Consider the following 51,287-nt stretch of genomic DNA (forward strand, 5'->3'; position numbering starts at 1 on the left):
CGAATTCCGCGCGCTGTCACCGGATCGCCTCAAGGCTGCCATGAAGGGCGACGTTGTTCTCGACCTTCGCAATGTCTGGGATCCGGCGGCGATGCGCGCCGCCGGTTTCACCTATTCCTCCATCGGCCGCCCGTGACGGAGTGACCATGCCCGCCTTCCATCATCGCTTCGATTCCACCGTCCTGCGCGAATACGACATCCGCGGGATCGTCGGGAAAACCTTGAAGCCCGAGGATGCCTTCGCGATCGGCCGCTGCTTCGGGTCCGTGGTGGTGCGCGACGGGGGCAAGCGCGTCGCCGTCGGCTATGACGGGCGGCTGCATTCGCCGGAACTGGAGGCGCAACTCGTCGCCGGGCTGCGCGCCTGCGGGGTGGAGGTCGTGCGCATCGGGCTGTGCGCGACGCCGATGCTGTATTTCGCCGCCTATGACCAGGAAGCCGATGGCGCGGTGATGGTGACCGGCAGCCACAATCCGCCGGACTACAACGGCTTCAAGATGATGATCGGCAAGAAGCCGTTCTATGGCGCCGCGATCCAGGAGATCGGCCGCATGGCCGGCGAGGGCGACGTGGTGCCGGAGAGCGTGGGCACCGACCGCGCCGTGGACATCGCCAACCGCTACGCCGATCGCGTGCTGGCCGATTGGGATGGCGGTGACCGCAAGCTGAAGGTGGTCTGGGACCCGGGCAATGGCTCGGCCGGGCCGATCGTGAAGGCACTGGCGGCCCGCCTGCCGGGGACGCATTACGTCATCAACGGCGATGTGGACGGCAATTTCCCGAACCACCATCCCGACCCGACCGTGGCGAAGAACCTGGAGCAGATCATCGCCGAGGTGGCGCGCGAGAAGGCCGACCTCGGCATCGCCTTCGACGGTGATGGCGACCGCATCGGCGTCGTGGACAATGAAGGCCACATCCTGTTCGGCGACCAGTTGCTGATCGTGCTGGCGCGCGATGTGCTGAAGGCGCGGCCCGGGGCGACCATCATCGCCGACGTCAAGGCATCCCAGGTGCTGTTCGATGAGGTGGCGAAGGCCGGCGGCAATCCGCTGATGTGGAAGACCGGGCATTCGCTGATCAAGGCGAAGATGGCCGAGACCGGCAGTCCGCTGGCGGGTGAGATGTCGGGCCACATCTTCTTCGCCGACAAATGGTATGGCTTCGACGACGCGCCGTATTCCGCCGTGCGGCTGCTGGGCATCGTTGCGCGCATGGCCGGTTCGCTGTCCGAGGTGCGCGCCGCCCTGCCGCAGGTGATCAACACGCCGGAACTGCGCTTCAACTGTGAGGAAGCGCGCAAGTTCGTGGTGGTGAAGGAGGTCAAGGACCGCCTGGCCGCGGAGGGTGCGAAGGTGCAAGACGTGGACGGCGTCCGCGTGCTGACGGATGACGGCTGGTGGCTGCTGCGGGCGTCCAACACCCAGGCCGTGCTGGTCGCGCGCTGCGAGGCGACGACCGAGGCGGGGCTCGAACGGCTCAAGGCGCAACTCGTGAAGCAGCTGGTGGCGAGCGGTCTGGAAGCGCCGGACTTCTCCGCCGAGAACGCGGGCCACTGACGCCCGCCTTCGGCGTCGGTCAGTTGAGTCTTTGTTGATCCCTCAGGCGGCGGGCGGCGGCCATCCGGCCGCCTTGCCTTCGCGCCCTGCACTGGTGCGCCGGGGGCGGCGATTGGTCTGGGCGCGGTCGCGCCTTGCGCTCCCGGCGCGATGCTTGGCATCGCGCCGACGCTCCGCCAGTCACGGCTTTCCGTCGCCGCAGAAGCCGGTCTAGCCTTCCCTTCCAGCGCGCCCGGCAACAGGGCCGCAGGAGGAGAACCGGGAATGACCTTCGATCGCCGATCCTTGCTGCTCGCCACGGGCGGCCTGCTGGCCGCCCCCGCGCTGGCGCAGGATTTCCCCAACCGCCCCATCCGCATCGTCGTGCCCTTTCCGGCCGGCGGCACCACGGACCTGCTGGCGCGCCTGTTCGCCCAGCGCATGACCGAGGCGATGGGCCAGTCCGTCGTGGTCGAGAACCGTGGCGGCGGTGGCGGGTCGATCGGCGCGGATGTCGTCGCCAAGGCGGCGCCGGATGGCTACACGCTGCTGTTCCACAACATTACCTTCCCGACCACCACGGCAGCGATGACGCTGACGGGGCGGCCGCCGCACGACATCGACCGCGACTTCGCGCCGCTGTCGCTCGGCGCCAATGTGCCGCTGATCATCCTCGCCAATCCATCGGTGCCGGTGACGGACCTCAAGGGCTTCGTCGAGTGGGCGAAGGCGCAGCCGCGCCCGCCCTTCTACGGTTCGACCGGCCCCGGTTCCTTCATGAACATGGTGGGTGAGGTGCTGATGCGCGACGCTGGCATCCGCATGGAACACGTCCCGTTCCGTGGTGCCGCGCCGCTGGTGCAGGAACTCATCGCCGGGCGCGTGCAGTTGGGTGGCGACCAGATTTCGACCTGCTTCACCCATGTGCGTTCCGGCGCGCTGAAGGGGCTGGGCAATGTCGCCTCCCGCCGCGCCGGCGTGCTGCCGGATGTGCCGACGGTGCGCGAACTCGGCTTCCCCTCGCTGGAGCTGGAGGGCTGGAACGGCTTCTTCGCCCCCGCGCGCACGCCTGCCCCGGTGATGGCGCGGCTCCAGCGGGAGATCGCGGCCGCCGCGCGCAACCCCGACTTCGTCCGCCGCTGCGAGGAAGTCGGCGCCGAGCCGGTAGGTTCCGATTCCGACAGCTTCGGGGTCATGGTCCGCGCCCAGTCGGCGAAGATCCGCGACCTGGTCGCCTCGGTGCAACTGCGGCCGGAGTGATCGTCTTCGTCTATGGCACGCTGCTCGATCCCGACGTGCTCGCCCGCATGTCGGGCGAGCCGTCCCTGCCGCGGCGGCTTCGCCCGGCGCGGCTCGTTGGCTGGCGACGGGTGTTCCTGCGCGGCACGCCTTATCCGACGCTGATCGAGGACGCGGCCGCCGTCGTGGAGGGCGCAGTGCTGCGCCCCGGCCCGGCGGCGCTGCAGCGCCTGTCGGACTACGAGGGCAGCGCCTATGCGCTGACGCCGGTCACGGTGACGACGGCGCGCGGCGTGCTGCGCGCGCAGGCCTGGATCGCGCCGGCCTGGCGTGCCGATGCGGCGCGCGACTGGCCCTGATCAGGGGACCGCGCGGGCGGCGTCCTCGCCGCTGAGCCAGGCGCCTGCGACGGTAGCGGCGAAGCGCGGATGGCAGGCTTCGCCGGCGAAGCACAGCCTGCCATCCGCGAGCGGGCGCGCCAGCGCGGTGCGCGCGGCCTGCGCGCCCGGGATGGCGTGGCTGTAGGAGCCGAGGAACAGCGGGTCCTCGGCCCAGCGCGTGACCATGGCGGGGCCAAGGGCGGCAGCGGCGCGCTGGCCGAAGACAAGGCGGGCTTCCTCGCGTGCCTCGGCCTCGGCGCGTTCGGGGTCGCCGGCCATCTCCCAGGCGCGCGCGCCACCGCAGAAGGCGATCATCAAGGGGGCGTGAAACAGGCGCGCGACCCAGGACATCGGGCGGTCGTCGGCATCGACGAGGGCACGGCGCAGGCTCGCATAGGAAGGCAGGTCCGGCGCCTCGGGGTGATCTGCCCGGAAGGCGATCTTGGTCAGCAGGCCGAGCGGCAGGGCGTGGATCGCGGTTTGGGTCTCGAGTGGCAGGGGCGGATCGAAGGCGATGCTGCCGGAAGCCAGGACGCCCGTGGACACGGTCACGATGGCGGACCTGGCCTCGATGCGCCCGAAACTGCCTTCCGCGACCACGCCCCTCGCGCCCCAGCGCAGGCGTTCCACGCGGGAGGCCAGGCGGATCGGCAAGCCCATGCCAAGGCGATGCACCAGCATGCCGATGCCGTCCGGGGTGATCAGGTTTGGCCCGTCCAGCGCCGTCGCGGCGAAGTCGTGCAGCGACATCAGGGAAAGTTCGGCGGCGCAGATCTGGGCACCTTCCCAATGCGCGACTGTTGAATCCCATGGGCCGCTGGCCGGGGCGGCCTCGGCAGCCGGGCGGTCGGGGCCACCATCCCGGGCTGCGGCTTCGATGGCCACCCAGAATGCGTCCTCAGCCGCTGCGAAGGAGCGACGCTCGGCCGGGGTCGCTGCGCGTCCGAAGGCGTGCAGGCGGCGCTGGCGCAGGGCGTCATGGTCGATCAGCGGCATGCCCAGCGCCCGGGCCAGCGGCGTCAGCGGATTGTCGTTCCCCTGATGCAGCCAGGATGCGCCGAGATCGAAGGCCGTGCCGACGATCTGGTTGCTGGCTTGCGTGCGGGCCCGCCCGCCTATTCCGTGGCCGCCTTCCAGCACGACGCAGGACCGCCCGCGCGCGGCCAGCGCCCGCGCCGCCGCGATCCCCGCGCAGCCGGCGCCGATGACGAGCACGTCTGGATCGGATGGCAACATCGCCGCATCATGCCGCGACAACGCGAAGGGATGAACCATGCTGCAGTCGCCGCCCGCCGAACCCGGCATGCGTGAGGATGAGGTCGATACGCCGGCGCTGCTGATCGACCTCGACGCGTTCGAGCACAATCTCGACACCATGGCCGCCCTGCTGGCGCCGACCGGCGCCAAGCTGCGGGCGCACGCCAAGACGCACAAATCGCCGGTGGTGGCGAAGCTGCAGATGGCGCGTGGCGCCGTCGGGCAATGCGTGCAGAAGGTCGCGGAGGCCGAGGCGCTGGCCTGGGGCGGCATCCCTGACGTGCTGGTCACGAACCAGGTGGTCAGCCCGCGCAAGCTCTCGCGGCTCGCCGCACTTGCGCGGATCTGCAAGATCGGCGTCTGCGTCGATGATGCCGCGCAGATCGCGCTGATCGAACAGGCGGCGGAAGCGGCCGGCGTGCGCATTCCCGTGCTGGTGGAGATCGATGTCGGCATGGGCCGCGCGGGCGTCGAACACGGCCCGCCGGCCGTCGCACTTGCCGAACGGATCGCGGCCAGCAAGCAACTGACCTTCGGCGGTCTGCAGGCCTATCACGGCAGCGCGCAGCACATGCGCACGCCGGAACAGCGCGCGGCGGCCATCGCCGAAGCCGCTGCGCGGTCGCGGCGCACGGTGGAGCAGTTGAAGCAGCGCGGCCTCGACTGCCCCATCGTCGGCGGCGCGGGCACCGGCACCTTCCGGCATGAAGCGGCGAGCGGCGTCTATACCGAGATCCAGGCCGGGTCCTACGCCTTCATGGATGTGGACTACGCGAAGAACGACGACGCACCGCCCTTCCGCCACGCGCTGTTTGTGCTGACGCAGGTGATGAGCCGCGCGACACCCGGCGTCGCGGTGGTGGATTGCGGGCACAAGGGCGTGTCGGTGGATTCCGGCATGCCGGGCGTGTGGCAGCGCCCTGGGCTTCGCTATGCCGGCGCATCGGACGAGCACGGCAAGATCCTGATCGAGGACGGCACCCCGCCGGCGCTGGGCGAGAAGCTGCGGCTGGTGCCCGGGCATTGCGACCCGACAGTCGACCGCTACGACTGGTATGTCGGCGTGCGGAAGGGGCGGGTGGAATGCCTCTGGCCGATCGCGGCGCGGGGGGCGATGGCCTGAAGGGAGCCGATGGCGCTAGCCTCGGGCGAGGCCGAGGAAGGATCGCCCGATGCTGCCCATTCCGAAGGACATCTACACGGAACCCGAGGCCTCGCCGGACGGTCTCGCCAATCTCGGCCCGCTGCGCGGCCTTGCGGGGGTCTGGGCGGCGGATAAGGGCATCGACATCAATCCCAAGGCCGAGGGGCCGGAGCGGCGGGTGTTCCGCGAGCATGTGCGGATGGATGTGATCGATCCGCAGACCAATGGGCCGCAGCTTCTCTACGGCCTGCGCTACCACATCCACATCAACACACCGGACGAGAAGATCACCTTCCACGACCAGGTCGGCTATTGGCTGTGGGAACCGGCGACGGGGCTGATCCTGCAAAGCCTGACGATCCCGCGCGGGCAGATCGTGCTGGCGGCGGGGCACGCCAAGCCAGGGGACAAGCGGATCTCGGTTTCCGCGACGCGCGGCGACGACCGCTACGGCATCTGTTCGAACGCCTTCCTGGACGAGGCGTTCCGCACCGACCGCTACAGCTGCGCCATCACCTTCAACGAGGATGGCAGCTGGACCTATGAGGTCGAGACGGACCTCATGATCCGGGGCACCCAGCCCTTCAACCACCACGATACGAACACGCTGAAACTGGTCGCGCCGCCGCAGCCCAACCCACTGCAGGCGATCCTGAGCGGGCAGGGCGGGAAGGCGGGCTGATCGCGCCTACTGGCTTGCCCAGATGATCCTGTGCATCCAGGCGATCTCCGGCAGCTCGAAACTGTAGGAGGGATGCGCCGGGTTCAGGCTGGCGAGCTCGATGCGCTTGGCCGATTGCCGGCGCAGTTCCTTCGCCATCACCTCCCCCTTCGCGGTGCGCACCACCACGCGGTCGCCGCGCCGCACGGGTGCGGCGGGGGAGACGACCACGACATCGCCGTCGCGGAACACCGGCTCCATGGATTCACCGGAGATCTCGAGCGCATAGGCATTGGGATCGCCGATCTCGGGCAGGGAGATCTCGTCCCAGGACCCGCCGACGGGATAGCCGCCATCGTCGAAGTATCCCTCGCCGCCCGCCTGGGCGAGGCCGATCAGCGGCACGCGCCGCCCGGCACCGCCGCGGCCGCCGCCGCGCGGCAGCGCCGGCAGGCCGGAGACGAGGGAGGCGAAATCCTCGATCCCCCGGCCTGTGGCGGTCAGCACCTTGGCGACGCTCTCGGTGGAGGGCCAACGCGCGCGGCCATCGGCGCCGATGCGCTTGGAGGGGTTGAAGGCGGTGGGGTCGAGCCCCGCCTTGCGCGCCAGGCCCGAGGCGGACAGCCCATGTTCCGCCGCCAGAGCATCGAGGGCGCGCCAGATATCGTCATGCCGCATGGTGGATGGTCCCGATGGCGCGACTCCAGATGATGTGCCGCGTCCTGGGCAACCTATCCTAGGTTTTGTTTCAGAAATCAATAGGTGCATGTTCCTTTTCGACCTTGCCCTTCGCAACTGTTGCGTTTAATGTTCTCGTATTGTTCACCTGACAGGCGAGAAACCCCCATGCGACCTGCCCCCCGCAGCGCCCACGTCCCCCGCTTCGCCAGCATTACCGCCGCGGAGCCGTTTCGCTCCGCCGAGGAGGCCTGGTTCTGGACCATGGCGGCACTGACCGCGCGGCGTGACGGCGCCCGCATTTCCGCCGGCAAGGGCGAGAAGGTGCGCCCCTGCGAGCCGGACGACGTCATCAAGTGTCTCGACCGGCTGTACCGCCACCGGCGCATCGACCTGATCCATGCCCGCGTGATGCGCGTCTGGGGCGAGCGCGGCCAGGCGCCCGACCCGCGCCACCTGTCCGAGCGCGCCGATGCCGCGCAGTGGCGGGAGGCGATGGACCGCCTGGAATGGCCGCTGCGCGTGAAGGGGATCGTGGCGTGACGGGACGGAACCGGGAAGGGCTTTGCCCCTCCCGGACCCTCCCTACCAAAGGCCTAGAGGCCTTTGGGAGCCTCCACTTGGCGCCCAGGGCCAAGGTATCGGCATTCCAAAGGCCCCCTGGCCTTTGGTGGGGTGGTTTGGAGGGGCAAGGCCCCTCCAATGCCGCATGACCCCGCGCCTGCGCCTCGCCCGCGACGCCCCGCAGCAGGTCTGGATCGCCTTCGGCGGCGATGCCGACCAGCCCTGGCTGCGCCCGCTGCGCCGCGGTTTCCGCCACTGCTTCGCCGCGCTGCGCGATGAGGCCGGCTGGACCGTGCTGGAACCGCTGTCGGGACGGCTGATGATCATGCGCCTGGCGGTGCCGGCGGGCTACGACCTGCCGGGCTTCTATGAGCGGGCGGGGCTCGCCGTGGTTGGCCCCTTCGCGCCGGGGGCGCCGCGCAGGACCTGGCTGCCCGAGCTGCTACCCTTCACCTGCGTCGGGCTGTGCCGCGCGGTGCTGGGCGCTGGCGCGCCGCGCGCGGTCACGCCTTGGGGCCTGTTCCGGCGGCTTGGTAAGATTTCTGCAGGAAATAAGAAAAAAGTCTTGTATACGCTACCGAACTAGGATAATTATCCGATCGCCAAGGGGCGAGTTGCGCCCGGTGGCTTCCTCCCGTTCCCCGAAGACTTGCGCGGGCCTGCTCCTCCCACCGGAGGGCGGGCCCGCGGTCTTTTCGGGCGGCCGGGAAGGGACCCCTTCACTGCATCCAGACAAGGAGCTGCGCGCGCATGGGTGGCCTGTTCCGTGCCCCGAAGCCTGTCGTCGTCGCGCCGCCGGCGGCGCCGGCCACGACATCGACCACCGATCCGGCGCAGGCCGCCGAGGCGAGTGCGGCCGCATCCCGCAGCGAGGCGCGCGAGCGCAGCACCCGCGGCCTGGCCGGCACCATCGCCACCTCCGCCCGCGGCCTGCTGGGCGCGCGGACCGACTTCACCGCGACGCGCAAGTCGCTGCTGGGGGAATGACGCCATGACGCCGGAGGAGATCCTCGCGCGGCAGGCCCGCGCACTCGACCGCCGCCGCACCCAGGATGCGCTGTGGCAGGATTGCTACGACCATGTGCTGCCGCCGGCGACCGGCGGACGCGTGGCGATCTATGACGCGACGGCGGCGGATGCCGCGGAACAGCTTGCCGCCTCGCTGCTCGCGGAACTGACGCCGCCCTGGTCGCGCTGGTTCGGCCTGGCCCCGGCGCGCCCGGTCGAAGGTGATGGCCAGGCGGCGATCGCGCTGGAAGATGCGGCGGAGACGCTGCAAAGCCATCTCGACCGCTCGAACTTCGCGCTTGAGATGCATCAGGCGTTTCTCGACCTGGTGGTCGCCGGCACCGGCGTGCTGCTGGTCGAGGAAGCGCCGCCCGGCGAGGCTTCCGCGCTGCGGTTCACGGCCGTACCGTTGCGCGAGGCGGTGCTGGAGGAAGGCGTGTCGGGGCGGCTCGACACCGTGTTCCGCGCCGCACGGCTCGACGAGGCGACGCTGCGGTCGCGATACCCCGCGGCACCACTGCCGCAAGCGGCCGGGGATGATGCCGACCACGCGCGCCATCGTGTCGTGGAAGCCGTCTGGCCCGACCAGTCCGGCACGCGCTTCATGGCGATCGCCGCGACCGATGCCGGCGCGGTCGTGCTGGCGGAAGGGCGCTTCGCGGAAAGCCCCTTCATCGCCTTCCGCTGGCTGAAGGCGCCGGGCGAAACCTATGGCCGCGGCCCCGTCGCCAAGGCACTGCCCGACATCCGCACCGCCAACAAGGTGGTGGAACTGGTGTTGAAGAACGCCTCCATCGCCGCGACCGGCATCTGGCAGGCCGATGACGACGGCGTGTTGAACCCGGCGACGGTGCGGCTGGAACCTGGCGCGATCATCCCGAAGGCACCGGGTTCGGCGGGGCTGACGCCGCTCGCGGCACCTGGGAACTTCGATGTCTCGCAACTGGTGCTGACGGATCTGCGCACGCGCATCCGTGGTGCGCTGCTGGCCGATCGGCTCGGCCCGCAGCGGGGCGACACCATGACCGCGACCGAGGTGCTGGAACGTGCCGCGGAGACCGCGAGGCTGCTGGGTGCGACCTATGGCCGGCTGCAATCGGAACTGCTCAGCCCGCTGGTCGCGCGCTGCCTCGCCATCCTGCGCAGGCGCGGGGAGGTGCCGGCGCTGCTGCTCGATGGGCAGGAGGCGGTGTTGCGCTATCGCAGCCCGCTCGCCCAGGTGCAGGGCCGCGCGGATGCCGCGAACACGCTGCTGTTCCTGCAGGCGGTGCGCGCCATGGGGCCGGAGGCCCTCGCCCAGATCGACCTGCCTGCCGCCGCACGCTGGCTCGGCCGGACGCTGTCCGCGCCGGCCGAAATGCTGCTTCCCCCCGCCCCATCCGACAAGGAGTGAGTCCCTGATGCCCGAGGACCTGCTGGAAACCGCGCTCGCCGACGTCCCCGCACTGCAGAAGGGCGGCCGGCCCGAAGATGTGCCCGAGAAGTTCTGGGATGCCGAGGCCGGTGCGATCCGCGTCGATGCGCTGGTGAAGTCGTATCGTGAATTGGAGAAGCGCCTGTCGCAGCGCGTCGTTCCCCCCGGCGATGACGCGCCGGAGGAGGAGCGCATCCGCTTCCGCCGCGCCATCGGCGTGCCGGACGCGCCGGATGGCTATGCGATCGAGGTGAAGCACGAGCTGTGCTGCGCCGATGAGGCGATCAACAACCGGCTTCACGAGGCGGGCTTCAGCCAGGACCAGGCGCAGCTGGTCTACGACCTCGCGGCCGAACGCCTGCTGCCGCTGATCGCCGAGGCGGCGAGCCAGTTCGAGGCGGAGCGCCAGGTCGAGACGTTGCGCGCGCATTTCGGAGGCGAGGAGCGCTTCCGCCGCGTCGCCGCGCAGATCACCGCCTGGGGCCGCGCCAACTTGCCGCCGCCGGTGATGGAGGCACTGTCCACCACGGCCGAAGGCGTGATCGCGCTGCACCGGATGATGGCGGCGAAGGAACCGGGCCTTGCGCCGCGTGCGGATGCGGCGGGCGTGGCCGATGAGGGCGATCTGCGCGCGATGATGCGCGACCCGCGCTACTGGCGCACGCGGGAGCCGGAATTCGTCCGCCGCGTGACGGATGGGTTCCGTCGGCTGGTGGGTGGCGCCGCCTGACGTCGTGCTTCGGCGCGGCTTGAGCGTCCGCTGACGCTCGCCGCGCCGCTGGCCCCGCGCGACCGGCGCGGAGGCCCGGGGCGGGCGGCTTGCATGCCGCCCGCCTCGTCCGTTTCCGCCCGCGCACAACCGGTCCCCGGCGCGCGGGCTGCGTCGTCATCCGGCCCCGCGTGGCCAACCGGATGGCGGCGCCTTCCCATCCATGACAGATCGAAAGGGACCCCCGCATGTCGGGCACAATCGTTGACGCCTTCACCAAGCAGTTCGAGGCCGAGGTCGCCGAGGCTTATCAGCGCCAGGGCAGCAAGCTGCGCCCCACCGTGCGGTCCAAATCCGGCGTGAAGGGGGCTTCCACCATCTTCCCGCGCGTCGGCAAGGGCACCGCCGCGGCCAAGGCGCGCAACGGCGCCGTGCCGGTCATGAACCTGGAATACGCCAACGCCGAATGCTTCCTGCAGGACTACTATGCGGGCGAGTGGATCGATCGGCTCGACGAGATCAAGACCTCGATCGACGAGCGCACGGTCATCGCCAATGCCGGCGCCTATGCGCTGGGGCGCAAGACGGATGAGTTGATCGTCGCGGCCCTCGACACCGCGACGGCGGAAGCGACGGGCGTCGGCACGGGCCTGGCCGACACCGATGGCCTGACCAAGCAGAAGGTGCTGATGGCCTTCGAGATGTTGGGCGCCGCCGATGTGCCGGACGATGGCAACCGCTTCGCCGTGGTCGGCTGGAAGCAGTGGTCGGAACTGCTGCAGGTCGAGGAATTCGCCAAGGCCGATTATGTCGGCGACGACGCGCTGCCCTGGAAGGGCACGCAGGCGAAGCGCTGGCTCGGCGCGCTCTGGATGCCGCATTCCGGCCTGACCAAGGCGGGGGTGCTGCGCTACTGCTACTTCTACCACCGCACCGCGGTCGGCCATGCGGTGGCGTCCGAGGTGGTAACAGACATCACCTGGCACGGCGACCGCGCCGCGCATTTCGTGAACAACATGATGTCGCAGGGGGCGGTGATGATCGACCCGACCGGCGTCGTGCGGATGCGTGCGAAGGAGTGAAGGTTGGGGGGAGATGAACTCCCCCCAAACCCCCCTCCTTTTTTTGGCACTTGGGAACTGACTTCCGAGGTCAGTCTCCAGAAGACAGAAAAAGGAGGGGGATCGGGGGAGTTCTCTCCCCCGACCTTTCTTTTGTTCCCGACATTCCCAGGAGATTCCCCCGATGGCGTTGTCCGCCCTCGCGCTCTGCTCGCGCGCGCTGCTCAAGATCGGTGCACAGCCGGTTGCCTCGCTGGATGAGGGCACGGCCGAGGCCGAGGTCGCGGCCAATCTCTATCCGGGGATCCGCGATGCGCTGCTGTCCTCGCATCCCTGGTCCTTCGCGACGGCGCAGGCGGCACTCGCACGGCTGGCCGCGGTGCCGCGCGCCGATTTCGCCAATGCCTTCCAACTGCCGGCTGGTTTCCTGCGGGCGCTGTCGGCCGGCAGTGCGGGGCGGGCGCGGGGCATCGTCTATCGCCTACAGGAGGACCGGCTGTTCAGCGATGCGGAGCAGGTCGCGCTGACCTACGTGTTCCGCCCGGATGAAAGCGCTTTCCCGCCCTTCTTTGCCGCGGCACTGGCCGCGCGGCTGGCGGCCGAGTTCTGCATCCCGCTGACCGAGAACAGCAGCCGTGCGGAGATGCTGTACCGCATGGCGGAGGCCGAGCTGCGCGTCGCGCGCCAGACCGACAGCCAGCAGGCGAGCGCTCGGGTGCTCGAGAACTTCCCCCTCATCAGCGTGCGGGGCTGACCCATGCCAGCGGTCAAGCGAGCCAAGACGACCTTCGCGGCGGGGGAACTCGCGCCCGAATTGCTCGGGCGTGGGGATCTCTCTGCCTTCGACAATGGGGCGCGGCGCCTACGCAATGTGTTCATTCAGCCGACGGGCGGGCTGACGCGGCGGGCCGGGCTGCGCCATGTCGCGCCGCTGCCCGGCCCTGCGCGGCTAATCCCTTTCGAGTTCAACACCGAGCAGACCTATCTGATCGTGCTGACGCATGGCGCACTGCATGTCTATCAGGGCGATGCGGTGGTGGCGGTGCTCGCGGGTCCGTGGTCCGGGGGCATGCTGCCGCAGATCGGCTTTACGCAGAATGCCGACACGCTGCTGCTGACCCACCCCGACCTGCAACCGCAGCGCGTGACGCGCACGGCCGGCGGCTGGACGATTGCGCCCTGGTCCTTTGCGCAGGAGCCGTTCTTTCGCTTCGTTGACGGCGGCACCACGCTGACCCCAAGCGGGACGACCGGGAACATCGTGGTGGCGGCGAGCGTGCCGTTCTTCTCGGTGCTGCATGCCGGCGCGCGGCTGCGCATCGGCGGCAAGCGGCTGATCATCGGCACGGTGCTCAACGGCGCTCAGGTCGCTGCGACGGTGGAGGACACGCTGTCGGGCACCGCGGCGACCGCCGACTGGGACGAAGCCGCTTTCAGCTACGCGCGTGGCTGGCCGGTCGCCTGCTGCTTCCACCAGGACCGCCTGGTGATCGGCGGATCGCGCGACCTGCCGAACCGGCTGTGGCTGTCGCGCACAGGGGACCTGTTCAACTTCGATGCGGGCACCGGCCTCGACGACCAGGCGATCGAATTCGGGTTGGTGTCGGACCAGGTGAATGCGATCCGCGGGCTGTTCTCCGGGCGGCATCTGCAGGTCTTCACCTCAGGTGCCGAATGGATGGTCAGCGGCGATCCGCTGACGCCGGCGAACATCCAGTTGAACCGCCAGACGCGCATCGGATCCCCGGTGGATCGGCTGGTGCCGCCGGTCGATGTCGATGGCGCGACCATCTTCGTCGCGCGCAGCGGGCGGGGCGTGCACGAATTCGCCTATACCGATGTCAGCCAGGCGTATCAGGCGAATGACCTCGCGATCCTGGCGCGGCACCTGGTGAATGTCCCGGTCTCCATGGCCTATGACCAGGGCGCGCGGCTGCTGCACATGGCGATGGCGGACGGCTCGCTCGCCACGCTGACGATCTACCGTGCCGAGCAGGTGACCGCCTGGACCCGGCAGGAGACCGCCGGCGCGTTTCGCGCCATCGCCGAGACCGAAGGCACGGTCTGGGCCGTGACGGAACGCGGCGGCAGCTTCGCGCTGGAACGCTTCGATGCGGAACTTGCCCTCGACGCCGCGCTGAGCGGTATGGCATCGAGCCCGCAGGATGAGTGGAGTGGCCTCGCTCATCTCGAAGGGCGCGAGGTCGGCGTCCTCGCCGATGGCGCGCCGCGCGCCGTCGCGACGGTCGGCGACGGCGCCGTGCTGCTCAATGAACCGGCGCGATCCGTGCAGATCGGCCTCGCCTTCCGGCATGAGATCGAGCCGCTGCCGCCCGACCTCATCGGCTCCAGCGGTGCCGCGACAGGCCCGCTGCGATTGGTCGCCGCGACCTTTCGCCTGCTGGAGACAGCGGCGCTGTCTGTCGATCTAGGCCGAGGCGCAGAACCCGTGCCGTTCCGTCGGCTGGATGCCGCGCTGCTCGACGCCGCGCCGGCGCGCTTCACCGGGGATGTCACGCTGCGCGGCCTTGGCTGGCGGCGCGACCGGCTGCGCCCGGTCTGGCGTATCGAAGGCGATGCGCCGCTGCCGATGACACTGCTTTCCGTCACCACCGAGATCAGGATGACCGATTGATGGCACAGCTCGCTACCATCGCCTCGCTCGCCGGCACCGGGCTCGCCGTTTATGGCCAGGTCCGCCAAGGGCAGCAGCAGAAGGCGACGAACCGTGCGCAGGAGGAGAACCTGCGCGTCCAGCAGGCCGCGCAGCAGGATCAGGCAGCGGTGCAGTCGGCCGCGAATGAACGCGAACGGCAGGACCGGCTGGCGCGGACCATCGCCTCGGCCCGCGCCCGCGCGGCGGCGGGCGGGGTCGCGCCCGACGAAGGTTCGGCCGCCGCGCTGACGGCCGGCCTGCGTTCCGATGCGGCCAAGGAAAGCGCGGATGACGCCGCGGCGATGGGCGCGCGGTTCGCCGCGGGACGGCGTTCGCTGCTGTCCTCCGACGGCAGCCTGAACAGCTTCCTGCGCGCCGGGCAGACCCTCGGCGGTGCCGTGCGCAACCTGCTCGCCTGAGCCGCCCCAACCCAGGACATCGAGGACCACCCATGGCCGAACACATCACGATCGGCGATGTCTCGCCGCGCGTGCAGTATGTCGCGGACGGCGTGCTGGCCGCCTTCACCTACCCCTTTCCGATCTTCGAGGAAGCGGATCTCGAAATCCGCCTCGATGGCGCGGTGCTGGCCGGTGGCGCGATCATCGCGGGCGCCGGTGATTCGGACGGCGGCACGGTGATCTTCACCGAGCCGCCGGCGGTGGGCACGCGCATCACGCTGCGCCGCCGGTTGAAGATCGCCCGTGCGACGGATTTCCAGGACAACGGCATCCTGCGCGCGCGCTCGCTGAATGATGAGCTCGACTACCAGGTCGCGGCGATCCAGCAGGTGGCGGATGACGTCGCCGGCACGGTGCGGCTCGATCCCGCCGACGCCGGCAACCTCGTGCTGCCGCTGCGCGGGGCGCGGGCCAATCGCGTGCTGGGCTTCGACGGTTCGGGCGACCTTGCGCTGTTCGACCGCGACACGGGCATGCTCGGCGTGCCTTTCGCCGGCGGCGTGCCACGCAGCGTCGAGGACAAGCTCGCCGAACGCCTGACCGTGCGCGATTTCGGCGCGACCGGCGACGGCGTGACGGATGACGGGCCGGCGCTCGCCGCCGCCATGGCCGCCGCTGCCGCGTCGGGCCATGTGCTGGAGATCGGCGAGGGCACCTTCCGCACGACGCAGCCGTTGCTGCTTGGCGGAGGCGCTGCCGGGCTGAGCATGCGCGGTTCCATCCTTTATGCCGGACCACCGGGGCAGGCGGCGCTGACCATCGGCGATGGCGCGGCGGTGCGCAACGCGGCCAAACACTATGACGGCCTGCGCGTGCTGCGCGCCACGCTGTCGGATTGGTCCGACGAAGCCGATATCGGCATCGTGCTGCGCAACCTCGATGCCTCACTGGTCGAGATCCGCCAGGTCGAAGGCTTCACCATCGGCATCCGCACCCAGGGCGTGGAGCGCGGCTTCGAGGATACGACGCTGATCCTCGGGCGCATCGTGAACAACCATATCGGGCTCGATGTGCGGACCGAGACGGCCGGGGCGTGGAACACATCTGTGCGCTACTACGGTGGGCACTTCGCCATCGGCAGCACGGTGCACACCGACAAGGACCGCTTCGGCGTTCGCATCTCTGCCGCCCCCGGCGCCTATGTCGCGCATAACCGGCACCTGTTCGACGGGCCGGGCTTCGAGCTGCAGGCCGAAGGCAGGCCGATCAGCGGCATTCCCTTCCTCGTGCAGGTCAACAGCCGCTCGGTCTGGGCGCGCGGATTGCGGATGGAAGGTTGCAGCCCCTTCGTCGCCCGCCACACCGCCGGCGCGCAGGACCATGTCTATGAGGTCGCCTGGGCGAGCCAGGCCTATCTGGTCGGCGTGGACTACACGGCGAGCGCAACGCGCACCGGTGCCGTCGTACGGGCCTGCCACCAGGCGGCGGCATTCCGGGAGGCGTCGCGCGAGGTCGGTGGTGTCGCGAACCTGCGCGCCGCGCGCATCCGCTGGTCGAACACCGAATGGGGGTTCGAGAAACTCGCCTGCCTGTCCTCCAACGTCGCGGGAACGCCGGTGATGCTGGCGGAATTCGCGCTTCCCGCACTCGACGCCTATGGCTTCACCGACAATGGCGTGGTGCTGACCGGCGGGCGCGGCCTCGGCTTCGTGGTGGATGCGCGAAGCTGCCGGGACTTCGCGCTGGCCGTCGACGCCGATGCGCCGCGGCTTGCGGTGATGTGCTTCGACGCCAGCCGCAACCTTCTGTCCGACACCGGCATGCCGCTGGTGCGGGCTTCCGGTCAGTCGCTGGTGTGGAACGCGGATGCACGATGGTGGCAGGGATCGGCCGACATGGCCGATGCGACGCTGACGCGCCCGCAGGTCGTGCATCTGGAACCGCAGGTCGCCTACGCCATCATCGGTCTGGTGCGCATCGGCACCGACTACGAGGTGCGGGCGATGCGCCTGTCCTGCGATCCGCTCTTCGCGCCGCCGCTGCTGTACGGCCAACCCAGGCTACCGCATGGCGCGCGCGAATTGGTGGCGGAGATGGCGTGGGACCCGGCCTCTATCGCCGCGGGCGGATCGGTGCAGATCAGCGTGCCGCTCGCCGGTGCGCGGCCGGGGGATTTCGCCTCGGCGGCCTTCTCGCTGGCGACGTCGGGCGTCGTGTTCCTCGCGCAGGTGGGGGCGACGGATGTGGTGTCCGTCACCGTCTGGAACCGGTCAGGGGCGGCGATCGACCTCAATCCCGGCACGGTGCGGGCGCGCGTGGTGAAGGCATGACGGGCCGACGCGAGGTCGTGCCGCGCGGGCCGGATCTGCGCGCGGCGATGGAGGTGGTGGCGGAGGAATACCTTCGCTTCCTGCGCGGCGGGCCGGATTGCGGCACGGGCGACGACACCAAGGCGTTCGCCGCGCACCACGCGGCGTGCAAGGCCGCGCTCGCGCATCTCGAACACCTGCTGAAGCTCGCCCGCGCCATGGGTGATCCCGACAGCGGGGTGGAGGAAGCGACGACCTTCCTGATCGAAGCGCGCGAGGCGCTGGCCGCATTCGAGGAGGAGGACATGCATGGCGAGGAGGAGCAGTGCTGACGCAGGCTTCCTCGAATTCACCTGGGTGTGGAACCGGCGCTTGCGCCACGACACGCCATCGGTGCACCGGCGCATCGCGCGCTGGCTGGAAGCGCGCGGGTCAGCGGGTGAGCGGCGCCTGCTGCTGATGGCCTTTCGCGGCTGCGGCAAGTCCACACTGGTCGGGCTGTGGTGCGCCTGGCTGCTGGCGCGGCGGCCGCAGACGCGCATCCTGGTGCTGGCGGCGGATGCCTCGCTGGCGGTGAAGATGGTCGCCTCCGTCCGGCGTATCATCGAACGCCATCCGCTGTGCAGGCATCTGCTGCCCGATGGTGCCGAGGCCTGGGCGTCGGATCGCTTCACCGTGGCGCGCGACGGTGCGCTGCGCGACCCGTCGATGATGGCGCAGGGTATCGGCGGCAATGTCACCGGCAGCCGTGCCGAGGTGATCATCTGCGACGATGTCGAGGTCGCCGGCAATTGCGACACGCCCGGCAAGCGCGCCGATCTGCGCGAGCGCCTGGCCGAGGCCGAGTTCATCCTGGTGCCCGACGGCACCATCCTGTTCGTCGGCACGCCGCATTGCGAGGACAGCCTGTATCGGTCTCCGACGGAGGAGGGCGCCTTTCTGCGCGGCTATCGCCGGCTGGCGGTGCCGGTGATGAATGCGGCTGGCGCCTCGGCCTGGCCGGAACGCTTTCCGCGCGAGGCCGTGGCGGCGTTGCGCGACCGCGTCGGGCCGTTGCAGTTCCAGCGGCAGATGATGCTGCAGCCGGTGGCGTCCAGCGCCGTGCGGCTCGATCCGGCGGCGATGGTGCGATACGGCGAGGAGCCCGATTACCGCGAGGCGCAGGGCAGGGGGGTGTTGACCTTGCTCGGGCATCGGCTGGTGTCGGGCGGGGCGTTCTGGGACCCGGCCTATGGGCGGCCGGGGGCAGGGGATGCCTCGGTGCTGGCCTGCACCTATGCGGATGGGGAGGGGCGGCATTTCCTGCATCGCCTGGCGTATCTCACGCATGACCCGGCGGCGCCCGACGATCCGGCGACGCAGCAATGCCGTGCGGTGGCGGAAGTGTTGCGGGAGACGCTGCTGCCGGTGGTGCGGGTGGAGACGAACGGCCTCGGCCGCTTCCTGCCGGCGTTGCTGCGGCGGGAATTGGCGCGGGCTGGCGTCGCGTGCACGGTGGTCGAGCATGCCAGCACGCGGGCGAAGGCGGACCGTATCCTCGGTGCGCTGGAGCCTGCCCTGGCCGCGCGGCGACTGCATGCACATGAGAGTGTCTTCCGCACGTCATTTGTTGGCGAGATGGCGGAATGGCGGCCGGGTGCGGTCGGGGCGCGCGACGATGCGCTCGATGCCGTGTCGGGCTGCCTACTGGCCGAACCGGTCCGCCTCGTACGCGCCGCCCCTCCCACGCGCACGCTTTCCTGGCGTGCCTAGATGGGCCGGGCTGCCGCGTCATCGCTGTCCTGGTGACAGACAAAGAAACGGGGGAGTTCACTCCCCCGCCCTTCCTAGGCCGCGCGCTTCTTCAGGATCTCGAGAAGGTGCCGGTCGCGCCCGGCATCGGTGATCTCGAAGCGCCCATCCGCGCGGGGCTGTGCCAGCCCCATGCCGGTCAGCCGGTTCAGGCAGGGCCCGTCCTTGAGACCGGGCGGGCGGCCGTGGGGCCCTACCAGCGTCAGCCGGTGCAGGGCCGAGCGGCAGCAGGTCTCGAGGTAGGGCTCGTTCCACATCGCGGCGTCGGTACTCCCCGGGGGCATCCCCCGCAAGGGTGGGCCGGCGCCGTGTCCCGTTCAAGGTTCCAGCAGAAGGCAGTTCAGAGAATGCCGATCCAGATCGAACCATTGTGGTGGATCACGGCCGTGGAGGCGCCCGTTGTTGCGGCGCTGTTCTGGATGATCCATGGCCTGCGCACCGATATGCAGCAGCGCTTCGAGCGGGGCGACCAGCGGGAGACCGATGCGTTGACGCGCACGCGGGATGAGTTGGCGCAGTTCAAGATCGAGGTGGCGCGGACCTATGTGCCGCTGTCGCTGATCCGTGACCTCGACCGGCGGATTTCGGATCACATGATCCGGATCGAGGAGAAGCTGGAGGAGGTGTCGCGGGCCGGCATCGCGGTGGCTCAGGCGGCGCGGCGGATGGAGGAGCGGGAGTGAGCGCCGCCCTGCATGCCGGCCCGCGCGATGCGGCGGCCGAGATCCTGGCGCTGACCCTGTGGGGGGAGGCGGCGGATCGCCCGGTGCGGGCGATCGAGGCGCTGGCCGCGCTGGTGGTGAACCGGGCGCGCCAGGCGGCGGTGCTGGGTGGGCCAGCGCATTGGGGGCGGGGGGTGGCCGGGGTGTGCCGGACGCCGTTCCAATTTCCGTGCTGGAATCGCAACCATCCGCGCCATGCGGCTCCGCGGGAGGTTCCGCCGAGCGATGGGGCGCTGGCGATCTGCCGGCGGATCGCGGGGCGGGCTGTGGCGGGGTCGCTGCCGGACCCGACCGGGGGAGCGACACATTTCCATGACGCGGCGGCGCTGCCGGGCTGGGCGTTGGGCCGGCCGGCGGTCGCGGAGATCGGGGGGCTGTGCTTCTACCGGGCCGAGGACCTCGTCTGATAGAAGCCTCCGCCATGGAACCCTTCATCTACACCCTGGTCCGAGCGGCCGACTGGCGCACGGCGGAGGCGGCCGGCGCCTATGCCGGCAGCGCCGACGATGCGCGGGACGGCTTCCTGCATTTCTCGACCGCCGCGCAGGTGCGGGCGAGTGCCGCCAAGCACCGCGCCGGCGTGCCGGACCTCGTGCTGGTCGAGGCGGATGCGGTGGCGCTGGGTGAGGCGCTGAAATGGGAAGCGGCATCGGGCGGCAAGCGGCCCGGACTGTTCCCACATCTCTATGCGCCGCTGCCGCTATCGGCCGTGGTGCGGGCGGTGGCGCTTCCGCGCGGCGCGGATGGCCTTCACGTCTTTCCCAACGGCTTCGCCTGAGAGCGGGTCGCGGCCTGCTGGCTCATCAGGCAGGCAAAGACGACGATGATGGCGCCGCCGATGGTCCAGGCGCTCGGCCAGATGTGCCACACGCCCAGGTCGAAGCCGATGGCGAAGAGCAGGGCGCTGAATTCCAGCGGCGCGAGGCGCGCCGCAGAATCATGCCGGAAGGCGATGGCCAGGCACAGCATCGCGCCGCCCGCCAGCAGCCCGTTCACCGCCAGCGCGGCGAGGTCGGGCAGGGAAGGCGCCACCCAGGACAGCGCCGCGAAGGGCGAGATCAGGATCAGCCCCGGCAGCGACGACCACAGGATCAGCACTGCGAAGCCGGTCTCATGGCGCAGCAGCCGATTGATCGTCAGCACGGTCGCGTAGCAGACGGTCGCGAAGAAGGCCCAGAGATAGGCGTGCACCGGCCCGCCGGCCGCGAGCCCCGGCCACATCGCCACCAGCACGCCGCTGAAGCCGAGCACCGACCACCCCCAGACCGCCGGCCTGATGCGTTCCTTCAGCACCAGCGCGGCGAGGCCGAGCGTCATGAAGGGTGCGGTGAAATAGACGAGGTAGCCTTCGGCCAGCGGGATCTCCCGCAGCGCCAGGAAGAAGCCGAAGCCCGAGCCGATCATCACGACGGCACGGGTCAGGTGCAGCAGCGGATGCGCGGTGGACAGGCTGCCGCCGAGGCCCGGGACGATGGCGCGCGCGGCGAACAGCGTCAGCAACAGCGTCGCGTAGCGGACCATGATCACCTGGTCCGCGGGATACCGTCCCGACAGCAGCTTGGAATTCGCATCGAGCAGCGCGAAGAGCGCCATCGCGGCGACAATGAAGACCGGCCCTTTCATTTCGACGGTCCATGAAATGGACCGCCAGAGTTTTTGTGGGGCCTCAAGCGCCGGCGCGCACGTCCGTGCGCTTGGCTTGCGCGCCCTGCACTGTCGCATTGGCGGCCGCTCGCGGTCTGGGCGCGGTCGCGCTTTGCGCTCCCGGCCCGATGCGGGGCATCGGGCCGAAGGTCAGTGGCTGGCGGCACCGGCAAACTTTCTTCGTGTGACCGACGCTTCTGGCCGCGGGCGCCGATCGGCGTCAACCGGGCTTTCCCCGCGCGGCGGACCGAGGCACAAGACCCCGCCATGACCCCCGCCCTTGCCTCCGCCCTCATGCCGCTGATGCGCGGCCTCGATGCCGAGACCGCGCACGGGATTGCGCTGAAGGCGCTCGCCGCCGGGCTGGCCGGGCGCGATTCCGGCCGTGACGACCCCGTGCTGGCGGCCGAGGCCTTCGGCCTGCGCTTCCGCAATCCGATCGGCCTCGCCGCCGGCTTCGACAAGGATGCGGTGGCGGTGGTGCCGCTGATGCGGCTCGGCTTCGGCTTCGTCGAGGCGGGGACCGTCACGCCGCGCCCGCAGCCCGGCAATCCCCGCCCGCGCCTGTTTCGGCTCACGGAAGACGCAGCGGTAATCAACCGCATGGGCTTCAACAATGGCGGGCTGGACGGCTACCTCGCGCGGCTGCGCGACCTGCCGGCGGAACGTCCGGCCGTGTTCGGCGCGAATGTCGGCATCAACAAGGAAGGGGCCGACCCGGAACGCGACTATCCCGCGCTCTACGCCGCCGTCGCGCCGTTTGCCGACTACGTCACGATGAATGTGTCCTCCCCCAACACGCCGGGCCTGCGGGACCTGCAGGGGGAGGAGAAGCTGGCATCGATCCTCGATGCCATCGCCGCGAAGCGCGCCAGCCTGCCGCGCACGCCGCCGCTGCTGGTGAAGATCGCGCCCGACCTCGCCGATGATGCGCTCGCGCCCATCGTGAACGCCTGCCTCACGCGCGGCGTCGCGGGGCTGATCATCTCCAACACCACCATCGCGCGGCCGGCGCTGAGGTCGGCGCATGCGAAGGAAGCGGGCGGGCTGTCCGGTGCGCCGTTGTTCGGGCCGTCCACCGAGGTGCTGCGCAAGGTGTATGGCATCGCGCGCGGTCGCCTCACGCTGATCGGAGTGGGGGGCATCGCAACGGCCGAACAGGCCTATGCGAAGATCCGCGCCGGTGCCTCGCTCGTGCAGATGTACACCGGCTTCGCCTATGCCGGCCCCGTGCTGCCGCGGCGCATCGCCGATGGCCTCGCCGCGCTGCTGAAGCGCGATGGTTTCACTTCTGTCGCCGACGCCGTCGGCAAGGATGCGTGATGGAAATCCTCGACGGCATCTCGGTCATCGCCGACCGGTATGATGGCTATGTGCTCGACCTCTGGGGCGTAGTGCATGACGGGCGCAAGCCCTATACGGGCGTGCCGGAGGCACTCGCGGAGCTGAAGGCGCGCGGCAAGGCGATCTGCTTCCTGACCAACGCGCCGCGCCGCGCCTGGACGATCGCGCAGATGCTCGACCGGATGGGCCTCGACCGGGCGCTGTATGACGGCATCATGTCCTCGGGCGAAGCGTCCTGGCGGATGCTGAAGGAACGCCGGCATCCCTGGTTCGCCGCCCTTGGCCGGCGCTGCATCCATATCGGGCCGGACCGCGACCTGTCGGTGGTCGAGGACGACGTTGCCGAGATCGTCACCGATCCCGCGGACGCGCAGTTCCTGTTGAACACCGGCCCGGATGACCGGCTGGGGCCGACCAGCACCGAACCCTATCGCCCAATCCTCGAAGCCTGCGCCAAGGCGAAGCTGCCGATGATCTGCGTGAACCCGGACCGCGCCGTGATGGTCGCGGGGCGCAAGGTCATCTGCGCCGGGGCGCTGGCGGACATCTATCTCGAGCTCGGCCAGGCGGTGATGGAAATCGGCAAGCCCGATCCGGCCGTCTACGAGCCGGTGCTGGAGGTGCTCGGCAATCCGCCGCGGCATCGCGTGGTCGCCATTGGCGACACGCCGCATACGGACCTGGCCGGCGCGCAGGCGGCCGGGCTTGACGCGCTATGGGCGCTGACCGGCCTCGCGGCCGAGGCGCATGGCGACAACCCCACCCCCGAGCACCTCGCCGCCGTCGCGCATGAGGAAGGCGTTCGGCCCATCGCGGCGCTGCGGAGCCTGCGCTGGTGAGCCCCCGCGCGCAGTCCCGCCTGCGCGCGATCTGCCTGGCCCTGCCGGAAGCGGCCGAGCAGGAGACCTGGGAGCACCCGACCTTCCGCCTCCGCGGCAAGATCTTCTGCATGTGGCGTCCGATGGAAGACGGCACCGGCGCGCTGTGGTGCAAGGCGCCGCAAGGTGTGCAGGAGATGCTCGTGGAAGCCGACCCCGACCGCTTCTTCCGCCCGCCCTATGTCGGGCCGAAAGGCTGGATCGGGCTGGTGCTCGACCGGAGCACGGATTGGGAGGAGGTCGCCGCCCTGGTGCGCCGGTCCTGGCGCATGACAGCGGGTAAGCGGCTGTCGGCGACGCTGCCGGAGGACGAGCCCCCCGAAGCGTGACGGCGCGCCGCTAACGATGATTTTCGCCCGATGCCACGCATCGGGCACGAGCGCACGGCGCGACCGCGCCCAGACCACCCGTCGCCGCCAACGCACCAGTGCAGGGCGCGAAAGCCAGGCCGGCGGATGCCGGCGCCGGCGATTGAGGCTGGCAAAAAGCCTCAATCCACGATGAACAGCTTCGCCCCCGCCTCGGTGCGCGAGCGGTGCGGCTCGGCCCCATCCGCCACCTGGTAGGACATGCCGGGCTTCAGCATGAACACGCGCCCATCGGCGAGCGTGGTCTCCAGCTCGCCCTCCAGCACCAGCAGCACATGGCCCTTCTGGCACCAGTGGTCGGAGACATAGCCCGGCGAATACTCGACCATGCGCACGCGGATCTGGTTGCCGGCCGGGCCGACATGGCGGGTCCGCCACAGCGCCTCACCAGCTTCCCCGGCATGGCGGGTCGGTTCCACGGCCGACCAGTCGGTGGTGTCGAAGGGGATGGCGGCCATCTGCATCGGGCAGGCTTCCTCAGGCGTGGCCGGCGGAACCGGACAGCAGGGCAGGATCGACGCGCAGCTTCGCCAGCGCGGCCTCCCAGGTGTGGCTGGTATCGTCGCGGAACACCAGGGACCCGTCGGCCGGGACGTTCAGCCAGGCATTGCGCTGGATCTCGTCCTCCAACTGGCCGGGCGCCCAGCCGGCATAGCCCAGCGCCAGCACGCAATCCTTCGGTCCCCCGCCGGCGGCGATCGCCTTCAGGATGTCCACGCTGGCCGTCAGCGTCAGGCCGTTCATCACCGGCAGGCTGCCATCGGTGGACCAGTCGTCGCTGTGCAGCACGAAGCCGCGGCCATTCTCGACCGGGCCGCCATCCAGCATGCGGATGCGCCGCTGCGGCGGCAGCGGTTCGACATTCAGCTGACGCAGCAGGTCATCGAACACCATGCCCGGCAGCGGCCGGTTGACCACCAGCCCCATCGCCCCGTCGGCCGAATGCGCGCAGAGGCAGACGACCGTGTGGTCGAAGCGCGGATCCTGCATGCCGGGCATCGCGATCAGCAGGTGCCCGGTCAGGAAGGTGCCGTCGGTGTCGGCCGACGGTCCGGAGGAGGAGGCCATGACTGCCATCTGGCGCCCGCCGGCCGGCTGCGCAAGACTTGGCAACCCGATGACAGCCCGCATGGGTCAGGCTACATCCGACCGGGCAACGAGGAGGACGACATGCCGATCAGCGTGGGTGATGCGATTCCGGCCGTGAAGGTGATGCAGGCCACGGCCGAAGGCCCGAAAGAAGTGGACACCGGTGAATTCTTCAAGGGCCGCACCGTCGCCCTGTTCGGCGTGCCCGGCGCCTTCACGCCGACCTGTTCGGCCAAGCACCTTCCCGGCTTCGTGCAGCAGGCCGATGCGCTGAAGGCCAAGGGCGTGGACGTGATCGCCTGCATGGCGGTGAACGACGCCTTCGTCATGGGCGCCTGGGCCAAGGACCAGGGCATCACCGACCAGGTCGCCATGATCGCCGACGGCTCGGCCGCCTTCACCAAGGCGATGGGCCTTGAATTCGACCTGACGGCGCGCGGCCTCGGCGTGCGCGCCCAGCGCTTCGCCCTGGTGGCGAAGGACGGCAAGGTGACGCATATCGCCATCGAAGCGCCCGGTGCCTTCGAGGTCAGCAAGGCCGAGGCCGTGCTGGCGGCTCTTTGAATCCGTTCGACGCCTGGCGCTTCCTGACCGAGGCGCATGCCGTGATGCTCCGCCGCAGCTTCGCGCTGTGGGCGGAGCCGCACATGGCCGGTCCCGCCCTGGCCCGCATGGCGATGGAAAAGCACGCCGCCTTCTCGGCCGGCGCGGCGGCGGCGGGGCTTGCCATGGCGCAGGGCGCCTTCCCCGACGCCGTGATCGCCGCGGCGATGCGCCCGGCGCAGAAGCGGGTCCGGCGAAACGTCAGGCGCAAGGGGCTGGCCTGAACGGCAAACGGCGCGGGGATCCTCCGCGCCGTTTGGTCAGGTGCGACGCGCGCCGCCCCGCCTATTCGATCATCCGCAGGCTGCTCAGCGCGGTGCCGATTTCGTTGAAGGCGCCATCAAGGTCCGCAGCGGACTGGGCCTCGATGAAGTAGGGCCTGCTCGTGCTGCTCGCGCAGGTCTGAAGCATGTTGAGGACGCTTGTCGCATTGCCGGCCGTCGGGTTCCGGATCTCGAAGCCCACCACGTAGATCTGGACGCGGTGTTCGACCGGGTTGGTGCTGAGGACGCCGGTGGCGGGGTCGCGCTTCATGGCATCGCAGATCGCGGCGAACCGGCTGTCGAGGCGGCTGTCGGCGGCGGCCTGGGTCGGCGAGGCCGTGAAGTCCAACGCAGACCCGAAATTCGCATTCCAGTCCGCCGTGCGCCCATACGCGTTGTAGAGCATCTCGACCCCATTCGACCGGGGGCCGCCGCCTGGCGGTGCGGCGCGCACGGTCGCGGTCAGGCAGGCCGAGGACGTACTGCCCGGTGCCGCCGAATACGGGCACTGCCAGTTGTTGTCGCCATCGGTCAGGATGACGACGGCCTTCATCATGTTGCGCGTGTTGTAGGCCAGCGGCAGGGCGCCATGGTCGGGGCTGGTCGGCAGGCCCTGCCAGGAACCGCGCCAATTCGGGCTCAGCGTGTACCAGGCGCCCTGCATGCCGGCGACGGCGGTGGTGCCGCCGCTTCGGGCCGGGGCCTGGATTGCGTTGACTGCCGCCATGACGGTCGAACGGCTCGCGGTGAGAGGCAGGATCGGGCTCATGGCGCAGAGCATGTTGGGCCCGGCCGCGGAGGTGGCCGTATGGCCGATGCCGCTGAAGCCCTCGAGGTTCCGCAGCGCGGCGTAGAAGGAGTTGTAGTTGGCGTTGCTGGTGGAGGTGGAAAGGCTCGGATTGCCGAAGTCGTTGTCGCCACGGCAGAAGCGCAGCGTGTAGGGGGTGGTGCTGTTCGCACCCTGCGATGCGTAGAGGTTCACCGTCGTGGCGGCATAGGCATTGGCCGTGGTGCAGGCGCCGGCACCGGCATAGGGCGCCGCGCCAGTCAGGGTGGACCAGATGGTCGCGTTCCGCGTGTCCCCGTGGGTGACCACGGCATCGGTCGGCGAGGCCGGGACGGCGTTGCCTCCGGAACCGGAGGCGGCAACGGTCGCCCAGCCGACGCGGCGATAGGTGTTCGGGTAGAAGTAGGGCCGGAACCGTCCGGCCAATGTCGTCGGCGCGATGTCGGTGATGTCCTCGCCGCCGCGGCGCGCTTCGACGCAACCGGTCCAGTTGTTGACGTTCCACTCCGCCGGCATGCCTGCCGTGTTGAGGAAACCGGTGTAGGACGTGCCGAAATTGAAGGTGCGCGCGAAGGGCACCACCGAGACGTACACGTTCCGCGCGGTGTCGTTGGTATCGCCGTAGATCTGGCGGAGCATGGTCTGGACCGCCGATTGCGCGGCTTCGAGCTTGCTGTCGAAGCCCGCGGCGGGATCCCGCATCGAGGATGTCTGGTCGATCGCCACCGCAAGTTCGAGGCCGACGCCGCCACGTTCCGCCACCGTTGTCTCTTGCAGCGTCGTCGTCTGCCGGCTGATGACGCCGAACAGCGTGGTGTTCAGCGTGGCCGTCGCCGTGACGCGGATGCGCGTCTCGCTGCCGGGGACCGGCTCGATCACGGGCTGGGGCGGCGTGGACGCGATCAGCGCCGAGCCGAGGTAGTTCGGCCATCTGCCGTTCTGGCTGAAATTCGCCTGGAACAGGGCCCGCGTGTCGGCATCGCGCGTGCCGCTCGTGATGGTGCGCGCCGCGATCAGGCTTGCAGCGTCGACCGCCGTCTTCAGCCGCGCATTCACCAGCCAGATGCGGGTGAGGTCGATGGCCAGGCCGGCGAAGCCGACAACCGGGATCATGATCACGGCAGTGATCACGGCGATGGCGCCGCGGCGGTTCAGCTTCGTTGTCATGCCGTGCAATTCGCTGTCTGGCTGGCGGAGGGTTCGGTCTGCAGCGTGGTCGGCTGCGGGGCGCGGGTCAGGAACAGCGTCGTGCCGTAGGCAACCGCGTCCAGCGCGGTGCCGATCAGCCCGGCGCTCAAGACCCAGGGCCGGACGAAGGAGAACACCTCGGTGACCATCAGGGTCTGGCCGGCGGGGACGATGAAACTGTCGGAGATGGTCGCGGCGGTGCCCGCCGCCGATGTGCGCAGGCGGGTATTGTGGTTGGTGTTGCCGGTGCGCCTTTGCCAGGACAGGGTATTGCCGATCGGGTTGCCGGAACCGTCGACACGGCGGGCGACGGCGCTGATCACCATCGCCCCGCCGGTCGCGCTGTTCACGTCGATGACGCTGCCGGCGATGCGCTGCGCCTGGGTCCAGAAATTGGTGACGTCGCCGGCGGTGATGATCCTGCATTGCGACACGATCTGGCCGATCTGTACGGCGATCGTCTCGGTGCGCAGCTGTGCGCGGAACACGCGGACCAGGTCCGCGGTGGCGAGGGCCACCAGGAAGAACAGCGGCACCATCAGCGCGAATTCGGTTGCGACGAGACCGCGGCGGCCAAGCGCGCGCGGGCTAGCAGGTCGCATTTTCGAAGGGCTCGTTCTTGACGATCAGGAAGGCCTGATGCGTGAAGGTATTGCCGCCGAACAACCTCGAGGCGACGAGGCCGGTGATGAAGGGCTGCCGATAGGTCAGGGTATAGGAGGTGATCTCACCACCCGTGCCCGCGCCCGCCGTGCCGGTGCCTGTCCCGGTATTGGCCACGCTCGACCAGGTCGCGGTGGTGACCGTCAGGTTGTCCGCCTTCAGCAGACCGCCGGTCGAGCGCGTCACCAGCCAGGGAATATTCCGCGACCGGCAGGTCGGCACGTTCTCCTGGCCGCTGGTCTGCCACGCCGGCGGTGAATTGCTGCCGGTGATGCCGTAGCGGCTGGCCCGCAGCGCCGCGTGGTCGAGCGCCGCCCCGGTGGCCAGTTGCCAGGCCGTTTCCATGACGCCGATGAGGATCACGAAGAACGGGATCGAGATGATGGCGAATTCGGTCGCCGCCACACCCCGGCGCCCAGGCCGCGGGAGGGATGGGGTGGCTGTGCCGCAGGGGCGCGGCGGGCATCGCGGACCAGGGGGGGGCATGGTTTGCGGACCGTTTTGGGTTCACAGCGCCGTTTCGTTAAGCGATAACGGTTCGTAAAAGTCTAACAATTGATCCAATTCTACAAAACACGAGTCTGTGAAACACGAGTTTGTGTAATTAATCACATCGCTGGGCTGGCGCCGCCGCGCAGGGTCTCTAATCTCACGTATCGGATCGTCGGGTGCCCACAGGGCGCCCTGGCGCGTCATGTGCCACGTCATGGGAGCCGCGAGGCATGGTTTGGGCAATCCTGGGCATCATCGCGGTGGTCATCGTCTGGCTGGTGATCGTCTATAACCGCCTGGTCACGCTGCGGCAGGTGACCGGCCAGTCCTGGTCGGATGTCGATGTGCAGCTCAAGCAGCGGCACGACCTGATCCCGAACCTGGTCGAGACCGTGAAGGGCTACGCCGCGCATGAGAAGACGACGCTCGACGCGGTGATCCAGGCGCGCAACGCCGCCGTCACCGCCCAGGCGCAGGGACCGGCTGCGGCGGGGCCGGCGGAAGGTGCGCTGGGTGCGGCGCTCGGCCGGTTGTTCGCGCTGTCGGAGGCTTACCCGGACCTCAAGGCGAACCAGAACTTCCTGTCGCTGCAGTCGGAACTGTCCGACATCGAGAACAAGATCGCCGCGGCGCGGCGTTTCTACAATTCGTCGGTCGCCGAGTACAACGCGATGACGGAAAGCGTCCCGGCGGTGTTCTTCGCGCGCTCGATGGGCTTCCAGCAGCGCGGCTTCTTCGAGATCCCGGAAGCGGAACGTGCCGTGGTGCAGGTCGCACCCCAGGTGAAGTTCTAGCGCGGCGGAGGTTCGCCATGGCTCACGAACGCCACGCCAGACCTTCGTTTTTTCGAGCATCTTCACGCGATCAGGCGATGCCGCCTGATCGCGATCTGCTCTAGGAGGCCACCGCCATGCAGGCCTTCGGCCTGCGCACCCACGCGTGGAACACCGCCTGGCGGTCGATGCTGCTGCTGGCGGGGTTCCCGCTGCTGCTTGCGGTCATGGCGCTCGGCCTCGGGCTGATCTTCGGCTCGGAACAGCGCGACCTCGGCCGCGCCTTCACCAATGCGGTGCGCAACCTGCCCGGCGTCTATGTCATGGCCTGGGGTGCCGCGATCATCTGGTTCGCCATCGCCTGGGCTGCGCATGACCGCATCCTCGACTGGGCGACCGGCGCGCATCCGGTGACGCGCGCCGATGAACCGCGGCTGTGGAACCTGCTCGAGAATCTCTGCATCTCGCGCGGCATGCGCATGCCGCGCCTGGCGGTCATCGAGACGGAGGCGATGAACGCCTATGCCGCCGGCCTGTCGCGCGAGACCGGTTCGGTCACCGTCACGCGCGGGCTGATGAATGCGCTCGATGATCGCGAACTCGCCGCGGTGCTGGCGCATGAACTCAGCCACATCCGCAATGGTGATGCGCGGCTGGGGCTGATCGCGGCGGTCTTCGTCGGCATCATCTCACTGGGCTTCGACATGATGACGCGCACGCGCCGCGTCGCGCGCCACGACCGGCAGACCTCGAGCGACGATGGCGGCGGCTGGCGCGTGCGCACGGATAGCCGCAGCAGCGGCTGGGCCGCGCTCATCGGCGTGCTGCTGATCGCGCTCGCCTGGGGCCTCGCCACCGTGCTGCGCATGGCGCTGTCGCGGAACCGGGAATTCCTCGCCGATGCGGGGGCGGTGGAACTGACCTCCGACCCCGATGCGATGATAACCGCACTGCGCAAGGTCGAAGGCCATGCCGACATGCCCGAGGTCTCGCCCCAGGTCCGCGCGCTGTTCCTCGAGGATGCGGGGGACAATGCGCTGTCCTCGCTGATGGCGACGCATCCCCCGATCGGGGCCCGCGTCGCGGCTCTGGTGAAGTTCGCCGGTGGGCGCGACCCGGGGCCGATCGAACGTGCGGCCCCCGAGGCTGAAGGCGAGACGCCGCCTTGGGCGCAGCAGGATGCCGCCGACGAGACGGTGCGCGTCGCGCCGCGCGGCGCGGCGGCGACGCCGTGGTGGCAAGGGCCGGCGCAGGGGACGGGCGGGGGCGCTTCCTCACCCTGGGGGAAGCGTCCGTAGCGTCACCCGGCCGTCGGGCAGCGATGCTGCGGATAAAGGCGTAAAAGCCTAAAGTGATAAATGCGCCACGTCAGAGCAGCGCCCGATCAGGTGGCATCACCTGATCGGGTGAAGATGCTCGCGAAAACGTCTCTAGCCGCCGAGCAGGCGCTTGAGCTTCAGCACCGCGCTGTCCGGCGTGGTCAGCACCGGCTTGCCCGTCGCCTGTTCCACCAGCGATTTCGCCCGCGCCAGGCTGAACTGACCGAGCGCGATGGCGTCGCAATCAGCCAGGTCCTTCGCGGCCTCGGCCGCCAGGCGGTCATGCGTCGCGGTGTCGCCGGCATCGAGCGCGGCGAGCCCGCCCTCCGCGACCTTGGGCACCACGGTGATGCCGCTGGGGAATTCCGGGGTCATGGACGGGATGGTGCCGGGGAAGGTCACCAGCAGGCCGATGCGCTTTCCCTTCGTCACCGCCTCCTCGATCATCGCCTCATTCGGCTTCAGCACCGGGATGGGCGCGAGCTCCGCGGCGCAGGCCTCGATGCAGGGGCCGAAGGCGGAACAGGTGAACAGGATGGCATCCGCCCCTGTCCCGGCGGCATAGCGCGCGAGCGTCAGGAAGCGTTCGGTCATGCGCGGCGTCAGCGTGCCCTCGCGCGCAAGATCGGCCGACAGGCTGTCATCCAGCAGGTTCATCAGGACCTGGCCGGGCCAGAGCCGGGCGAAACCGGCCTCGATCGGCGGCGGGGAATGCCGCAGCGCGTGGATCAGGGCGATGCGCCGGGGCTGGCTCACCGGTTGGGGCTGCCGCAGCGGCGCAGCGGGGACGGCATCTCGCGGCAGTTGGGAAAGGCGATCTCGTCTGGGCCGAGCTGCTCGACCTCGAGCGCATCGGGGCCGTCCGGGCAGCCGAAGCCGATCTCCGACGGCAGGCGGCTGCCGGCCGGGGCGGCGGGGATGAAGCGGAAGGTCGTCGCACCGGGGCGCGTCGCCACCGTCTCAACGAAGCGCTGGCGATAGGCGGGGTCGAGGATGCCGCTGCGCATCACCACGTCCCGCGTGAAGATCACCGTCGGCTGGGCGAGGCAGCGCGGCCCCTCGGTGTCGCCCGGCGGGTACATGCCGCCGGTCCAGGACCCGAACAGCCATTCATGCGGGATCGGTGCCGGGGTGCGCGCCGGGGCAGGAGCAGCGGGTGCCGGGGCCGCCGGAGCGGGGGCCGGCGCCGGCGCCGGGGCGCGCTGCGCCACCGCGCCGGTGGCAATCAACGGGGCGGCCAGGATCAGGCTGCGGGCAATTCGACGCATGGGCGTGCTCCTTCCGGCGCGGACTGGCGGTATGGCCTGTCGCGCGGGGTCGCGGCAAGCCGGTCCGGATCAGGCGGCCGCAGGCGCCAGCTTCGGGCCGTCGCGCACGGGGATGTGGATCAGCGCCGCGAAGGCCGCGACCAGGATGCCGAACACCCACATCAGGTCGTATGACCCTGTGCGGTCGAACACCAGCCCGCCCAGGAAGGCCCCGGTGAAGCCGCCAAGCTGGTGGCCGAGGAAGACGATGCCGAAGATCGTCGCGAGCCAGCGCGTGCCCCAGTTGCGCGCGCAAAGTGCAACGGTCGGCGGCACGGTGGACAGCCACAGGATGCCCATCAGCGCCGAGAAGATCATGACCGAGGCGGTGGTCTTCTCCACCATCATGAAGCCGGCCATCAGCACCCCGCGCGCGGCGTAGATGCCCACCAGCAATTCCCGCCGGCGCCACCGCTGCGTCAGTTCGCCCGACAGCAGCGACCCGCCGATGTTGAACAGCCCGATCACCGAGATCGCCCCGGCGCCGACATAGAGCGGCAGGCCGCAGGAATGCACGAAGCCCGGCAGATGCACGGTCAGGAAGGAGACATGCACGCCGCAGACGAAGAAACCGAAGAACAGGCACCAGAAGGACCTGTCGCGGAAGGCGCGGGACAGCGCCGCGCCGGCGGTTTCCGAATCGGCCGCCGCCGCGACCGGCGCGGGCCTGTCCGACAGCGGCAGGGCGAGCGGGATCATCAGCAGCGCCGCCCCCGCCATGGCCATCAGCGCCGCCTGCCAGCCGAAGCCTTGGATGGCGAGGCCGGCCAGCGGCACCACCAGGAACTGTCCCGCCGATGACCCCGCCGTGCCAAGCCCGACCGCCCGGCCGCGCATGTTCTCCGGCAGCAGGCGGGTGAGGGAGGCGATGATGGTCGGCATCCCCGCCGCCGAGACCGCCACCCCCATGACGATGCCCGCGAAGACGGTGAACAGCGGCAGCCCGTCCGACAGCGCCATGCCGAGAATGCCCACGGCATAGAGCAGCGCACCGCCGATGATGACGTTGCGCCCGCCGAAGCGGTCCGCGAGCTGGCCCGTCAGCGGCTGGGAGACGCCGTTCAGCAGCACCTGCAGCGCGATGGCGAAGGCAAAGCCCGAGGCCGTCCAGGCATGGGCCTCGGTCATCGGGGCGAGGAACAGGCCGAAGGATTGCCGCAGCCCCATGGCGAGCATCGCGCCGCCGACGGCGCAGGCGATCAGGATGCCGGCCGGCAGCGCGGCGCGGGACGCGGTGGAGGAGAGGCTCACGGGAGGGCTCCGCTGTGTCGCGGTTACATGTCGTTACGGCGCAGTTCCGCAATGCTCGCCGGCACGCAGGGCAGCCATGCATGTGCGGGCACGGTTGACGGGAGAGGGGTCGCGGCCGTATCTCCCGCCCCCTCGGTGGCGGCCATAGCTCAGTTGGTAGAGCGCCAGGTTGTGGTCTTGGATGTCACGGGTTCGAGTCCCGTTGGTCGCCCCACCCTTCTTTCCCGATGGCGGTTAGCCGCCAATCTTGAGTCGGGTTGGAAGTTCCACCAGCGCCGGGTTGGAAACGGCACCCCCTATTCGATCCATCCCCTGGGCCGCCATGCGAGCCTGTTCGGCCGCCCGGGTATAGGTCTCGACCTCGCGCAAATTCCGATGTCCGGTCACCGCGGCGATCTGGTGCGTGGTCGCGCCGGCCTCGGCCATCCGCCTGCAGCACGCCTTGCGCAGGCCGTGCGGCGCCAAGCCGGGGGGGATCCCGGCCTCGCGCGCCCATTCGATAAACCGATTGTAGAACCCGCCGGAGGTGAAGCCCTTGGTGCGGCCGCGTTCTTCGGTTTGCAGGAACAGCAGCTGACCGGCGGGTATGCGAATCAGTTCCTCGGCCAGCGTCGGATGCAGCGGGATCTTCAGCTCGGCTTCCGTCTTCACTTGCTTCACCCAGATGGCGGGGATCCGCGTGCCGTCCTCCCGCTGGATATCCGTCAGGTGCTGGCGACCCATGCGAACCACGTCGCTGCGCCGCTGGCCAGTGTAGAGCAGCAGGAACAGCGCCAGGCGTTCGCGGGTGCCGGGCGGGTGCTTCGCCTCATAGGCGGCAATCTGATCTTCGTTCCAGGTCGGGTAGCCGACCGTCTTGAACCGCACGCGCTTCATGCCGTGCGTCGGGTCGGTGGTGATCCAGCCGAGATCGATCGCGTGGGCCACAAGCAGGCGCAACATCCGCAGGCGATGGTTGTAGGCGGAGCGAGCCTTGCCCGACAGCAGGTGCGCGACGGCCTTCGGCGTCAGCCGCGCGATCGGATTCGCGCCGTCCTTTCCGCGCATCTCCTCGACCTGCCGGCGATAATCGGCCTGGGTGGAGGCGCGCAGCGCCAGGAACTGTGCCGACTGGTAGTAGCTGATCGCCAGCGCATCGAGGCTGCCCGGCGCGACCCGGCTGGCGGGGGTGGGGGCGACCTTCGCGGCGGCCTCGGCCTCGGCGTTGTAGGCCGCGATGAATTCGGGGGATCCAGGCTGGCCGGGCAGCGCGACCGCCTTCCGGCCTGGGATGCGCAGGTAATGCCGCAGGTGGCCGTGCCGGTCCCGGAAGCGGGAGATGTGGCGCAGCCTAATTGTCGTCACGGCGACAGCCAGGGATTGTCCGCATCCGGGTCATCCGGGGTGGTGAGGGCCGAGGGTGCGGCCGCGCCTTCCTGCTGGTCAAGCCAGGCGTCGAGCTGCCGGCGTGGGTAGAGGATCAAGCCCTTACCGCGGCGGATGGGGTGAAGGTCAGGCGCGATGTGCTGGCGGAAATAGGTGCCGCTGACATCGAGGTAGGCCGCCGCGCGTTCGGCACGCATGGCGGCGGGCCAATCGGGGAGGCGGGAGCCGTCAGGCATTGGCGATCTCGAGCAGCACGTCCGCGTGGCAGGCCAGGTGCGGCGGGCACCAGCAGCACAGCGTCTTGCCGCGCAGCTCGGCGCGCACGGCTGCGATCAGCTCGGGCTGCTGCGCAAGCCATGCTCGGAAGCGATAGGTGGCGACCTCGTGGGCGTCGGCGGGGTTTCGCGCTTCGGCGCACATATCGATGCGCGTGTCGGTGCAGCACCAGCCGACGCCGTCCACCAGCTCGGCCTTCCACGGGTTGCCCCATTTCGACGGGCGGCCGACGTAGACAGCGCCGGCCGGCATGCGCCAGCCCTTCTTGCGGCTGCGCTGGATGCGGGAGGGGGCGTCAGTCATCCGGATACTCGATCGGTGCGCAGGGCCGCTTCTCGTCACGCAACAGGCCGCTGTTCCAGTCGACGCCGGCGGCCGCGAGTTTGTCGTTCGCATAGACAACCCAGGGCCGGCCGTTCGGGGCAGCGCCCTGTCTGATGCGGTTGTCGAGGAAGGCCTCGGGGGCGAGGCGCCGTCGCATGGCCTCGGCGCGCAGTCGGTCGGCGGATTGCCGGCACAGCGTTGGCGCGTTCCCTTCCAAGCATCCGGTCGGAGGGTCCCCGATCCAGATCGGTGCATCGTAGTGGCAGATGGGGCAGGTGACGGAGCTCATGCGCGCTCCCTCCCGCCATCGCCGATGTCGCGCAGGAAGCGCAGCGCCATGGCGGCGAGCTGCACCGCCTCCTTCCGCATCGCTGCGGCGTCCCGGCGCTTCTGGTTTTCCCAGACATGCTCCTTGAGCTCGTCAAGCTCCTCGAGGATGACGGCGTAGCCTTCGTGCGCGGAGTGCATCGGCGGCCAGACCGATTCCGCCCGCGCCACCTCGATGCCGACCTCGGCAAGGAGGTGCTCGAGCGTCGTGGCCTCGCTGTAGCCGCCAAAGGCAGCGGTCAGTCGCAGCGAGCGCGACAGGAGGCGCTCCATCGCCTCCCGCGGCACCATGATGACTGCGGGGCCCTGCTGGGCCATCGCAAGCTGCTCTGCATCATTCATCGCCGCCGTCCTCCGCGCGTTCGCACAGCGCCTCGACGCAGCAGTATTCAGGGTCGCTGCACCCGTCGCAGGGGAAGGGGCCGACATGGCCGTCCGGCGCGCGTTCGGCGCGCACCGGCCCTGGTGCGCCGAAGGCGCTGCCGGGCAGCGTCAGGCCCTCGGTGTTGCTGGCCAGGCGCTCGCGGATGGCCTTGCTGGTGCCCTTGCCTGTGCCGCCTGCAGCGATGTCCGCGGCCTTCAGCGCGTCGCCGGAGACCGTGGCGAGGATCTCCGCCGTGTCGAGCCGCGGCATGCTGCGGTCGGCATCGAGCATCGCGCCGATCCATTCGGCCGCGGCGCCACTGACGTTGCCGTTGCCGCCGGTCGGGCCGCATACGATCATGCGGGCCGCAGCCTCGGCGGCGATCTTCAGGACATCGGCGAAGACCAAGCCGTCGATGACCGCGCCGTCCTCATCCACCATCCGCGCCACCAGGTCGTGAAAGGTGGCGAGGCGATGCGGGGATGCCGGATCGCCTAGCACCGAGACGTTGTCACCGGCGAGCGCCAGCACCAGCACGATCAGCAGATCTGTCGGTGAATGGTCCAGCCGATCCCGTAGTGCGCAGCGGATGCCGGCGGTCTTCGCCGCCGCCACCAGGATGCGCCCCTTCTCGGTCAGCGGGCCTCGGCCCGGCTTGGGCGGGGCCGGGGTGGTCGGAACATGATCGGTAGAATCCTGATCTGAATCGGCGTTGCTGCCTTCGCTATCGGGATCAGCGTCCTGCGCATCGTCGCCGGTGCTTTGCGCCGGATGGGATTCGACCGCCGATTCCTTGCGCGCGGCGCCGGCGCTGCCCTTCTTCCCCACCGGCTCCGGCGGCGGCACCGCAATCGTCTCGACGATGACGCCGAGGTCGTAGCCCTCCGGCTTCACCGCGGCGAAGCGCACCGCACCAACCGTCTTGGGGTCCCAGGTGCGCGTCCATCCGGCTGGCAGGCGCGGGCCATGCGCCTTGGCGTCCCATTCTGCCGACCGTAGCTTGCCGCGCGTCGTCTTCGCCACCAGCGCAGCGTTCTGCGCGGTGAGGAAGCCGGCGATGTCCGTGGTGGTGAAGCGGTCGGCATCGTCGGGCTGGGCGAAGAGATCCTCATCCCAGGTCAGGGCGATGACGCTGGTATCGAAGATCGCCCGCGACTGCGGGATGCGCCGCACGCGGCACAGGTTCGCGATGGAATACCAGTCCGGCACCTTGCGCACCGTGCCGGTGCCTTCTTCCCGGTCCCAATCGTCATCCCAGGCGTCGGGATGCTTCAGCGCGTCCTGCTGCACCTGGTGCGGGGCGCCGGCGATGATCGCGAGCTCGTCTTCCTCCGGCATGTCGTGCCCGCCGATCGCGGCGATCATGTCTGGGTGCAGGCGGCCCAGCTTGTCGAGCTGCCGCGCCAGGCGCTTCGGCGTGCCGAGGGCCATCGCCGCCCCGTCCAGCGTCCAGCCCTTCTCCTGCAGGTGCACGATGGCACGCCACAGATCCACGGGCGCGAGCGGTGCGCGTTGCGTGTTCGCGGCGACGCCGGCGGCGAGGCTGGTGCGTTCGTCCATCGCGACCTGCACGGCGGGAATGGCCTCGAGTCCCGCCGCACGCGCGGCGGTGACGCGACGATGGCCTTCCACCACCTGGTGCTGCGCCGCCTCATCATCCCAGCGCACCAGGATGGGCTGCAGCACTCCCATGATCCTGATGCTCTCGACCAGCCCGGCATCGGCCTCGGCCGAGGCGGGCGTGCGGCGCTGCTGGTAGGGGCCGTTCATGCCGAGCGTGTCGAGCGCGAGCATCAGCAGCGATGCCGCGGGGAGGGATGGGTTCACCGTCGGGGGACCTTCTGCGCTGGGTTGCGGCGCCTTGCGCGTCTTCGGCTGCGATGCCTTGAGCGGCGCCGCGCGGCGCTTCGCGGCCGGCTTCGTCGCCGGCGCCTTCTTCGTGGCCTTGCCCTTCGGCTTGGCCTTTGTCGGGGCCTTCATGCTGTCGGCCTCCGCAGCACTGTCTCCCCGTTGGCGACGCTGTCGCTGTCGAGCATGAACGGCCGCCATGGCGAGTGCTTTGCGCGCCATGCAGCGAAGGCGCCGGTCAGCGCTTGCTGAAGCTCAAGCAGCGCGTCGTTTGACACCGCTTGGGCGTTCGGTCCGTCCTCGCCCCAACAATCCTCGTTGTGCTCCTCGAACTGCTCCATCACATCCGAAGCAGTGAAGAAATCATCGCGAGGAACGCGAAGGCGGGCGGTGAAGATGACGAAGGACGGCTCGTCTTCACCTGAGTACCGATCGGCCTGTGCCGCGGCGATCGCCTCATCGCGGCTGGAGAACGGACCTTGGAAGATCTCGCTGTCGTCGTGGTCGCCCCACCACCACTGAAGGTTGGCGGTCTCGCTCATTCCGGTGCTCCCTGTTGCCGTCGTACTCACAGCGGAAGCCCATCACTGCCGACGGCCTCCGGTTCGGGATCGTCATCGGCGTCGATGGTGGTGACGGGCGCCTCGAGCATCGCGGGCGGCACGATGCTGCGGATCGGTGCGGGAAGATGCCATTCCGACCGAGGCTGGTTCTTGAAGGCGGTCTCGGCCGAGCACGGCGTGAGGCGATAGATCGCCGCACCACCATGGAATACGGCGGGCAGCAGCTCGCCACGGAACAGCGGCTCGATCGCCATCATTCTCGCGCCGAAGCGCTCGACCTCGGCGATGCGGCCCACCAGCGTGGTGTGGCCGAACAGCTCGACGATCGCGTATTCGCCGGGTGGGTGGGCGGTGGTCTCGCTCATGCGGGTGTCTCCTTCCGAACTTCACTGAGCAGTCGCAGCACCTCGCGCAGCGGCATGCCGTGGCGTGACGCCAAGCCGGAGCACACGAAGGTCATGTCCTTCGCCTTCTCCTGCAGCGCGGTGCGGAGGCCTTCGCGGACGCGGTCCTGCTTCGTCAGCACCGCCTGGTCGGCGATCGCCGCCTGGGCGTCGGGTGGGATCGCTGGCGGTTCGGGTCGCGGGGGTGCGGCGGGTGGCGGTTCCGCGAGCGTGGCGGTGGTGCGCACCGGCCGCGGAGGGATATCGATCAGCGCTGTGCGCTTCGGCAGCCCAAGCCGCGCCGCGATCAGGTAGAGCGCCGGCGCATTCGGGATCTCGTCGCCGGGCAGCGCATTGAGGCGCGCGGTGATCTCGCGAAGCGTCAGTGCCGGGTCGCGCCAGAGCGCGCCGAAGATCTCCGCGCGCTCCGCCGTCAGGCGGCGGCTGAGAACGGAACCGCGTGGCGGCTCGATGACCGCCGCTGGCGCGTCACCGGGGGGGGCATCGTCGGCCTCGGGAAGGGGGTGCTCCTCCACCGCCAGGACTGGCGGAGGAGCGGGCTCGGGCACCGTGGTCGGCGCCGGGGCCTCTGCTGCCGGTAGTCCGCGCGCAGTGTCCGCTGCGCTTCCTGGCCCGGTGGGCAGTGGGGGAATGGCGATGGGCGGGTCCGCGGCCGCGATCGTGTCGTGCTGGTCGGGCTGCGATTCCGCCGGCGTCGGAGCGGCGCCGGCGTCGGCCGGCCATGTCCAGGCCTCGGCGACCGGCGCGAGGCGGCTGGCAATGCCGGTGCCGTGCATCGCCTCGATCGACAAATCGGGCAGCCTGCGCGGTGCGGGCGCCTGGTGCTGCGGGTCGAGCAACGCCTCCAGCACGTTCAGCGCGTCGATGAAGAAGGCGGCGGCCTCGTTGTTGTCCTCGCGCTCCGCACCCATGCGGCGCATCATCGCGAGGCTCGCGTGCAACGCCTGCTGCGTCAGGACGATGCCTGTCACGGCCGCACCGCCCCGTCACCGCGCGAAGCGCGGAAGGCATCGAGGTTCACGATCGGCGCGGACAGGCCCGAGTGCGCGCGCCGGTGTTGCACGACGTCTTCCACGCCCTTCATCGTGACGCGCACCGCATCCAGCGCCTGCGCTGCCATGACGATGCGTTCCTGCGCGGCACGCAGCTCGGGATAGCCGGAGAGAAGGACCGCCGCGCGCATCAGCTCGGTCAGCGGTGCGTCCATGCAGCCGGACAGGGTCATGACAGGGATCTCGCGATGAAGTGGATGGCGACCAGCACCGGCACCCACGCGGCAAGCGCGAGCACCAGCGTGACGATGGGGTGCGCTCGCCGCGGTTCGGTCGGGCGCATGGCAACGCGGAACGACAGGCCGCCCTGGGCCTTGCGGGTGACGGTCATGCCGGCGGCGCCGTCAGGCCGACGCCCCACAGCGTCAGCGCGCCGAACAGGGCGAGGATGCAGGTGAGGGCGAAGAGGTCCTCCGCCAGTTCCCGCGCGAAGGTGCGGCGGCGCGCGTTCATGGCGCGTCGCCCGCGGTCGAAAGGCCGGCGGCCCAGCTGCGGCGGCGAATGGAGGCCTCGGCTTCCATGGCCGTCAGTGGGACACGCGGCGGGTGCGGGTAGCGCGGGGCGGCGTCGCGCAGGATGCCGGCCAGGGATTCCAGTGTCGCCGCCTCATGGTCCAGCAAGGGCCGGGTGTAGGTGCGGCAATCCGTGACCGCCTCGGCCAGACGGTCGGCGAAGTACAGCAGGAAGTCCGCCGTCAGGCCGGGCGCGTTGAGGATGGCGCGGCCGAGCGCGAGCAGCTCGTAAGGCAGGTCCTCAAGGCGGGACTGCAGCTCGGCGATGGTCGGCGGTTCGGGCGGCTGGTCGGGGAGGAGGGAGAGGCGCATGTCAGCGGCCCTCCGCTTGGTCGATCGCCTTCCGAAGCGTGCGGATTGAGACGTCCAGATCCCAGGGGAGTGGCTGCTTTCGCCTAACGAGTTCGGCGCGTCCGCTCTCGAGCTGCTTCAGAGCATTCTCGGCCGCTCCGATCAGGTAGCCGAGCTGGAAGTGCACGTTGCTGGTGACGGCCGGATCGATTTCGGGCCGCGGCCCGGCCGGGACCATCGCTGCTTCTGAATTGGGCACTGGCGTCGCCTCCGTCGCTGGGGACGGGGCCGATGATTACCAGAAAAATTGGCAATCACAAGTAAGAAATGCCAGAAATCTTGGCCATTCAATCCCTGGCGATGGCGCTCGTGGGCGGTGGTGCCTTTTAGGTTCTCTGGCAATCTCGCGAGCGTGTTACCGTTCGGCAGGAGGACCGCATGAGGAAATTCGCCTTATTGGCTATGGCGGCTGGAATTCTGTCCGCCTGCTCGACCCCTTGGCCACGTTTGGCTCCTGATCCGGACCCAGCCTCGGACGTCCGACGCGGGATGGCGCGCGTGACGGTCCAGCGCACCACGAATTTGATGTACGCGGGCGGCGTCGCGAACGTGGCGGTGAATGAGCAACGAGCGGGCGGCTTGTGGAGAGGGGAGAGCATGACGCTTGACGTGCCGGCGGGCATGACTGCTGTCTCTGTCTCGACGCCGACCGCGCCTGGGCGTTGGACGACGCGCTTCCAAACGGTATCGGGAGGGCGCTACCGCCTGGAGCTCGGCGTGCGCGGTGCGAGCTACACATCGGCCCTGATGCTCGGGTACCTTGGCGCTGCGCTTGATGCAGCCAGCAACCCAGAGCAGGGCGGCTCTTTCCAGCTCGCCATCACGTCCGCCGATCCCCCGTTGGGAACTGCGGGGCCTGTTGCTGCGACCGACCTCCCGGTAAGCGCCGCGCTGAGTACGCCGGAGGGGCGCAGAGAAGCGCTGGAGGAGGCGCGGCGCCTGCGGCGCGAGGGTTTGATCAGTGACGAGGTTCTGCGCGAGCAACAGCGCCGAGTATTGGCCCAGCCATAGGCGCGGGGCGAATTTGTGCCGATCGGGAGATCTTGCTACCGGGTTTTGTGTCTCACGCGTCTAGGAACTAATCCTTGAAGGTCGCACGCATGGAGAGTCATGTTCCAGTTGTGTTCACATGGCTGGGAGGGATTGCCCCAATGCGATGCAGATGGCCGGACAGAATTCCGCTTAAGTCGGGTCCGTCAGTTCCAGCACCGACGCCCCCGCCTGGTCCGGATCAAGGCCGTGAAGCCTCGCCGTCAGCCGAATAGCTGCCCGTGTTGGCATGCAGGTAGTTACTCCTCGATAAATCCAGTCGAGCGTTAATCCGAACTCTGTGCTGCGCTCACACAGCGCTATCATTGCTTCCTCGGCAGGCATGGCTGCACTTGTCGCCCCAATGTAGTGTGACCAGCTCTGCCGGGTGATACCCAGTAAGTCTGCCATTTGTTCCTGGGTGCGGCCCATCTCCGCTTGCAATGCGCGAAGGCGTCGGCAGATGGCCAGCTTCAGCTCCGAGGGTGGCTTCTTGGGCTCGTCGGGCTCTTTGGTCGACTTTGGCATGTGAGGGAGTGTGCCAAAAAGGCTGGCGACCGGCCTGACAACAGGTTGGGCAACGACGGGCTTGCGAAATGCCAGAGTTATTGGCAGTCTGACGTCATGGACGCCACCTCCATCATCCAGGCCCTCGGGGGCGCCACCCGCTTAGCGCCGCAGATCGGCGCGAAGCGCAGCGCCATAAGCAACTGGCCTCGCCATGGAATCCCGGCACGCTACTGGCCGGTATTGGCGCGTCTCGCCGCGGCGCGGGAAGAAACGCGCCATATCACGATCGAGGTGATCGAGGCGGCCCGAGGCCAGCGCGATCTGATGCTGCCGGGAAAGGCTGCCTAGTCGTGTATGGCCCACGCTTCAGCTCCTGTACCGCTTCGCTTCACCGACCCATCTCCAACTCGACCAGCGCCATCTCGCAGGCCTGCGCCATCGCCTCGCCCTGCGTCGTGCGCCGCCGCCGCGCCGCGTCGCGCAGCGCCGAGATCTCCGCCCGCAGCGCCGCCAGCCCTTCGGCGTGCATGTGCATCGCCACGGCGCGCAGCAGCGGCTGCATCAGCAGCGCGCGTGCCTGCAGGAATTCATCGGACATCGGGCTTCCTCCTGTGCCTCCCGGGGAAGGTGGCGACGGCCGCAGGGTGGAAGCGGGGCGGGGCGGGTGGCAATCCCGTCCCGCCCTGGCGGGCAGCGACATGGGGGTGCTCTCCTTCGCTCACACTTTTGCGCGCGGTGATGCGGTGCGCATCCGGAACTGTTCCGGCGCATGACAACTCGCCTCGCTCCCATCGATGTCGCCGCGCTGAAGATGGCGATGCGCCTGCTGGTCGAAGACGTCGGCGGCGTCGATGCTGCGGCCAGCGTCTCGCGCCTTTCCGCATCGTCGATCGCCGAGACCTATGACCCGCATCGGCTCAACCGCATGCCGCCGGTGGATGTGGTGGCGGATCTGGAAGCGCTCGGTGGCAAGGGCCCGCGTGTCACCCAAATCCTCGCGCGCCTGGCCGGCCATCGCCTCCTGCCGATCGCGCCCGCGCAAGGCCGCGTCGGCCGGTCGATCGCCGAGGTCCTGACCGGCAGTTCCGAGGTCGGCGCGGCCTACGTCGCCGCGACGGCCGACGGGACGCTGAGCAAGGCCGAGCGCCAGCGCATCGCCGGCGAGGTCCTGGAACTGATGGCCGCCTGCGAACAGGCCGCCGCCGTGCTGCTGGGCGAGCCGGACGGAAAGGACAGCGAATGACCCTGACCTGGCGCCAGGATGCTCACGGCTGGGTTGCCTGCTGCGGTGAGGAATCGCAGGGCATCGTCCGCGTCGTCCCGTTCCGCGGCGGCTGGGCCTGGATGGTGGACATGCTGCCTGCCGACATCGAACCGCAGATCGTCGGGCAAAGCACCTATGCCGCAGCCGACGACGCGAAGGCGGACGCGCAGCGCCAGGTCGAGGCGTGGCCGTTCCCGATCGGCGGGGCGCGCCGCGTATGAGCGCCGCCGCCCCGCAACCCATGACTGCGGTCGAGGCCGACCGCTTCGCCGAGGGTTGGCGTACCGGCCGCCTGGCCGCGCGCTTCACGTTGCGCACCATGGAAGGGGAGACGGACAAGCTCGCCGCACGCGGGCTTCTCGCCGCCGCCGTCCAGCGCATCGAAGCGATCGAGGTCCCGCAATGCAGCGTCGTGCTGCCCCGCGCCGATCGCCTCGAGGCGGCGATCCGCTCCGCGCTCGCCCTCGCCGGCGCGGAATTCGCGGCGGAAGCCGTCACCGTGCTGCAGGATGCGCTGAAGTGACGGCGCCAGGCGGCAAGCCGCAGCGGATCCCCGAAGCCTTCCTGGATGAGATCCGCGCCGCGCTGCCGATCGAAACTGTGGTCGGCCGGCACGTCGCGCTGAAGCGCCGCGGCGCCTGGCTCGCTGGCCTCTGCCCCTTCCACCAGGAAAAATCGCCATCCTTCTCGGTGCATCCCGCGCGCCGGAACTTTCACTGCTTCGGCTGCGGCGCGCATGGCGACGTGGTCGGCTTCGTCATGCGGTACCAGGGCTGCACCTTCCCCGAGGCCGTGGCGAGCTGCGCGGCGGAATGCGGCCTCTCGACTGACCTGGAAGCTGCGAAGGCGGCCGCGCCCTGGGCGCGCAAGCCGCGCACCGCCTCCTCGCCCGACATGGAGCGCCAGCGGGACGCGGAACAGCGCAGCCGCGCGGCCTGGGGCATATGGGACCGCGCGCGGCCCGCCGGCGATGCAGTGCGATCCTACCTCGCCGGGCGCCATCTTCCATTCCCCGCCCCATGCGGCGCGGTGATTCGGGAAGCGTTGCTGAAGCACCCGGACACCGGCGATGCGCTGCATCCGGTCATGGTCTGTCGCATCGATGGGCCGGACGGCACGTTCCGCGCGGTGCATCGTACCTTCCTCGCGCCCCGCCCTGGTGGCGGCTTCGGCAAGCTTGGGGTCGAGACGGCGAAGCTGACGCTGGGTCCGCTGCCAGGTGGCGCCATTCGCCTCTTCCCGGTCGCCGAGCACCTGGGCGTTGCCGAGGGGATCGAGACGGCGCTTGCCGCGTATGTGCTGACAGGCATGCCGGTGTGGGCCTGCATCGCGGCGGAGATCCTCGCCGCGCTCGATCCGCCCTTCGAGGTCGCGCGCCTGACCATCTTCGCCGATCGCGACAAGCCGAAACCGCCGCGCCACCCGGAAGGGCACGGCGTCGCCGCTGCGCGCACGCTGGCCGATCGCCAGCGCGCCATGGCGGTGCAGAGCGAGGTCCGCGTGCCGAAGCCTCCATTCAAGGATTACGCGGACGTGCTGGAAGCGAGAGTGGCTGCATGATCGACATGTCAGTGAAGGCCCTGTCGATCATGCAGCCCTGGGCCTGGCTGATCGTTGCCGGGCACAAGGATGTCGAGAATCGGAGCTGGCCAACCGCGTATCGCGGGCCGGTGCTCATCCATGCTGGCAAGCGCTTCGACTTCGACCCGCAGGAATGGGATTGGCCGGATATCGAGCAACCCTGCGACTTCGATCTCGGCGGCATCGTGGGCGAAGCAGAGATCGTCGATTGCGTCACGGCCAGTCGATCGCGCTGGTTCTCGGGGCCGTATGGCTTCGTGATTCGGAACGCGCGTCCGCTGCAGTTTCGGCCATGTCGCGGGATGCTGGGGTTCTTCGTGCCGGACTTCGCACCGCCCGCGCCGAAGGTGAAGCCGCCGCCCCGGCAAGGGGGTCTGTTCTCCTGATGGCATCCAACGTGGTGCGCCTGCACGGCGACGACGATCCGCCTGACGACTTCGACCAACCGCTGCCCCCCGAACCCCCGGAAGGGAAGGGCGGTAAGAAGCGCGGCGGCGGAGGCGGCGAAAGCAGTTCCAGCGATGGCGGCGAGCGCTTCGGCGCCGTCGTGCCGCTCGGCGTGCGCACCAGGCGCGGCAGCACCTGCTACGTCTTCCTCGATGCCGCGGGCCTCGAGACGACGCTGTCCGCCAAGGACATGCACAGCGCGGCGATCATCGAAGGCCTGTTCGGCGGACGCGTCGCGCACCGCTTCCTCTGCGAGCGCTGGCCGCACTACATCCCGCAGCGCGACGCCGCCGGAAAGCCGGTGCGCGACGACGACGGCAAGATGGTGATGATCCCCGTCGGCTGGTCGGCGCGGGAATGCGGTGCCGACCTGATCTCGGCCTGTACGCGCATCGGGGCCGCCGATGATGCCGAGCTGCGGCGCGATGGCGTCTGGTCGGACGGGAAGGGCGGCCTTGTCGTGCATTGTGGCCAGCGGATCTTCGCCGACGACAAGGAACACCGCCCCGGGCTGCGGCAGGGCAAGGCGATCTACATCGCCGCGCCGAAGCGCGAACCGCCGGCGGAGGAACCGGCGACCGCCGCGGAGTGCCTGCAGATCGAGGAAGATCTCCGCCTCTGGGCCTATGCGCCGGCGATCGCCAATGAGGCGCCGCATCTCCTCCTCGGCATGATCGCCTGCGGGATCCTCTCGGCCGCACTGGAATGGCGGCCGCACATGACCACCTGGGGCCCGGCGGGGTCGGGTAAGACGACGCTGGTGAACTACGTCGCCATGTGCTGCGGCCTCGACCAGGCGTCGGATGACGTGTCGGAACCGGGCATCCGCCGCCTGTTCAATGCGCGCGCCGGGCTGATCCCGCTCGACGAAAACGAAGCGGCCGTGGCGCAGACGACGGCGGTGCTGAACCTCATGCGCGGCGCGAGCTCAGGCAAGGGTGCCATGGTGGTGCGCGCGCAGGGGGAGGGGTCGGGCGTCGACGTGTTCCGCGTCGCCGGCGCCTTCTTCCTCGCGGCGATCAACCCGCCGCACCTGTCGCTCGCCGATGCCTCGCGCATCACGCTGATCCTGCTGCGCCGGGGCGAGACGTCGGAGACGAAGAAGCGGCAGCTCGATGCGGCGCTGGCGCGCGCCAAGGCCATCTATCCCCGCCTGCTGACGCGCCTGGTGCTGGGCTTCGATCGCTTCCGCGAGAACCTGGCGCAACTCCGCTCCGCCGCCATCCGTGCGCACGCCACGGCGCGCAGTGCGGACCAGCTCGCCTCGCTGCTGGCAGGGTGGCAGACGCTGACGCAGGACGATCCGGTGACGCCCGCCGAGGCCGATATGCTGATCGAACCGCTCGGCGCCTTCACTACCTCGGCCGAGGATGCCGAGGAAGAGGATGCGGGTCGCCAGGCGCTGCGCCACCTGCTCGGCTCCGTCGTGCAGGTCGATCGGGAACGCCTGACGGTCGCGCAGGCCATGACCGACGGCGTCGCGGCCATCCGCCTGTGGGCGGAAGGCAAGGGCAAGGACGGTGATTATGAGCGGGGCCAGGACGCGAAGCGCTGGATCCGACGATTGGGCTCCATGGGCCTGCGCTACCACGAGGCCCCGTACCCCGGGATGCTGGTGGCGAACGGGGCGCCGGTGATCGAGGCGGCCTTCGCCGGCACGCCATGGACCGGGAAGGCGTGGCAGCGGCCCCTGCGTGAGCTGCCAGGGGCCGTCGAGCCGAAGACCGCGGTGAAGTTCCGGGGGAACGCGCAGTCGCGATGCGTGCTGATCCCCCTTGTCCTGCTCGGAGTGGGGGATGATGACGACTGAAGCTGTTCCCGTTCCCGTCCTTGTTCCGCCTCTTGTTCCGGCCAAGCCATTGAAATGGTTGGAAGGGAACAAGGGAACACGTGTGCGCGCGTGTATAGAGCAACTGAAGGGGGCTCTCCCCGTGTATTTCCCTATAGAGAGGGCTGAATACTCTGTTCCCTTGTTCCCTTTCTTTCATATCAAGAGGTTAGAGGGAACAGAGAAGGGAACAGGATCGGGAACGGGAACAGCGGCATGACGAAGCTGGTCCTGAAGGCCCCTCCTCCGGTCGATGAGGATGGCGAGCCCGAGACGCAGGCCATCGAGATCCGCGCCTACACCACGCCGGAGAGCATGGCCGCGCCGCATCGCCCCGCCGGTGATGACGTGCCTTCGCCTCGCAAGCCTCGGGTCATGCAGCGTGATGCACTGACGCTGCTCTATGCCGCTGGCATCCTCACGGCGAAGCAGGTGGTGGCCGGGCATGAGATCGCGGCGGTCTACGCGGCCTTCGTGCGCAGCATCCAGGCGCGCGTCTCGGCAAGCTACGGCGAGCGTCTGGATCGTGGCGCTGAGGCCGACCTGCCGATCGCCATCGGCCTCGCCAGCGCGCACCGCTACGGCCCATGGCGGGCATGGGCTGGCGGCGTCGCGGTGACGCCGCGCAAGTCGCTCGCCGACCTGACGCTGCTGGTCTGCGTCGACGGCTTTGGGCCACGGCAGGCGGGTGACACCATCGGCATGGACCAGCGCACCGTGAAGCGCCGCGTCCAGCACAGCCTGCACTGGTATTGTCGGTATGCCGGATGGCTGACCGATCGCGAGGCTTGACCGTCGCCACGTTTCACTGCCAGAAATCACCAGCGTCGCGAATCGCGCCCGGCCGGAATCCTCCGCCGGGCGCTTTTCGTTTCAGCCCACTAGGGCTAGGGCGAAAGCCGCGGTTTCCCTAGGGTTGGTGGCCACTAGCGCTAGGGCGCGAGGCCCCCACCCCTAGGGCTTGGGTCCTCCCTGGCCTTCAGCCAGCGCGGTAATTCGATCCGCGCTTCGTTCACCTGCCTCGCGCATTTGCCCTGCTTCGGTTGTTGTTCTTGTTGTTCAAGGGCTTAGGCAATGACCGACGCTGTTGACCTGCGATCGCTCGCGGAAGCGGCGTCGTTCTTCGGCGTCTCGCAGCCGACGGTCAGGAAATGGATCGAGACCGGTTGCCCCGTCGCCGAGAAGGGCGCCAGCGGCGTCGCCTACAAGCTGGACCTGCGCGCCGTCGCCGCTTGGCGCGATGGCGAGCGCCAGGCCGAGGAAGACGCCGACCGCCTGAAGGCCGAGCGTGATTCGCAGCTGCGCCTCGAGCTGCTCGGCGGCCAGGCGTTGACGATCGATGAAGGCAACGCTGCCCTCTCGCCGCGCCAGCGCGCCGAGGCCCTGCAGGCCGAGGTTGCCGCCACGAAACTCGCGCAGCTCCGCCGCTCGCTGGTCGAGGCGGAGCCGCTGAAACTGTACCTCTCCGAGGTCTTGGCCACGCTGAAGACGCGGCTGCGCCAGATCCCGGACACCGCCGCGCCCGAGATGGGCCTGACCGACGCGCAACAGGTGCGCCTCGGCGAGCTGATCGACGATGCCCTCAATGACACGGCGGATGCGCTGGAGACGCTGACCGCCGATGCACCCGCACCTTCGTAGCGAGGGACTGCCCGGTTTCGCACGGCCGCATGATGTCGGCCGTGCCGCGTTCCCGGCACTGCGCCCGCCTCGGCGCATCAGCGTGTCGGAGAGCGCGGAGAAGTGGCGGGTCCTGAAGAACCCGGGCGGCGGCTACTCTGGGCCCTGGCTCAACACCTTCGCGCCGTACCTGACCGAGCCGATGGACGCCTTCCAGCGGCGCGACGTCGGCGAGGTCGTGGTGCTCGGCCCTGCCCAGTTCGGCAAGACGGAGATCCTGCTGAACCTGGTGGTGCATGAGGCGGCCGAGGGCGGCGCCGATCTGCTGGTGTTCCAGCCGACGCAGGCCCTCGCCCTCGACTTCGCCGAGCGCCGTGTCGAGAAGGCCTTCGACGCATCGGATCGCCTGGCGGGCCTGCTGGGCGGTGACCGCAGCGACGACAAGCGCATGTCGAAGCTGTTCCGCAATGGCGCCCGCGTGTCGATTGGCTGGCCGGTCTCCGCACAGCTGTCCTCGCGGCCGGTGCCGAAGGTGCTGATCGATGAACTCGACAGCATGGATGATGACATTGATGGGGAAGGGGACCCCGTCGAGCTCGCCAGGGCCCGCACCACCACCTTCGGGCGGCACGCGAAAGTCGGCGTGTTCTCGACCCCGAAGCGGCAGGACGGATCCGGCATCGTCGCCCGCTGGCGCAACGGCGATCGCCGGCTGTGGCACTGGCCGTGCCCGTCCTGCGGCGAGTACTTCACGCCAGGCTTTGATGAGAACCGGCGGCCGACGCTGGCGCATCTGCATGTGCGACCGAAGGCGACCGAGGAAGAGGCCCGAGCCGAGGCTCACATGACCTGCCCGCATGGGTGCGTCATCGAGGAGCGGCACAAGATCGCGATGAACGCCCGCGGCGTGTGGCTGCCGGAGGGTGCGACGATCGCCGCGGACGGCACGATTGGCGGTTCCCCGCTGCGCAGCCGGGTGGCGTCGTACTGGTTTTCTGGCCTGGCGGCGCGGCAGCGGTCCTGGGGCGACCTGGCGGCACAGTATGTCTCGGCGCTGCGGGCGCTCGAGGAGCGGCAGGACGAAGAACCGCTCCGCACGCACTGGAACACGCGCATCGGGGCGCCGTATCGGTCGGTGCTGGGCGCTGCCGCACCGCTTGAGCCGGAGGAGCTGAAGAAGCGCGGCGAGGATCTCGAGCTGCGCAAGGTGCCGGGCTGGGCGGGCTTCGTCACCACGGCCGTCGACGTGCAGGGCAACCGCTATGATTGCCAATCCGTGGCCTGGGGGCCGGATGGTCGCAGCCAGGTCATCGACGCCTGGCAGATCTTCCAGACCGAGGCCGGCGATCGCATGCTCGAGCCCGCACGCCACGGCGAAGACTGGGACCTGCTGACGACGCAGGTCCTGCGGCGCGCCTGGCGCGGCGTCGATGGTTCGGAGTTCCGGTCGCATCGGATCTCGGTCGATACCGGCGACGGCAATGTCACCGGCAATGCCTACGCCTGGTGGCACCGCCTCGAGCGTGAAGATCAGCGGCGGGTGATGCTGATCAAGGGCGACGGCCGGCGTGACGTGCCGCTGATGACGCCGCGCAAGATCGAGACCGATCGGCGCGGCCGGCGCATGAAGCGCGGCATCATCGTCACGCATGTGAACGTCGAGGTCCTGAAGGACCAGGTCGACCTGAAGCTGCGCATGACGCGGCCCGGGCCGGGCTGGATCAGTCTGCCTGCGGGGCTGCCCGAGCGCTTCTGGGAAGAGGCCACCGCCGAATTCCGGGGGAAGAAGGGCTGGGAGAAGCAGCGGGCACGAAACGAGAGCTTCGACCTGCTGGTCTACAACCTGGCCATCTGGCACGCGCTCGGCGGGCCGCGCCTGGATTGGGCGAGGCCGGCGGCCTGGCACAAACCGCGCGCTGGCCTGCTGCTGGTGGATCTCGCCGCCAGCGCGCAGCCGGTGCCACTGCCAGCCGTGACGGCAAAGCCGCCGGTGCCGCCCAGCCCGGCGGCACCTGGGACAAAAACGGGCCGCTGGTGGAAGCCGGCGGCGCGACCGATGGGCCGCCTCGCGCGGACATTCTGACACCGACGGAGAGACGCATGCCAACGGCCGATGCGCCG

68 protein-coding genes and 1 tRNA gene (2 of these 69 running past the window's edge) are annotated in these 51,287 nt (G+C 69.5%); 41 read left to right on the forward strand and 28 right to left on the reverse strand.

The window, feature by feature from the left end:
• The 4 genes from AC2YHJ_RS08585 to AC2YHJ_RS08600 all read left to right on the forward strand — a co-directional run.
• Window positions 1–136: the end of a UDP-glucose dehydrogenase family protein gene (locus tag AC2YHJ_RS08585; protein WP_487395360.1), read on the forward strand. 1,169 nt of this gene lie to the left of the window's left edge; the window shows 136 of its 1,305 coding nt (coding positions 1,170–1,305); the start codon falls outside the window, past its left edge; it ends in the stop codon at window positions 134–136.
• Between the two features lie 10 nt (window positions 137–146).
• Window positions 147–1,559, forward strand: a complete 1,413-nt coding sequence (gene pgmG / locus AC2YHJ_RS08590) for a phosphoglucomutase/phosphomannomutase PgmG (protein ID WP_487395361.1) — start codon at window positions 147–149, stop codon at window positions 1,557–1,559.
• Window positions 1,560–1,823: 264 nt separating this feature from the next.
• On the forward strand, window positions 1,824–2,798 hold the full coding sequence (locus AC2YHJ_RS08595) for a Bug family tripartite tricarboxylate transporter substrate binding protein (protein WP_487395362.1): 975 nt from the start codon (window positions 1,824–1,826) through the stop codon (window positions 2,796–2,798).
• A complete protein-coding gene (locus AC2YHJ_RS08600; protein WP_487395364.1) occupies window positions 2,795–3,136 on the forward strand; it encodes a gamma-glutamylcyclotransferase family protein in 342 nt (113 codons plus the stop codon). The genes AC2YHJ_RS08595 and AC2YHJ_RS08600 overlap by 4 nt, the downstream gene beginning before the upstream one ends.
• Here AC2YHJ_RS08600 and AC2YHJ_RS08605 read toward each other — a convergent pair whose 3' ends face one another.
• Complete coding sequence (locus AC2YHJ_RS08605; RefSeq protein WP_487395365.1) at window positions 3,137–4,432, reverse strand: flavin monoamine oxidase family protein; 1,296 nt, start codon at window positions 4,430–4,432, stop codon at window positions 3,137–3,139.
• On the opposite strand from AC2YHJ_RS08605, the gene AC2YHJ_RS08610 reads away from it, so the two are divergent.
• Window positions 4,431–5,537 (forward strand): DSD1 family PLP-dependent enzyme, encoded by a 1,107-nt coding sequence (locus AC2YHJ_RS08610; RefSeq protein WP_487395367.1) that lies wholly within the window; start codon window positions 4,431–4,433, stop codon window positions 5,535–5,537. The two genes, AC2YHJ_RS08605 and AC2YHJ_RS08610, sit on opposite strands and share 2 nt — an antisense overlap.
• 49 nt (window positions 5,538–5,586) lie before the next feature.
• The gene (locus AC2YHJ_RS08615) at window positions 5,587–6,240 is read left to right on the forward strand and encodes an FABP family protein (RefSeq protein WP_487395369.1); all 654 of its coding nucleotides are present in this window, start codon (window positions 5,587–5,589) and stop codon (window positions 6,238–6,240) included.
• A 6-nt stretch (window positions 6,241–6,246) separates the two neighbouring features.
• On the opposite strand, the gene AC2YHJ_RS08620 is transcribed toward AC2YHJ_RS08615, so the two are convergent.
• Window positions 6,247–6,897, reverse strand: a complete 651-nt coding sequence (locus AC2YHJ_RS08620; protein WP_487395370.1) for a S24 family peptidase — start codon at window positions 6,895–6,897, stop codon at window positions 6,247–6,249.
• Between the two features lie 168 nt (window positions 6,898–7,065).
• Between AC2YHJ_RS08620 and AC2YHJ_RS08625 the strand changes: the two genes are divergently transcribed.
• From AC2YHJ_RS08625 to terL, 12 genes are all read left to right on the forward strand, one after another.
• Window positions 7,066–7,440 carry a hypothetical protein gene (locus AC2YHJ_RS08625; RefSeq protein WP_487395371.1) on the forward strand — a complete coding sequence of 125 codons (375 nt, stop codon included), beginning with the start codon at window positions 7,066–7,068 and terminating at the stop codon, window positions 7,438–7,440.
• Between the two features lie 166 nt (window positions 7,441–7,606).
• On the forward strand, window positions 7,607–8,047 hold the full coding sequence (locus AC2YHJ_RS08630; protein WP_487395373.1) for a hypothetical protein: 441 nt from the start codon (window positions 7,607–7,609) through the stop codon (window positions 8,045–8,047).
• Window positions 8,048–8,211: 164 nt separating this feature from the next.
• Window positions 8,212–8,448, forward strand: coding sequence for a hypothetical protein (locus tag AC2YHJ_RS08635; protein ID WP_487395374.1), 237 nt, complete (start codon window positions 8,212–8,214; stop codon window positions 8,446–8,448).
• Between the two features lie 4 nt (window positions 8,449–8,452).
• Entirely contained in the window at window positions 8,453–9,862 is a 1,410-nt protein-coding gene (locus AC2YHJ_RS08640; protein WP_487395375.1) for a portal protein, read from the forward strand.
• Between the two features lie 7 nt (window positions 9,863–9,869).
• A complete protein-coding gene (locus tag AC2YHJ_RS08645) occupies window positions 9,870–10,613 on the forward strand; it encodes a capsid assembly protein (protein WP_487395376.1) in 744 nt (247 codons plus the stop codon).
• Between the two features lie 227 nt (window positions 10,614–10,840).
• Entirely contained in the window at window positions 10,841–11,674 is an 834-nt protein-coding gene (locus tag AC2YHJ_RS08650; RefSeq protein WP_487395377.1) for a phage capsid protein, read from the forward strand.
• A 163-nt stretch (window positions 11,675–11,837) separates the two neighbouring features.
• Window positions 11,838–12,407 (forward strand): phage connector family protein, encoded by a 570-nt coding sequence (locus AC2YHJ_RS08655; protein WP_487395378.1) that lies wholly within the window; start codon window positions 11,838–11,840, stop codon window positions 12,405–12,407.
• Between the two features lie 3 nt (window positions 12,408–12,410).
• Window positions 12,411–14,288, forward strand: a complete 1,878-nt coding sequence (locus AC2YHJ_RS08660; RefSeq protein WP_487395379.1) for a phage tail protein — start codon at window positions 12,411–12,413, stop codon at window positions 14,286–14,288.
• Complete coding sequence (locus tag AC2YHJ_RS08665) at window positions 14,288–14,728, forward strand: hypothetical protein (protein ID WP_487395380.1); 441 nt, start codon at window positions 14,288–14,290, stop codon at window positions 14,726–14,728. The genes AC2YHJ_RS08660 and AC2YHJ_RS08665 overlap by 1 nt, the downstream gene beginning before the upstream one ends.
• 32 nt (window positions 14,729–14,760) lie before the next feature.
• Window positions 14,761–17,040 (forward strand): glycosyl hydrolase family 28-related protein, encoded by a 2,280-nt coding sequence (locus tag AC2YHJ_RS08670; RefSeq protein WP_487395381.1) that lies wholly within the window; start codon window positions 14,761–14,763, stop codon window positions 17,038–17,040.
• Complete coding sequence (locus AC2YHJ_RS08675) at window positions 17,037–17,351, forward strand: hypothetical protein (protein ID WP_487395383.1); 315 nt, start codon at window positions 17,037–17,039, stop codon at window positions 17,349–17,351. The genes AC2YHJ_RS08670 and AC2YHJ_RS08675 overlap by 4 nt, the downstream gene beginning before the upstream one ends.
• Complete coding sequence (terL, locus tag AC2YHJ_RS08680) at window positions 17,329–18,771, forward strand: phage terminase large subunit (protein WP_487395384.1); 1,443 nt, start codon at window positions 17,329–17,331, stop codon at window positions 18,769–18,771. Before AC2YHJ_RS08675 ends, terL begins: the two co-directional genes overlap by 23 nt.
• Window positions 18,772–18,845: 74 nt before the next feature.
• On the opposite strand, the gene AC2YHJ_RS08685 is transcribed toward terL, so the two are convergent.
• Window positions 18,846–19,067: a hypothetical protein gene (locus tag AC2YHJ_RS08685; RefSeq protein WP_487395386.1), complete on the reverse strand. Its 222-nt coding sequence runs from the start codon at window positions 19,065–19,067 to the stop codon at window positions 18,846–18,848.
• 90 nt (window positions 19,068–19,157) lie between these two features.
• Here AC2YHJ_RS08685 and AC2YHJ_RS08690 point away from each other — a divergent pair, with 90 nt between their 5' ends.
• Genes AC2YHJ_RS08690 through AC2YHJ_RS08700 form a run of 3 tightly spaced genes read left to right on the forward strand, consistent with a single transcriptional unit; the run spans window position 19,158 to window position 20,310 of the window.
• Window positions 19,158–19,493 carry a hypothetical protein gene (locus AC2YHJ_RS08690; protein ID WP_487395388.1) on the forward strand — a complete coding sequence of 112 codons (336 nt, stop codon included), beginning with the start codon at window positions 19,158–19,160 and terminating at the stop codon, window positions 19,491–19,493.
• Window positions 19,490–19,939 (forward strand): cell wall hydrolase, encoded by a 450-nt coding sequence (locus tag AC2YHJ_RS08695; RefSeq protein WP_487395389.1) that lies wholly within the window; start codon window positions 19,490–19,492, stop codon window positions 19,937–19,939. The genes AC2YHJ_RS08690 and AC2YHJ_RS08695 overlap by 4 nt, the downstream gene beginning before the upstream one ends.
• Window positions 19,940–19,953: 14 nt before the next feature.
• A complete protein-coding gene (locus tag AC2YHJ_RS08700; protein WP_487395390.1) occupies window positions 19,954–20,310 on the forward strand; it encodes a DUF952 domain-containing protein in 357 nt (118 codons plus the stop codon).
• Here AC2YHJ_RS08700 and AC2YHJ_RS08705 read toward each other — a convergent pair.
• Window positions 20,283–21,155 (reverse strand): DMT family transporter, encoded by an 873-nt coding sequence (locus AC2YHJ_RS08705; RefSeq protein WP_487395391.1) that lies wholly within the window; start codon window positions 21,153–21,155, stop codon window positions 20,283–20,285. The two genes, AC2YHJ_RS08700 and AC2YHJ_RS08705, sit on opposite strands and share 28 nt — an antisense overlap.
• Window positions 21,156–21,443: 288 nt before the next feature.
• Between AC2YHJ_RS08705 and AC2YHJ_RS08710 the strand changes: the two genes are divergently transcribed.
• From AC2YHJ_RS08710 to AC2YHJ_RS08720, 3 genes are read left to right on the forward strand one after another with little or no spacing between them, the layout of a single operon-like run.
• Window positions 21,444–22,499 carry a quinone-dependent dihydroorotate dehydrogenase gene (locus tag AC2YHJ_RS08710; RefSeq protein WP_487395392.1) on the forward strand — a complete coding sequence of 352 codons (1,056 nt, stop codon included), beginning with the start codon at window positions 21,444–21,446 and terminating at the stop codon, window positions 22,497–22,499.
• Window positions 22,499–23,359: a TIGR01459 family HAD-type hydrolase gene (locus AC2YHJ_RS08715; RefSeq protein WP_487395393.1), complete on the forward strand. Its 861-nt coding sequence runs from the start codon at window positions 22,499–22,501 to the stop codon at window positions 23,357–23,359. The genes AC2YHJ_RS08710 and AC2YHJ_RS08715 overlap by 1 nt, the downstream gene beginning before the upstream one ends.
• On the forward strand, window positions 23,356–23,727 hold the full coding sequence (locus AC2YHJ_RS08720; RefSeq protein WP_487395394.1) for an MmcQ/YjbR family DNA-binding protein: 372 nt from the start codon (window positions 23,356–23,358) through the stop codon (window positions 23,725–23,727). Before AC2YHJ_RS08715 ends, AC2YHJ_RS08720 begins: the two co-directional genes overlap by 4 nt.
• Before the next feature lie 161 nt (window positions 23,728–23,888).
• On the opposite strand, the gene AC2YHJ_RS08725 is transcribed toward AC2YHJ_RS08720, so the two are convergent.
• Window positions 23,889–24,230: a DHCW motif cupin fold protein gene (locus AC2YHJ_RS08725; RefSeq protein ID WP_487395395.1), complete on the reverse strand. Its 342-nt coding sequence runs from the start codon at window positions 24,228–24,230 to the stop codon at window positions 23,889–23,891.
• Window positions 24,231–24,243: 13 nt separating this feature from the next.
• On the reverse strand, window positions 24,244–24,843 hold the full coding sequence (locus tag AC2YHJ_RS08730; protein ID WP_487395396.1) for a YqgE/AlgH family protein: 600 nt from the start codon (window positions 24,841–24,843) through the stop codon (window positions 24,244–24,246).
• A 93-nt stretch (window positions 24,844–24,936) separates the two neighbouring features.
• On the opposite strand from AC2YHJ_RS08730, the gene AC2YHJ_RS08735 reads away from it, so the two are divergent.
• Window positions 24,937–25,419 (forward strand): redoxin family protein, encoded by a 483-nt coding sequence (locus AC2YHJ_RS08735; protein ID WP_487395397.1) that lies wholly within the window; start codon window positions 24,937–24,939, stop codon window positions 25,417–25,419.
• Window positions 25,416–25,682: a hypothetical protein gene (locus AC2YHJ_RS08740; RefSeq protein ID WP_487395398.1), complete on the forward strand. Its 267-nt coding sequence runs from the start codon at window positions 25,416–25,418 to the stop codon at window positions 25,680–25,682. Before AC2YHJ_RS08735 ends, AC2YHJ_RS08740 begins: the two co-directional genes overlap by 4 nt.
• 61 nt (window positions 25,683–25,743) lie before the next feature.
• On the opposite strand, the gene AC2YHJ_RS08745 is transcribed toward AC2YHJ_RS08740, so the two are convergent.
• From AC2YHJ_RS08745 to AC2YHJ_RS08755, 3 genes are read right to left on the reverse strand one after another with little or no spacing between them, the layout of a single operon-like run.
• On the reverse strand, window positions 25,744–27,675 hold the full coding sequence (locus AC2YHJ_RS08745) for a pilus assembly protein TadG-related protein (RefSeq protein ID WP_487395399.1): 1,932 nt from the start codon (window positions 27,673–27,675) through the stop codon (window positions 25,744–25,746).
• Entirely contained in the window at window positions 27,672–28,298 is a 627-nt protein-coding gene (locus AC2YHJ_RS08750; RefSeq protein ID WP_487395400.1) for a TadE/TadG family type IV pilus assembly protein, read from the reverse strand. Before AC2YHJ_RS08750 ends, AC2YHJ_RS08745 begins: the two co-directional genes overlap by 4 nt.
• Window positions 28,285–28,764: a TadE/TadG family type IV pilus assembly protein gene (locus AC2YHJ_RS08755; RefSeq protein WP_487395401.1), complete on the reverse strand. Its 480-nt coding sequence runs from the start codon at window positions 28,762–28,764 to the stop codon at window positions 28,285–28,287. Before AC2YHJ_RS08755 ends, AC2YHJ_RS08750 begins: the two co-directional genes overlap by 14 nt.
• A 317-nt stretch (window positions 28,765–29,081) precedes the next feature.
• Here AC2YHJ_RS08755 and AC2YHJ_RS08760 point away from each other — a divergent pair, with 317 nt between their 5' ends.
• Both AC2YHJ_RS08760 and AC2YHJ_RS08765 read left to right on the forward strand, forming a co-directional pair.
• On the forward strand, window positions 29,082–29,645 hold the full coding sequence (locus AC2YHJ_RS08760) for a LemA family protein (RefSeq protein ID WP_487395402.1): 564 nt from the start codon (window positions 29,082–29,084) through the stop codon (window positions 29,643–29,645).
• Between the two features lie 116 nt (window positions 29,646–29,761).
• Window positions 29,762–30,922, forward strand: coding sequence for a M48 family metallopeptidase (locus AC2YHJ_RS08765; protein ID WP_487395403.1), 1,161 nt, complete (start codon window positions 29,762–29,764; stop codon window positions 30,920–30,922).
• A 132-nt stretch (window positions 30,923–31,054) separates the two neighbouring features.
• On the opposite strand, the gene AC2YHJ_RS08770 is transcribed toward AC2YHJ_RS08765, so the two are convergent.
• From AC2YHJ_RS08770 to AC2YHJ_RS08780, 3 genes are all read right to left on the reverse strand, one after another.
• Entirely contained in the window at window positions 31,055–31,699 is a 645-nt protein-coding gene (locus tag AC2YHJ_RS08770) for an aspartate/glutamate racemase family protein (protein WP_487395404.1), read from the reverse strand.
• Window positions 31,696–32,211 carry a hypothetical protein gene (locus AC2YHJ_RS08775; protein ID WP_487395405.1) on the reverse strand — a complete coding sequence of 172 codons (516 nt, stop codon included), beginning with the start codon at window positions 32,209–32,211 and terminating at the stop codon, window positions 31,696–31,698. Before AC2YHJ_RS08775 ends, AC2YHJ_RS08770 begins: the two co-directional genes overlap by 4 nt.
• Window positions 32,212–32,280: 69 nt before the next feature.
• Entirely contained in the window at window positions 32,281–33,501 is a 1,221-nt protein-coding gene (locus tag AC2YHJ_RS08780; protein ID WP_487395406.1) for an MFS transporter, read from the reverse strand.
• Between the two features lie 138 nt (window positions 33,502–33,639).
• Here AC2YHJ_RS08780 and AC2YHJ_RS08785 point away from each other — a divergent pair.
• A tRNA-His gene (locus tag AC2YHJ_RS08785) sits at window positions 33,640–33,715 on the forward strand.
• A gap of 20 nt (window positions 33,716–33,735) precedes the next feature.
• On the opposite strand, the gene AC2YHJ_RS08790 is transcribed toward AC2YHJ_RS08785, so the two are convergent.
• Genes AC2YHJ_RS08790 through AC2YHJ_RS08855 form a run of 14 tightly spaced genes read right to left on the reverse strand, consistent with a single transcriptional unit; the run spans window position 33,736 to window position 41,086 of the window.
• Window positions 33,736–34,845, reverse strand: coding sequence for a tyrosine-type recombinase/integrase (locus AC2YHJ_RS08790; RefSeq protein WP_487395408.1), 1,110 nt, complete (start codon window positions 34,843–34,845; stop codon window positions 33,736–33,738).
• Window positions 34,842–35,063, reverse strand: coding sequence for a helix-turn-helix transcriptional regulator (locus tag AC2YHJ_RS08795; protein WP_487395410.1), 222 nt, complete (start codon window positions 35,061–35,063; stop codon window positions 34,842–34,844). The genes AC2YHJ_RS08790 and AC2YHJ_RS08795 overlap by 4 nt, the downstream gene beginning before the upstream one ends.
• Window positions 35,064–35,094: 31 nt before the next feature.
• On the reverse strand, window positions 35,095–35,445 hold the full coding sequence (locus AC2YHJ_RS08800; RefSeq protein WP_487395412.1) for a DUF4326 domain-containing protein: 351 nt from the start codon (window positions 35,443–35,445) through the stop codon (window positions 35,095–35,097).
• On the reverse strand, window positions 35,438–35,755 hold the full coding sequence (locus AC2YHJ_RS08805; protein WP_487395413.1) for a hypothetical protein: 318 nt from the start codon (window positions 35,753–35,755) through the stop codon (window positions 35,438–35,440). Before AC2YHJ_RS08805 ends, AC2YHJ_RS08800 begins: the two co-directional genes overlap by 8 nt.
• Window positions 35,752–36,135, reverse strand: coding sequence for a hypothetical protein (locus AC2YHJ_RS08810; RefSeq protein ID WP_487395415.1), 384 nt, complete (start codon window positions 36,133–36,135; stop codon window positions 35,752–35,754). Before AC2YHJ_RS08810 ends, AC2YHJ_RS08805 begins: the two co-directional genes overlap by 4 nt.
• Entirely contained in the window at window positions 36,128–38,137 is a 2,010-nt protein-coding gene (locus tag AC2YHJ_RS08815; RefSeq protein ID WP_487395416.1) for a ParB/RepB/Spo0J family partition protein, read from the reverse strand. Before AC2YHJ_RS08815 ends, AC2YHJ_RS08810 begins: the two co-directional genes overlap by 8 nt.
• Window positions 38,134–38,547 carry a hypothetical protein gene (locus tag AC2YHJ_RS08820; protein ID WP_487395418.1) on the reverse strand — a complete coding sequence of 138 codons (414 nt, stop codon included), beginning with the start codon at window positions 38,545–38,547 and terminating at the stop codon, window positions 38,134–38,136. The genes AC2YHJ_RS08815 and AC2YHJ_RS08820 overlap by 4 nt, the downstream gene beginning before the upstream one ends.
• A gap of 26 nt (window positions 38,548–38,573) precedes the next feature.
• On the reverse strand, window positions 38,574–38,933 hold the full coding sequence (locus AC2YHJ_RS08825) for a hypothetical protein (protein ID WP_487395419.1): 360 nt from the start codon (window positions 38,931–38,933) through the stop codon (window positions 38,574–38,576).
• On the reverse strand, window positions 38,930–39,943 hold the full coding sequence (locus AC2YHJ_RS08830) for a hypothetical protein (protein WP_487395420.1): 1,014 nt from the start codon (window positions 39,941–39,943) through the stop codon (window positions 38,930–38,932). The genes AC2YHJ_RS08825 and AC2YHJ_RS08830 overlap by 4 nt, the downstream gene beginning before the upstream one ends.
• Window positions 39,940–40,197, reverse strand: coding sequence for a hypothetical protein (locus tag AC2YHJ_RS08835; RefSeq protein ID WP_487395422.1), 258 nt, complete (start codon window positions 40,195–40,197; stop codon window positions 39,940–39,942). The genes AC2YHJ_RS08830 and AC2YHJ_RS08835 overlap by 4 nt, the downstream gene beginning before the upstream one ends.
• Window positions 40,194–40,355, reverse strand: coding sequence for a hypothetical protein (locus tag AC2YHJ_RS08840; RefSeq protein ID WP_487395423.1), 162 nt, complete (start codon window positions 40,353–40,355; stop codon window positions 40,194–40,196). The genes AC2YHJ_RS08835 and AC2YHJ_RS08840 overlap by 4 nt, the downstream gene beginning before the upstream one ends.
• Window positions 40,352–40,477, reverse strand: a complete 126-nt coding sequence (locus AC2YHJ_RS08845) for a hypothetical protein (protein ID WP_487395424.1) — start codon at window positions 40,475–40,477, stop codon at window positions 40,352–40,354. The genes AC2YHJ_RS08840 and AC2YHJ_RS08845 overlap by 4 nt, the downstream gene beginning before the upstream one ends.
• On the reverse strand, window positions 40,474–40,848 hold the full coding sequence (locus tag AC2YHJ_RS08850) for a hypothetical protein (protein ID WP_487395426.1): 375 nt from the start codon (window positions 40,846–40,848) through the stop codon (window positions 40,474–40,476). Before AC2YHJ_RS08850 ends, AC2YHJ_RS08845 begins: the two co-directional genes overlap by 4 nt.
• A gap of 1 nt (window position 40,849) precedes the next feature.
• Window positions 40,850–41,086 carry a hypothetical protein gene (locus AC2YHJ_RS08855; protein WP_487395427.1) on the reverse strand — a complete coding sequence of 79 codons (237 nt, stop codon included), beginning with the start codon at window positions 41,084–41,086 and terminating at the stop codon, window positions 40,850–40,852.
• 179 nt (window positions 41,087–41,265) lie between these two features.
• On the opposite strand from AC2YHJ_RS08855, the gene AC2YHJ_RS08860 reads away from it, so the two are divergent.
• The gene (locus AC2YHJ_RS08860) at window positions 41,266–41,898 is read left to right on the forward strand and encodes a hypothetical protein (RefSeq protein WP_487395428.1); all 633 of its coding nucleotides are present in this window, start codon (window positions 41,266–41,268) and stop codon (window positions 41,896–41,898) included.
• A gap of 171 nt (window positions 41,899–42,069) precedes the next feature.
• On the opposite strand, the gene AC2YHJ_RS08865 is transcribed toward AC2YHJ_RS08860, so the two are convergent.
• Window positions 42,070–42,444 (reverse strand): helix-turn-helix transcriptional regulator, encoded by a 375-nt coding sequence (locus AC2YHJ_RS08865; RefSeq protein WP_487395430.1) that lies wholly within the window; start codon window positions 42,442–42,444, stop codon window positions 42,070–42,072.
• A 96-nt stretch (window positions 42,445–42,540) separates the two neighbouring features.
• Here AC2YHJ_RS08865 and AC2YHJ_RS08870 point away from each other — a divergent pair, with 96 nt between their 5' ends.
• A complete protein-coding gene (locus tag AC2YHJ_RS08870; protein WP_487395431.1) occupies window positions 42,541–42,774 on the forward strand; it encodes a carph-isopro domain-containing protein in 234 nt (77 codons plus the stop codon).
• Between the two features lie 40 nt (window positions 42,775–42,814).
• On the opposite strand, the gene AC2YHJ_RS08875 is transcribed toward AC2YHJ_RS08870, so the two are convergent.
• The gene (locus AC2YHJ_RS08875) at window positions 42,815–43,024 is read right to left on the reverse strand and encodes a hypothetical protein (RefSeq protein WP_487395432.1); all 210 of its coding nucleotides are present in this window, start codon (window positions 43,022–43,024) and stop codon (window positions 42,815–42,817) included.
• A 219-nt stretch (window positions 43,025–43,243) separates the two neighbouring features.
• Between AC2YHJ_RS08875 and AC2YHJ_RS08880 the strand changes: the two genes are divergently transcribed.
• The 10 genes from AC2YHJ_RS08880 to AC2YHJ_RS08925 form a co-directional block, all read left to right on the forward strand.
• Window positions 43,244–43,669 carry a hypothetical protein gene (locus AC2YHJ_RS08880; RefSeq protein WP_487395433.1) on the forward strand — a complete coding sequence of 142 codons (426 nt, stop codon included), beginning with the start codon at window positions 43,244–43,246 and terminating at the stop codon, window positions 43,667–43,669.
• Window positions 43,666–43,911 (forward strand): hypothetical protein, encoded by a 246-nt coding sequence (locus tag AC2YHJ_RS08885; RefSeq protein ID WP_487395435.1) that lies wholly within the window; start codon window positions 43,666–43,668, stop codon window positions 43,909–43,911. Before AC2YHJ_RS08880 ends, AC2YHJ_RS08885 begins: the two co-directional genes overlap by 4 nt.
• Window positions 43,908–44,213 (forward strand): hypothetical protein, encoded by a 306-nt coding sequence (locus tag AC2YHJ_RS08890; RefSeq protein ID WP_487395437.1) that lies wholly within the window; start codon window positions 43,908–43,910, stop codon window positions 44,211–44,213. Before AC2YHJ_RS08885 ends, AC2YHJ_RS08890 begins: the two co-directional genes overlap by 4 nt.
• Entirely contained in the window at window positions 44,210–45,250 is a 1,041-nt protein-coding gene (locus AC2YHJ_RS08895; protein WP_487395438.1) for a CHC2 zinc finger domain-containing protein, read from the forward strand. Before AC2YHJ_RS08890 ends, AC2YHJ_RS08895 begins: the two co-directional genes overlap by 4 nt.
• Window positions 45,247–45,657, forward strand: a complete 411-nt coding sequence (locus AC2YHJ_RS08900; protein ID WP_487395439.1) for an ASCH domain-containing protein — start codon at window positions 45,247–45,249, stop codon at window positions 45,655–45,657. Before AC2YHJ_RS08895 ends, AC2YHJ_RS08900 begins: the two co-directional genes overlap by 4 nt.
• A complete protein-coding gene (locus tag AC2YHJ_RS08905; RefSeq protein ID WP_487395440.1) occupies window positions 45,657–47,528 on the forward strand; it encodes a hypothetical protein in 1,872 nt (623 codons plus the stop codon). Before AC2YHJ_RS08900 ends, AC2YHJ_RS08905 begins: the two co-directional genes overlap by 1 nt.
• A gap of 234 nt (window positions 47,529–47,762) precedes the next feature.
• Window positions 47,763–48,338: a hypothetical protein gene (locus AC2YHJ_RS08910; protein ID WP_487395441.1), complete on the forward strand. Its 576-nt coding sequence runs from the start codon at window positions 47,763–47,765 to the stop codon at window positions 48,336–48,338.
• 282 nt (window positions 48,339–48,620) lie between these two features.
• Window positions 48,621–49,187 (forward strand): DUF1441 family protein, encoded by a 567-nt coding sequence (locus tag AC2YHJ_RS08915; RefSeq protein WP_487395442.1) that lies wholly within the window; start codon window positions 48,621–48,623, stop codon window positions 49,185–49,187.
• On the forward strand, window positions 49,168–51,249 hold the full coding sequence (locus AC2YHJ_RS08920) for a phage terminase large subunit family protein (RefSeq protein ID WP_487395443.1): 2,082 nt from the start codon (window positions 49,168–49,170) through the stop codon (window positions 51,247–51,249). Before AC2YHJ_RS08915 ends, AC2YHJ_RS08920 begins: the two co-directional genes overlap by 20 nt.
• Before the next feature lie 17 nt (window positions 51,250–51,266).
• A protein-coding gene (locus AC2YHJ_RS08925) for a hypothetical protein (protein WP_487395445.1) crosses the window boundary here: on the forward strand, window positions 51,267–51,287 show its start. Its footprint extends 546 nt past the window's final position; the window shows 21 of its 567 coding nt (coding positions 1–21); it begins with the start codon at window positions 51,267–51,269; the stop codon falls past the right edge of the window.

It is taken from the genome of Roseomonas sp. SRI_022 (assembly GCF_057586215.1).

Bases quoted from the DNA above. Each gene is read 5' to 3' on its own strand.
- AC2YHJ_RS08645 (WP_487395376.1), top strand. From the start codon at position 9,870: ATGCCCGAGGACCTGCTGGAAACCGCGCTCGCCGACGTCCCCGCACTG.
- AC2YHJ_RS08725 (WP_487395395.1), bottom strand. From the start codon at position 24,230: ATGCAGATGGCCGCCATCCCCTTCGACACCACCGACTGGTCGGCCGTG.
- AC2YHJ_RS08910 (WP_487395441.1), top strand. From the start codon at position 47,763: ATGACGAAGCTGGTCCTGAAGGCCCCTCCTCCGGTCGATGAGGATGGC.
- AC2YHJ_RS08675 (WP_487395383.1), top strand. From the start codon at position 17,037: ATGACGGGCCGACGCGAGGTCGTGCCGCGCGGGCCGGATCTGCGCGCG.
- AC2YHJ_RS08800 (WP_487395412.1), bottom strand. From the start codon at position 35,445: ATGACTGACGCCCCCTCCCGCATCCAGCGCAGCCGCAAGAAGGGCTGG.
- AC2YHJ_RS08745 (WP_487395399.1), bottom strand. From the start codon at position 27,675: ATGACAACGAAGCTGAACCGCCGCGGCGCCATCGCCGTGATCACTGCC.
- AC2YHJ_RS08835 (WP_487395422.1), bottom strand. From the start codon at position 40,197: ATGACCCTGTCCGGCTGCATGGACGCACCGCTGACCGAGCTGATGCGC.
- AC2YHJ_RS08885 (WP_487395435.1), top strand. From the start codon at position 43,666: ATGACCCTGACCTGGCGCCAGGATGCTCACGGCTGGGTTGCCTGCTGC.
- AC2YHJ_RS08900 (WP_487395439.1), top strand. From the start codon at position 45,247: ATGATCGACATGTCAGTGAAGGCCCTGTCGATCATGCAGCCCTGGGCC.
- AC2YHJ_RS08760 (WP_487395402.1), top strand. From the start codon at position 29,082: ATGGTTTGGGCAATCCTGGGCATCATCGCGGTGGTCATCGTCTGGCTG.
- AC2YHJ_RS08880 (WP_487395433.1), top strand. From the start codon at position 43,244: ATGCGCCTGCTGGTCGAAGACGTCGGCGGCGTCGATGCTGCGGCCAGC.
- AC2YHJ_RS08795 (WP_487395410.1), bottom strand. From the start codon at position 35,063: ATGCGTGCCGAACGCGCGGCGGCCTACCTCGATGTCAGCGGCACCTAT.
- AC2YHJ_RS08865 (WP_487395430.1), bottom strand. From the start codon at position 42,444: ATGCCAAAGTCGACCAAAGAGCCCGACGAGCCCAAGAAGCCACCCTCG.
- AC2YHJ_RS08805 (WP_487395413.1), bottom strand. From the start codon at position 35,755: ATGAGCTCCGTCACCTGCCCCATCTGCCACTACGATGCACCGATCTGG.
- AC2YHJ_RS08810 (WP_487395415.1), bottom strand. From the start codon at position 36,135: ATGAATGATGCAGAGCAGCTTGCGATGGCCCAGCAGGGCCCCGCAGTC.
- AC2YHJ_RS08815 (WP_487395416.1), bottom strand. From the start codon at position 38,137: ATGAAGGCCCCGACAAAGGCCAAGCCGAAGGGCAAGGCCACGAAGAAG.
- AC2YHJ_RS08735 (WP_487395397.1), top strand. From the start codon at position 24,937: ATGCCGATCAGCGTGGGTGATGCGATTCCGGCCGTGAAGGTGATGCAG.
- AC2YHJ_RS08620 (WP_487395370.1), bottom strand. From the start codon at position 6,897: ATGCGGCATGACGATATCTGGCGCGCCCTCGATGCTCTGGCGGCGGAA.
- AC2YHJ_RS08670 (WP_487395381.1), top strand. From the start codon at position 14,761: ATGGCCGAACACATCACGATCGGCGATGTCTCGCCGCGCGTGCAGTAT.
- AC2YHJ_RS08625 (WP_487395371.1), top strand. From the start codon at position 7,066: ATGCGACCTGCCCCCCGCAGCGCCCACGTCCCCCGCTTCGCCAGCATT.
- AC2YHJ_RS08640 (WP_487395375.1), top strand. From the start codon at position 8,453: ATGACGCCGGAGGAGATCCTCGCGCGGCAGGCCCGCGCACTCGACCGC.
- AC2YHJ_RS08905 (WP_487395440.1), top strand. From the start codon at position 45,657: ATGGCATCCAACGTGGTGCGCCTGCACGGCGACGACGATCCGCCTGAC.
- AC2YHJ_RS08700 (WP_487395390.1), top strand. From the start codon at position 19,954: ATGGAACCCTTCATCTACACCCTGGTCCGAGCGGCCGACTGGCGCACG.
- AC2YHJ_RS08630 (WP_487395373.1), top strand. From the start codon at position 7,607: ATGACCCCGCGCCTGCGCCTCGCCCGCGACGCCCCGCAGCAGGTCTGG.
- AC2YHJ_RS08860 (WP_487395428.1), top strand. From the start codon at position 41,266: ATGAGGAAATTCGCCTTATTGGCTATGGCGGCTGGAATTCTGTCCGCC.
- AC2YHJ_RS08655 (WP_487395378.1), top strand. From the start codon at position 11,838: ATGGCGTTGTCCGCCCTCGCGCTCTGCTCGCGCGCGCTGCTCAAGATC.
- AC2YHJ_RS08685 (WP_487395386.1), bottom strand. From the start codon at position 19,067: ATGTGGAACGAGCCCTACCTCGAGACCTGCTGCCGCTCGGCCCTGCAC.
- AC2YHJ_RS08610 (WP_487395367.1), top strand. From the start codon at position 4,431: ATGCTGCAGTCGCCGCCCGCCGAACCCGGCATGCGTGAGGATGAGGTC.
- terL (WP_487395384.1), top strand. From the start codon at position 17,329: ATGGCGAGGAGGAGCAGTGCTGACGCAGGCTTCCTCGAATTCACCTGG.
- AC2YHJ_RS08875 (WP_487395432.1), bottom strand. From the start codon at position 43,024: ATGTCCGATGAATTCCTGCAGGCACGCGCGCTGCTGATGCAGCCGCTG.
- AC2YHJ_RS08845 (WP_487395424.1), bottom strand. From the start codon at position 40,477: ATGAACGCGCGCCGCCGCACCTTCGCGCGGGAACTGGCGGAGGACCTC.
- AC2YHJ_RS08595 (WP_487395362.1), top strand. From the start codon at position 1,824: ATGACCTTCGATCGCCGATCCTTGCTGCTCGCCACGGGCGGCCTGCTG.
- AC2YHJ_RS08825 (WP_487395419.1), bottom strand. From the start codon at position 38,933: ATGAGCGAGACCACCGCCCACCCACCCGGCGAATACGCGATCGTCGAG.
- AC2YHJ_RS08690 (WP_487395388.1), top strand. From the start codon at position 19,158: ATGCCGATCCAGATCGAACCATTGTGGTGGATCACGGCCGTGGAGGCG.
- AC2YHJ_RS08615 (WP_487395369.1), top strand. From the start codon at position 5,587: ATGCTGCCCATTCCGAAGGACATCTACACGGAACCCGAGGCCTCGCCG.
- AC2YHJ_RS08850 (WP_487395426.1), bottom strand. From the start codon at position 40,848: ATGCGCCTCTCCCTCCTCCCCGACCAGCCGCCCGAACCGCCGACCATC.
- AC2YHJ_RS08605 (WP_487395365.1), bottom strand. From the start codon at position 4,432: ATGGTTCATCCCTTCGCGTTGTCGCGGCATGATGCGGCGATGTTGCCA.
- AC2YHJ_RS08665 (WP_487395380.1), top strand. From the start codon at position 14,288: ATGGCACAGCTCGCTACCATCGCCTCGCTCGCCGGCACCGGGCTCGCC.
- AC2YHJ_RS08870 (WP_487395431.1), top strand. From the start codon at position 42,541: ATGGACGCCACCTCCATCATCCAGGCCCTCGGGGGCGCCACCCGCTTA.
- AC2YHJ_RS08660 (WP_487395379.1), top strand. From the start codon at position 12,411: ATGCCAGCGGTCAAGCGAGCCAAGACGACCTTCGCGGCGGGGGAACTC.
- AC2YHJ_RS08840 (WP_487395423.1), bottom strand. From the start codon at position 40,355: ATGACCGTCACCCGCAAGGCCCAGGGCGGCCTGTCGTTCCGCGTTGCC.
- AC2YHJ_RS08715 (WP_487395393.1), top strand. From the start codon at position 22,499: ATGGAAATCCTCGACGGCATCTCGGTCATCGCCGACCGGTATGATGGC.
- AC2YHJ_RS08710 (WP_487395392.1), top strand. From the start codon at position 21,444: ATGACCCCCGCCCTTGCCTCCGCCCTCATGCCGCTGATGCGCGGCCTC.
- AC2YHJ_RS08820 (WP_487395418.1), bottom strand. From the start codon at position 38,547: ATGAGCGAGACCGCCAACCTTCAGTGGTGGTGGGGCGACCACGACGAC.
- AC2YHJ_RS08915 (WP_487395442.1), top strand. From the start codon at position 48,621: ATGACCGACGCTGTTGACCTGCGATCGCTCGCGGAAGCGGCGTCGTTC.
- AC2YHJ_RS08775 (WP_487395405.1), bottom strand. From the start codon at position 32,211: ATGCGTCGAATTGCCCGCAGCCTGATCCTGGCCGCCCCGTTGATTGCC.
- AC2YHJ_RS08765 (WP_487395403.1), top strand. From the start codon at position 29,762: ATGCAGGCCTTCGGCCTGCGCACCCACGCGTGGAACACCGCCTGGCGG.
- AC2YHJ_RS08635 (WP_487395374.1), top strand. From the start codon at position 8,212: ATGGGTGGCCTGTTCCGTGCCCCGAAGCCTGTCGTCGTCGCGCCGCCG.
- AC2YHJ_RS08890 (WP_487395437.1), top strand. From the start codon at position 43,908: ATGAGCGCCGCCGCCCCGCAACCCATGACTGCGGTCGAGGCCGACCGC.
- AC2YHJ_RS08920 (WP_487395443.1), top strand. From the start codon at position 49,168: ATGCACCCGCACCTTCGTAGCGAGGGACTGCCCGGTTTCGCACGGCCG.
- AC2YHJ_RS08750 (WP_487395400.1), bottom strand. From the start codon at position 28,298: ATGCGACCTGCTAGCCCGCGCGCGCTTGGCCGCCGCGGTCTCGTCGCA.
- AC2YHJ_RS08705 (WP_487395391.1), bottom strand. From the start codon at position 21,155: ATGAAAGGGCCGGTCTTCATTGTCGCCGCGATGGCGCTCTTCGCGCTG.
- AC2YHJ_RS08650 (WP_487395377.1), top strand. From the start codon at position 10,841: ATGTCGGGCACAATCGTTGACGCCTTCACCAAGCAGTTCGAGGCCGAG.
- AC2YHJ_RS08730 (WP_487395396.1), bottom strand. From the start codon at position 24,843: ATGGCAGTCATGGCCTCCTCCTCCGGACCGTCGGCCGACACCGACGGC.
- pgmG (WP_487395361.1), top strand. From the start codon at position 147: ATGCCCGCCTTCCATCATCGCTTCGATTCCACCGTCCTGCGCGAATAC.